The sequence below is a fragment of the Robertmurraya sp. genome (genome assembly GCF_036676585.1).
Lineage (GTDB): Bacteria > Bacillota > Bacilli > Bacillales > Cytobacillaceae > Robertmurraya_A.
On the sequence record NZ_JAKFCQ010000055.1, the window covers coordinates 1 to 57,671 of the forward strand.

The following is a 57,671-nucleotide window of genomic DNA, read 5'->3' on the forward strand; positions in this document are numbered from 1 at the left end:
CTCCTAAAAGAATTTTAGAGGAAACCATGAAATACTATGGATTTACCTTAGAAGGGGCTATTAATGGGGCAAAAGCAGTATTAGGTAATTATCATATGGTCCCAATAGTTATTAGTGCACCTTTGAACATGTATTGGTTTCCAACCCAATCTCCTTCTAGTGACCACTGTATTTGGATTTCGCTAGTACATATTGAGGACATTGTACAATATAGCTATCTGCAGTCCCTTGTTTCTTTTAAAACGGGGATGTCAATTATCATTAATAAGAAAGCCGCTAGATTAATAAACAAGCAACAGCAAACGGCCATTTTAAAAGTACGAACAGAACAGCGGCTTGCCAAGAAGGATTCTTACTTTATCCTACATAATAAATATAGTGGAGTCCAGAGAGGAGAAAATCCATTGGTAGAATAATTGAAAAAAAACCGGCATATGTAAATATGTGCCGGTTTTTTGGTGAAATGTTTTAGTCAAAGACGATTGTTTTGTTTCCAAACGGAATAATTCTATGGCTATTATGCCATTTTACCGCCTTTAATAGTACCTTCCTTTCAACTTGACTTCCAATTTTCTTTAAGTCAGAAAGTTCATGATGATGTTTGACGCGCTCGATATCTTGCTCAATAATAGGTCCTTCGTCTAGATCATCCGTTACATAATGGGCTGTTGCACCAATTAATTTAACACCTCTTTCATAGGCACGCTTATAAGGATTTGCTCCTATAAATGCAGGTAGGAAAGAGTGGTGAATATTAATAATTTGATATGGATAATGCTCGATAAATGCTGGAGATAATATTTGCATGTATCTTGCTAAAACAATAGTATCTATTTGATATTCTTTTAATAGTTCCAATTGCTTCTTTTCAACTTCTTCTTTTGTTTCACGAGTAATAGGTAGATAGTAAAAAGGAATATTAACATTCTCAACATATTCTCTTAAATCCTCATGATTTCCAACAACTAATTTAATATCACCTAACAAATCACCACGTTGCCATTCTAGTAATAATTCGAGGAGACAGTGATTCTCCTTTGAAACAAAAATGGCTAAGTTTTGTGATTCACTTCCATAATTAAAGGAATACTTCATATCAAATGTTTCGGATAGAAGTTCGAATGACTTCTCAATAGATCGTTTTTTATTTTCTAAATCTGAACATTCGAATTCAATTCGTAAGAAAAAATGACCTGCTTCTGGGTCAGTTGAATGTTGGTTTGAATCGATAATATTGCAGTCATGTTCATATAATGTCGTTGAAACCTTCGAAACGATGCCTGGTCTATCAGGGCAGCTGATTAGTAGGATTCCACGATTACTTCTTTTGTCTTGTATGCCGTGTTCCAAGGTAATCCCCCTCGTTGTAATAATATTGTCCAATCATACTACACACTAAAGTAGTTTTGTACATAAATATTTTTTTAATGTGAAATTTGATAATTTTCAGAACGTAAGAAAAATCCTAGTAGTAAAACTAGGATCAATTGAATAGCCTTTTTTATTCCTCCATTTTAGAAGGAGTTTTTCTTTTTTTACTGTAAACATAATAAAAGGTGAGAACTATGAGGAATATTCCCCCAAGTATATATTCGTTAATAGTGGAGGATAAAAAACCAGCAGGAATAAGTGCTAAAACGAAAAAGTAAATAAAATTTCCAAATAGGGTTCCGAGAAGAAAGCTAGAAAACTTAATAGAACTGACCCCCGCTAATATATTCACCAAGCTAGTCGGTACAAAAGGAATTATTCTTGCTTCAAACACATAAAGAAATCCTTTATTTTCAACTTTTTCTACCAGCTTTTCATCTACTTTACTTAGAAGCCAACTTTGAAATAAATAGCGAACAAGAAAGAAGATAATGATGGCGGCAAGAATACTTGTTAACCAGCTCCATAAAAAACCTAACAAAAAGCCAAAAAAAGTTATATTAATGGTTATTACTATTAGTAATGGGATGATCGTGAATGTGTTTTGAATGATCATGACAAATGTTGAAAATAGTAAAATACTGATTCGATTGTTTCCAACAAATGTTTCTATCTTCTGTAAGTCACCCTCAAGGATCGCTTCAAACAGAGTAGTATTTTTCAGGAAAATAAAAATACCTAAAATAATAAGAACAAAAACTACATTTCTCCAATTTAACAATAGCCCGCTTATAGATCGATTTTTCATATAAGTTACATTAGTGGATGACACAATTATTCAACCACCGCTTCCCCTTTATCTAGACTATTTTCCGCCTTGTTTATCTTATTAACTCTCCGTCAATAGTGTACCACAGAGAGGGTGTCAGACACCCTAAAAAGACAAAATGGGCATATTTGTCCGTGTGGTATGGACAGTGGTGATTAAATTCTATTGTAATATAATCTTACATAAAGAAAACTTTTTAAATCGAAATATTTAAAAAATTAAAAATAATTCTTTTCAATTGTGACAACTCTTATTATAATAAGAAAATAATATACTAAAGGGGGAATTTATTTGGAAGATTTTGTGAACTGGTTGAATGGAATTATATGGAGTCCAGCACTTATTTATTTATGCTTAGGAGTAGGATTGTATTTTTCACTTGCGACTAGATTTTTACAGGTTCGTCACATGGGTGATGTTGGAAAATTAATGTTCCAAAAGCATTCATCAGAAAATGGTATTACTTCTTTTCAAGCTTTATCATTAGCTCTATCTGGACGTGTAGGTACAGGTAATATCGCAGGGGTTGCAACAGCAATTGCTTACGGTGGACCTGGTGCTGTTTTTTGGATGTGGTTAATTGCGTTTTTAGGAGCCGGATCTGCGTTTGTTGAGGCTGCGCTTGGTCAAGTGTACAAAGTAAAACAAGATGGTCAATACCGTGGAGGACCTGCTTTCTATATTGAAAAAGGTTTGAAAATGAAATGGTATGCAGTTTTATTCGCATTTGTTACGGTGCTTGCAACGGGTGCTTTGCTTCCAGGAGTTCAAGCAAATAGCATCGCCGCGGGTATGGATAACGCATTTGGTATTAGTCCGGCAATTACGGGAACTATTGTTGTTTTCGTCTTAGCTGTAATCATCTTTGGTGGAGTTAAGCGTATTGCTCGTACAGCAGAGATTATCGTACCGTTTATGGCGGTAGGATATATTATTGTAGCTTTAGCAATTATTGTATTAAATTTTTCTCAATTACCAGGAGTTATTTCATTAATCTTCTCAAGTGCTTTTGGCCAAGATGCTGCTTTCGGTGGAATTCTTGGATCTGCTATCTCTTGGGGGGTAAAACGTGGGATTTATTCAAACGAAGCGGGTCAAGGTACAGCACCGCATGCGGCATCAGCAGCAGAAGTTTCGCATCCCGCGAAGCAAGGGATTGTTCAAGCTTTCTCGGTGTATATCGATACATTATTTGTTTGTTCAGCAACAGCGTTTATGATATTAATTACAGGTATGTACAATGTTACTCCTGAAGGGGCTGACCCAATTCGTACGAATTTAGAAGGAGTAGAACCTGGTCCTCAATATACTCAAGCTGCGGTTGAGTCAGTAATGCCAGGATTTGGTGGTCCATTTGTTGCAATTGCTTTATTGTTCTTTGCATTTACAACAATCATGGCGTACTACTATATGGCAGAAACGAATCTTGCTTACATAAATAGCAAGAAGAGCCGTAAATGGATGGACTATGTATTACGTGTTGTATTCCTATTTATGGTGTTCTACGGAAGTGTGAAGACAGCGGGTCTTGCTTGGACGCTAGGTGATATTGGGGTAGGAAGTATGGCGTGGCTTAACATTATTGCGATCGTTTTACTAACGAAGCCAGCATTAAAACTTCTTCGTGACTACGAGGAACAAAAGAAAGCTGGTAAAGACCCTGTATTCGACCCAGTTAAAGTCGGAATTGAAAACGCAGAATTCTGGGAAAAGGATTATGTGTACCTTGGAGATCACGAGGAAACTAGAAAAGATTTTGAAAATAGTAAAACAATAAGTAAATAAAGCTGTTGCTTAAGCTCATAATGATTTGGTAGATGTTCATTACACCAAATTGATATGAGCTTTTTTATTTGTGAACTGTCCACCTGAGGAGGACAAAAAGGGGAAAGTGTCCACGAAGGGTGTCTGACACCTACCCGGTGTGGTATACTTTTCGGAAAAGGGCTAGAAGGGGAACGGGAATGGTAAGTAAGGAAAAGAAGCTCTACGAAGTAGATTTATATAAACCGATACAAAAGTTTTTTACAAAGCTTGGTTATGAGGTACATGGAGAAGTCCATCATTGTGATGTAGTGGCACTAAAGGATGATGAATTAATCGTTGTCGAATTGAAATTATCCTTAACGGTTGACCTCCTGATGCAGGCAACAAAAAGACAGAAGCTTACGGATCAAGTGTATATAGCAATACCTAAGCCAAAATATAAGATGAACTCAAAGAAATGGCACGATCTTTGTCACTTATTAAAAAGGCTCGAATTAGGGTTAATTGTTGTTTCTTTTTTAAAAAGCGGTGCTAAAATGGAAGTCTGTTTTTCCCCACAACCATTTAACAGACAGAGAAGTAAAAATTATCATGTAAGAAACCGGAAAAAGTTGATCGAGGAAATGAAGGGAAGAAACGTTAATTACAATGTTGGTGGAAGTTCAAAAACAAAAATTATGACCGCATACAAAGAGAACTGTATACAAATTGCCAGTTTGTTAGATAGAAACGGCTCGATGACCCCAAAAGCACTCCGACAACAAGGTACGGGTGAGAAGACACTCTCGATTCTTTCAAAAAATTATTATGGCTGGTTTGTAAAAGTAGGCAGAGGTGTGTATACCATTACTGATTTAGGAAAAAAAGAGTTGAAAGATTATCCTGAAGTAGTTAATCATTTCCTTGTTGCTGAAGATAAAAAGACAAACGACGAGTATCTAAATGAAAATTCATGAAATTGTCAACCTAACTTACTCTTCGTTTTACTAATTTTTGTTAAGATTAAGATACAACATAATATTTATTAGGCTATGAGAATTGGAGAAGCCGTTAAAACAGTGGGAGTACATCACTAACTCCCATGAGTTTTTACGGCTTTTTCCTATTCTAACGATGGTTAGGTGACTATTGAAGGGGAAGTGATGGTTTTCATTTTTATGATGATTTTTGTTGTTCCTCTAAATGGATAAGGGAACCTTTTTTTATCCAATATTGAAAGCTATCAAGTGGAAATACACCCCTACAATTAGAGTTCTCCATTTGAATCACAACTCCATCTCTTGTTAACTCTACAATTTTCAGTTTGTCCGAATTGCTGATATTTGGGATGAAACTCTTTGTCATTTCAAATGACATATTGTTCATTAAATCCATTTCTCATACTCCTTAATGGTAACTTTCTTTCTTTTTTAATTTGTCCAAAATTAGATATTATATCCATAATTTAGTAAAGATTTTTGATAATAAGAAGGTCAAATTTGAACAAAGCAGTTTCAGTCAGTAAAATATGAGTATAGACCGATACTGCTATTAGGAGAAAAATTATGAATAAAACGTATGTTACCATTGTCTCGTTCTTATCGATTGGAGCATTCCTGGTTTTGCTATTTGGGTTTTCATGGACCATTCACAATCAATTGAGTAAAAAAGAATCTACGGTAAGGGAACAAACTCAAGTTGAGGAAATTGTAAATGAAGAGGAAGGAAAAACCATTGTTGCACTTGGCGATTCTCTTACTAGGGGAACAGGTGATGAAGAAGGAAAAGGATATATTGGTTATTTAGTTGAGGAATTAGAAGAAAAAACGGATGAAAAGCTTACTCTTCATAACTATGGAGTGAAAGGGTACCGTTCAGAACAACTTCTAACTCAAATAAAAGGGGAAACGATACAAAATCAAATCAAAGATGCAGATGTCATTCTAATGACAATCGGTGGAAATGACTTGTTTCAAGGCGGACAAACTCTCGTTAATCCAAAGCAAGACGAGATATCGGTTATAAAAGACCAATATGTAAATAACCTCAAAGAAACCATTGATATGATTAAATCAATAAATCAAGATGCCGTCATTTTTCTAGTGGGCTTATACAATCCCTTTATTGACCTTGAGGATGCTGCAACGACAACGGCTGTTGTAAGAGATTGGAATTATTCAACCAATCACCTTCTTGATCAATACCCGAATACAGTTTTTGTACCAACCTTTGACTTATTTCAGCTTAAGGTGAATGACTACTTGTTTTCAGACAAGTTTCACCCAAATAGCAAAGGGTATCAATTAATTGCGGAAAGAGTAGCTTCACTAATAACATGGTAGGAGTTTTATAATGACGGAGATAACTTTATCTATTAAAGGATTACGAAAAAGAATAGGGAAAAGAGAAATTATAAAAGGACTAGATTTTGAGCTTAAAAGCGGTGAGGTATTTGGTTTTTTAGGTCCTAATGGAGCAGGGAAAACTACAACTATTCGAATGTTAGTAGGGTTAATCCGCCCAACAGCAGGAAGCATTCATGTATGTGGATATGATGTAAAGAAGGATTTTGTTAAAGCTATGAGTCACCTAGGGTGCATTGTAGAAAATCCGGAGCTTTATCCGTATTTAACGGGGATGGAAAATCTTCAACATTTTTCTCGGATGATACCGAATTTCGATTCCGAACATTTAGAATATGTCGTTAAATTAGTCAGACTTCAAGATCGAATCGATGATCCTGTTAAAACCTACTCACTCGGAATGAGACAAAGATTAGGAATTGCTCAGGCGCTTCTTGGAAAGCCGAAGGTGCTGATATTGGACGAGCCCACAAATGGATTAGACCCGATGGGAATACGTGAAATGAGAGAATTTATCCGGTTTTTAGCTGAAAAAGAAGGCTTAACCGTGCTGGTATCTAGTCATTTACTCAGTGAAATACAATTGATGTGTGATAGGGTGGCTGTTATTTCAAAAGGAAGAATAATTAAAGTGGATACGGTTAGCAATTTATTAAATCTTCAAGAGCAATTAGTTTGGAAAGTGACTCCAGTTGAGAAGGGAACAAAGCTTCTGCAGGCGGCTACATCGGTAACGCTGGATGAAGAGAACCGGTTAGTAACTCCGTTCTCGGAAAAATCCTCTTTGTTGAATCAATTGCTTGTAGAAAATGGGGTAGAGGTCCACGAAATCCAAAGGAAAGTGCCTACTCTAGAAGACCTATTCCTCGAATTAACAGGAGGAGAATCCGTTGAATAAGCTTATTTTTAATGAAATACTAAAGATTATCCGGAAGAGAAAACTGATTGTTGTTGTAGCGATTATGGCCGTTTTAATCAGTCTTTTTACATATGCACAATTTCGGGAGGTTCAAAGACAAATTGAAAAATTAGGGGATGTTGATTGGAGAAGCACTTTACAGCAACAAATCGTTGATACACAAAACCGATTAACGAGCAGTGGTATCTCGGATGAATGGAAAGCTCAATTACAAATTCGTGTCCAACAGCAACAATACTACCTAGATAATAATATTAATCCAGCCGAGCCAGGTGCTCCTACATTTGTTCGTAGTTTTGCGCAAGAATCGATTACCCTCTTTGTTCCATTATTAATTATGATCATTGCTGCAGACATAGTATCTTCAGAGAGGAGTGCAGGTACGGTAAAGCTTCTATTAACGAGGCCGGTGAAAAGGTGGAAGATTCTACTAAGTAAGTATGTTGCATTATTATTGTCCATTTCAATTATTGTTGTCCTAATGGGATTACTAGCGTATCTGATCTCAGGAGTGGTGTTTGGATTCGGAGGTTGGAAGGCACCAATTTTGACAGGTTTCACTAGCATGGGAGGAGAGCTTAATACTTCAAATGTTCAATTAATAGATCAGTGGCAGTACATTTTGATGGAGTTTGGATTAGTCTGGTTTGTTGCGATTGTCGTCGGAACTCTTAGTTTTATGTTATCCGTTTTATTAAAAAGTACATCAGCTAGTATGGGAGTCATGCTTGCTGCTTTAATTGCAGGATTAATTTTGAGCAATCTTGTATCATCCTGGCAGTCAGCGAAATATTTGTTCATGATTAATCTTGATTTAACAGGATATTTAGCAGGAAGCGCTCCTCCAGTACCCGGGATGACACTTTTATTTTCTATTGGAGTACTAGCTGTTTGGGCAATTGTTGGGTTGCTAGTCTCTTTTACTGTCTTTGTAAGACAAGATGTATATTAAAAAAGTACCACTTATGTGGTACTTTTTTATATGGCAGCAGAAACTTCAGCCTCCGTTAGTGGGAGAATTACTTCGAAAGTTGTTCCAATACCAACTTGGCTAGATATATGTATTTTACCTTTGTGATTTTCAATGATTTTAAAGCAAGTCGTAAGACCTAAACCGGTTCCTTTTTCCTTGGTCGTGTAAAATGGTTGTCCGATCTTTTCGAGCGTATCTTTAGGAATACCACATCCTGTATCGGAAAAATAAATTGAAACAAACTGGTAGTCATTCACAAGACTTACGTGAACTTTTCCGCCATTTTGCATGGCTTCTATCGCATTTTTAATAATATTTATAAAAACTTGTTTAATCTGGTTTTCTTCCCCATACACCCAGATAGGTTTTTCATCTTTCTTCAGCTTTATTTCAATACTATTCATATTGGCTTTTGTGCTGATAAGAGCAATAACATAGTCTAAAGTTTTAATGATGTCAAACTTTTTTAGATTGACTACTTGTGGTTTAGATAGAAGCAGCATCTCGCTTAATACAAGTTCGATCCTCTCGATTTCTGAAAATATGACATCAATATACTCTTTTTGGAGATGTCGTTGTTCTTTCAGCAACTGAATAAATCCGGAAATGGAGGTAAGTGGGTTTCTTACTTCATGTGCAATGGCCGCAGACATATTTGCAACCACACTTAACTTGTCAGAGTGTATGGCTAAGTCTTCGTTTAATTGAAGCAATTTTAACTCTGAAAGCTTCCATTCGGTAATATCCGTTAATGTTCCAACCGTAGAAATAAGCTTTCCATTATCATTAAAATTAAATTTAGAGTTGACTTCTATCCAAACAAAGCCTCCATCCTTTTTACGTAAACGTACTTCTTCCTGGACAATCTGAGTGGAATGCTTAATCGTTTCAATAGCTCGTTGGTTCATCCATTCTTGGTCTTCATGGTACACATAGAATAATAGGGAGCGCCCAATACTTTCAAGGGGAGAATAGCCAGTAACAGTCTCCCAGGCTGGATTCAACACGGTAAAACAACCCAAGTGATCCGTTTGATAGACTACTTGATTCAAATTGTTAAATAAGTATGTATTTGTTTCTAATAGTTTTTTGTAGTTTTCTTCACTGTTTGATAGCTTTTTAAAAAGTACTTTTGATTTGTCAAAATACGAACCAAGGCACCAAGCAGTAATTGCGAAGGTAAAAGTGAAAGGAAGGTCAAGCCATGGATCATACTCATAATTTTTTGCTACATAGAAAACCATATTCCATGTAGTCATTCCAATCAAAAACGCAATAGTTGAGATCAATCTACCTTTGTAGCGTTCAAACATTGGTCCAACTCCATCTCATAAAAACTTATTATCATTCCTGATATAACTTAATATAACCTAATTTTGCTATCCTTGGAATAGAATTTCCTTTGATTTAAAGTAAAATTTTTAAAATTCAAACTATTTATTTCGTAATTTGAAATATTAGATGAAATTAAGATAAATGAGAAGAGGGAAGAGATCAGCAAATAGATTCTTCCCTTGCAGTCTATTAAAAGTCCTCATCTTGGGTGGAAAAAGGTATATTTAGCCTTCTTTCAACTGTTCTTAGTCGTTGATTCAATCGACTTAGGCGACGAGTGTGTTTTTCATCGTTTTGGTTCAGTCGAACAATTTCTTGATTTATTCTGCCAATTTCTTTATTTATTCTTGTGATTTCTTGTATTTGACGAGTTAATTCTCGATTCAGGCGTTCAATTTCTTTTGTGTGGGCTTCATTTTTTCTCTCTATTGTGGATAATCTTCTTTCTAATCCTTGAATTTGAGGTGGTTGCCGATAATAGTCATGGATGGTTGTAGTTGGGACTAGATAACCATTTGTAAAATAAGTAGGGTAGTGAAACATTTGAGGCAGCTCTCCTTTAAAGTTAGTTGGTATAATTTATGAATGACTCAAATATTTGACAGGGCAGTAGCCTAGTGTAGATTTTTGTCATTCTATACATTATTTCTCGGGAAAGCGCAAGACTTGACATTTACTGCGAAATCTGTGTCGGAAAATGTATTATGAGGGCAACTGTTGTCAGAAAATTATAATAAAAAATACGTGCAATCTGTCAGTTGGTGTAATATTATTTTGCTTGAAGAGATAACTATACTACTAACAAATTGCTAGCAGTTGCTATAACGGGATTTCTATTACATAATGAGTTGGAAAAAATATTTCTATGTAAGGGAACTTCTATAAAATTTCTTCGTATATACAAATAGTAGTTTTTAATGAAAATAACAAACAGGTAAATGTGGAGGAAATGTAGATGAATAATCATGAAATTGATTTTAAGATTTATGGAGATGACATGCAGTTTGTTGAAGTGGAGCTTGACCCAGGAGAAACGGTAGTGGCTGAAGCAGGGAGTTTAATGATGATGGAGGACCACATTCATATGGAGACGATCTTTGGTGATGGTTCTTCCGGAGGTGGAGGTCTGATGGGGAAATTGCTAGGAGCCGGAAAGAGAATGATTACTGGCGAAAGCTTGTTTATGACGACATTCACGAATCAAGGAAGTGGGAAAAAGCATGTATCCTTTGCTTCTCCTTACCCGGGAAAAATAGTACCGATGGATCTCAGTGAGCTAGGGGGTAAAATTATTTGTCAAAAGGATGCGTTTCTAGCAGCAGCAAAAGGTGTATCCGTTGGTATTGAATTCCAGAGGAAAATTGGGGCAGGATTTTTCGGTGGAGAAGGATTTATTATGCAGAAGCTTGAAGGTGACGGATTGGCCTTTGTTCATGCTGGCGGGACCATTTATCAAAAAACGCTTGCACCAGGTGAAGTTTTACGTGTCGATACGGGCTGCTTAGTCGCGATGACGAAGGATGTAGATTATAATATCGAAATGGTTAAAGGTGTGAAAACAGCTTTATTCGGTGGAGAAGGGTTGTTTTTTGCTACATTGCGTGGACCCGGAACGGTTTGGATTCAATCTCTACCTTTCAGTCGTTTAGCGAGTCGTGTATTTGCCGCAGCTCCGCAGGCTGGAGGAAATGGAAGAGACGAAGGTAGTCTATTGGGTGGCGTATTTAGAATGTTGGATGGAGATTAATAAGAGACTTGATTGTAAAAAAGCTGCTACGGCAGCTTTTTTTGTTGACCTTATCGCACACTGTCCACCTGAGATGGACAAAAGTAGGGGGAATGTCCACGAAGGGTGTCTGTCACCGTTATGATGTAATCGTTATTATTCTTTCGTAAATGGAGTTGTTGCGGTATAATATGTCATGTGATTAAGTATAAGCCTAGTTAGTAGGCGAGTAGATACAATGTTGAAAGAGAGTGTTCATTATGGGCCGTAAGTGGAACAATATTAAGGAAAAAAAGGCATCCAAGGATGCAAATACGAGTAGAGTTTACTCCAAATTTGCGTTAGAAATTTATGTAGCAGCTAAACAAGGTGAGCCGGATCCGGAATCAAACCAGGCGCTTAAATTCGTTTTAGAGCGTGCGAAAACGTATAACGTACCAAGAGTTATTATTGACCGTGCGATTGATAAAGCTAAAGGTGGAGCAGAAGAAAACTATGATGAGCTTCGTTACGAAGGATTTGGACCAAGTGGATCAATGATTATTGTTGATGCACTTACCAATAACGTGAACCGCACAGCTTCTACTGTCCGCGCGGCGTTTGGCAAAAACGGCGGAAACATGGGTGTAAGCGGATCTGTTGCTTATATGTTCGATAATACTGCTGTTTTTGGTATTGAGGGTAAAACGTCTGACGAGGTACTTGAGTTACTAATGGAAGCAGATCTTGATGTTCGTGACATAATTGAAGAAGAGGATACAGTAATTGTATATGCCGAACCCGATCAGTTCCACGCTGTACAGGTTGCTTTTAAAGATGCTGGAATTACAGAATTTACGGTTGCTGAGTTAACGATGCTCGCGCAAAATGATATTAGCTTAGACCCAGAAGCTCAAGCACAATTTGAAAAGTTAATTGATGCGTTAGAAGATTTAGAAGATGTACAACGTGTGTATCATAACGTTGATTTAGGAGAGTAAAAAAGAAACAGGTCTTTATCATATAAAGGCCTGTTTCTTTTTTTATAGTTTTATGGACGATAGATGAAGAAAGGAACCTCTTCAAGTCCTAAAAGACGAACATATGTAAAAAGTTGTCCTTTATGATGAATTTCATGATCTTTAGCCAGCTCCAACATAGCTTTTCCTGGTAAGTCCATTCCAGCAAAAGCAATGATGGTATTTAATTGTTCGTCAGTTAATTTTTCCAGCTCTTGTTTAGCGTACTCAGTCTGAGCCTCTACTAATTCAATAAGCTCTTTCGCTGTGGAGACTTCCTTCTTTTCTGTTGGAGGTGTAAACACTCCAGTCTTCACTGTGTTTACGAACATTGAAGTGGAACCCGCGATATGAAGGGTAAGCTCCGACAAGGACATTCCATTTTCCCACGGTCTAAAGGAGAGTTGCTCATCGTTAACCACTTTTAGTAACTCAAGTAATGCCTTTCTATGCGATAGCCAGCCGCTAATGAAACCAGATAATTTACTCATTCATTTTCCTCCTCAATTGAAAAATAACCATCTAGATAATTATATGATACGAACTTATTTCTAACAATTTTTAACTATGTATAAATAATTTGTCTAGTTTAGAAACATAATATGTCTGGATAAAAAATGGGTAAAGTAGTGAGATTTATGAAGAATCAGACACTTATTGAATTTATCAAGTTTTCTATTGTTGGAGCAATTAATACGATGGTTGATTTTGGCGTGTTTAGCCTGTTACTGACAAATGGTTGTCCCATTCTATTGTCTCAAATCATCTCATATGGATGTGGAATGCTAAATAGTTTTATAATGAATCGTTCATGGACCTTTAAGGAGAATAAAAGAAATGAGTACTCTGAGCCCTTAAAGTATGTTGTAGCAAATGTAGCTACCTTAATTTTAGTGTCAGTGCTGATTCTACTCTTTATCAACCTGGTTCATCTTCCTGTTATAATAGCAAAGGTCATATGCACTGGGATTGGGATGGTAATTAACTTTATAAGTAGTAAGTTCTGGGTGTTTCAGGGAATCGAGAGAAGTAGGGGGTACGAGTGATTAGAAATATGGTTTTGAATAGAATATAGGTAATGCGTATTGGTCAGTTTTCATCCGCAAAAAAGACAAAGCGGGATCCACCCATACTTTGTCTTTCAACCACATATTAATCTCCCCAAAGTCTCCACCAGCTGCGTTTTTTTGCGGTTTTTGCTGCGGCCGCTTCACGGAAAGCTGAAACTAGATCTTGAAATCCTTCTTCACGTTGATGAATGTGACTAGTGAATTCTTGGAGCTCGTGAATGGATTCTCGGAGCTGCTGTTGATCTTCATGCAAAGAAAAGGCAACTGTTCGAACATCATTTTTAACATCTGCTACGGTTTGAGACACTGCTGATAGAAGCTGGTCATTTTCTGTTTGAACGGATTGGTTCATTTGATCAATTTTTTGCTCAATGCTTTCGGAGGTTGCTTTTGAATGTTTCGCAATGGTTTCTGATAAGGTTCCGAATGTTTCAGAGGTATATTTCGAATTTGATTGAATCGCTTCAGTCAGTACTTGCATGTCAGCCTTTCTCTTATCGTTTGATCTTTGAATAGACTTTGATAGATCAATGACTGTTTGTAAAGATGAGTTTGCTAACTCGTGTTTGATTTCATCCATAAGGATGGAACGCTGCTCTAATATCTCTCGCCTTACTTCGTGAATCACACCTTCTTTTAAGGTTTGAAGGCTAGCTTGAATGTCAGTTAATTGTAACGAGTACTCGGGTGTTTTTTCCGTCTCTCCTACGTCTGTCGTTGCCAACACCATTTCGAATGATTCGGAGGCAGATTCTGAAGGGGATTGTAAGTGCTTCTCTAGAAGGGTTCGAATCATCCCCTTGCCCACATTTTGAGCTCTCATAGCTGAAATTTTTTCTAATAGTTTAATTTCAACACTTGTATAATAACGCGCACCTTGCTTTGTACGCGGAATGACTAAAAGTCCACTCAAATCTTTTTCCCATTGTCTGATCGTTCCAGAGGGAATACCAAGTAGTTTTGATACCTCTTGAATAGAATAGGCTCTTGTAATTTCTTGATTTATCATAGTGACGTTCCTTTCTTATAAAAATTTAGTGGTGTGCTAATATTAACAATTATTCTCTATGAAACTAGTTAGATTCCTGCCATAAGACAAAAGCTATCAAAAATAGTGTTCTTTCCCCAAAAGCTGAGGGAAAGCTTGGTTATTTGCGATTCGAGAGTCGAAATTAATAAAAAACCTCGAAAAAAGAAGGTAGAAACTGTAAGTGTCAATCGCTAAACTAAAGGTAGGGTCATAGAAAAACGGGGAGGGTAAGGGATGAGAGCAATCGTATTACGTGAACTAGGAGGACCAGTGCAATTTCAACTAGAAGAAGTGGAGAAGCCCATACCGAATGCTCATGAAGTGCTCGTAAAGTTGAAGGCGTCAGCTTTGAACCGTCGTGATATATATGTTCGAATGGGGCAATATCCAGGAATTAAGATACCGGCAATACCAGGAGCAGATGGGGCTGGAGTGTTAGAAGATGGGTCTGAAGTCATTATCTATCCTGCATTAAATTGGGGAGAAAATGAAAACTTCTACTCAAAGGGTTTTCATATTATCGGTGTTCCTTCAGATGGAACCTTTGCTGAATACATAAAAGTACCTAAAGAAAATATATTCCCGAAGCCCCCGTACCTTAGCTGGGAAGAAGCTGCAGCTCTTCCCTTAGGAGGATTAACAGCCTACCGTGCGTTGTTTACAAGAGGAAAACTACAAGAAGGAGAGACTGTATTAATCCCTGGGATTGGTGGCGGAGTTGCAACTTTTCTTCTACAAATGGCTGTTGCTGTAAAAGCAAAAGTATTTGTTACGTCTAGTAGCCAGGAGAAGATTAAAAAAGCGATAAGCATGGGAGCTTCTGGTGGTGTAAATTATAAAGAAGAAGGATGGGATCGACTATTAAAGGAACAAATGAAAGGGTCGGCAGATCTCATTGTTGATAGTGTGGGAGGCTCTAGTTTTTCTAAACTAATTAATGTAGCAAATAACGGGGGAAGAATTGTTAGCTTCGGGGCTACGGCTGGACCAATCCCACAAATCGTCATGCCAAAAATATTTTTTAAGCATTTGGATATACTTGGTTCCACCATGGGTTCACCAAAAGATTTTACAAACATGCTGAAACTGTATGAAGAACATCAATTACGACCGGCTATAGATTCGGTTTATTCTTTAGAAGAAATGCAACAAGCCCAAGATCGAATGGAGAAAGGGAGTAATTTTGGAAAAGTTGTGCTGAAACTATCCAGCAAGTTATAACTATTTTCGCATAAGAAGCACCCATTTAAACAAAATGAGGGTGTTTTTTTATTTTTTTTAAAAAAACTCTTCTATTTTTTGGATATATAAAATATAATTCAACTGTACCACCTGTATTACGATTAATAGTACACTAGGTACAGATTGGAGGATGACCATGTTTGAGCTAGATATAAGAAGTCGAAAGCCAATATATGAGCAGCTGGTAGACAAGTTAAAAGAGCTTATTATTAGTGAAGTCATGAAAGCGGATGAACAGCTACCATCCGTTCGGGTAATGGCACAGCAACTGACAATTAACCCGAATACCATTCAAAAAGCTTATCGAGAGCTTGAGGTTCAAGGATATATTTATTCAATCAAAGGAAAGGGGAGCTTTGTGAGTCCTGATACTCCAAAGCAAAACAGTGAAAAAATGAAGACAATTAAATCTGAGCTAATAAAACTTTTGTCAGAAGCTATGTATCTTGGAATCACTAGTGATCAACTCGTTGAAATCATAAAGGAAGTGGAATCCACAATAGGGGGAGGGAGCAAGAGTGATTCAATTTAGTAGGGTAAGTAAATCCTTTGAGGGAACAGATGCGGTTGAAAATATATGCCTCCATATCCAAAAGGGATCAATATACGGGTTGCTTGGAACAAATGGAGCGGGGAAAACTACTTTATTAAAGCTTTTAGCTGGAATTTATGTTCCTGACAACGGTTCTGTATTGGTTGAGGAGAGCTCAGTATTTGAAAATAGTTACATAAAACAGCGTGTTTTCTTTATTCCTGACCAACCATTCTTCTTTTCACAATACACACTAGCTGATATGGGGAAATTTTATGAGAAAATCTACAATAATTGGAATCAAGAGAGATATGAATTACTTGTGGATGCGTTTAAGATCGATGAAAAAAGAAAGCTTCATAAATTCTCAAAAGGTGTGCAAAGGCAGGCAGCGTTTATTCTAGCCTTGTCCACCATGCCTGAAATCCTTCTTTTAGACGAGCCGATGGATGGACTCGATCCAGTTGTTCGGAAAAATATTAAAAGTTTAATTATTGAAGATGTAGCATCAAGGGAAATGACGGTTCTTATCTCTTCCCATAATTTGCGTGAAGTAGAAGACATTTGTGATTATATAGGTATTTTGCATAAAGGAGAGCTATTGATTGAGAAGGAACTTGATGACTTAAAATCTGACACTCATAAAATTCAAGTAGCATTCAAGGAAAATGTTCCGGAGAACCTATTTACCGGTGTCGAACTTTTGCATCAAGAGAAAAGAGGAAGTGTCTTTATCTGTATTGTTAAAGGAAAAGAAGCGGAAATAGTAGATAAAGTCATGAAATATCAACCTGTCATTCTCGATATTCTCCCACTAACCTTGGAAGAAATCTTTATTTATGAAATGGAGGGTGTCGGATATGCTATCAAAAACATCTTTGCTTAACCCTGAGATTTTAAAGTTAATGCTTAGAAGCTCAGGCTGGGTATCTATTATTTATTTTCTTGTATTGTTGTTTGCTATTCCATTTGAAATATTAATGAGAACTATAAATGAACGCTTGATGTTTGAACCAGCGAATGTGTTCCAATTCAATCTGGAACTTCAATATATTTTACTAGTATCCGTGCCTGTTTTATTGCCATTGTTCTTGTTTCACTTTATGCAGTCAAAACAAAGCTCAGATCTTATTCATAGTTTACCAGTAAGTAGAGAAAAGATATTCCATCAATACACCCTTTCTGGTTGGTTGATGGTAAACATACCTGTTGTCGTAATTGCAACGATTGTTTTCGTTCAGCGTAGTGTTTTGAGTCTACAATCTATATTAGAAATTGACTCAATTTTTTATTGGTTAGGGATGACAATTCTTTTTAATACCATCATATATATTAGTACAGTGTTTATCGGTATGATCACAGGTATTTCAATTGTACAAGGTATTCTTTCGTATATTTTTCTGCTTCTGCCGGTTGGATTATTTGTACTAGGCGCATTTAATCTTAAGTTTTTTATGTTTGGTTTTCCAGATAGTTATCATCTAAACGGAAAAATACAATATTTATCTCCGCTAACCATGATAGAAGCAATACAAGATATTTCTAATGTGATACTTTTATGGATCTATGCTAGCATTTCCATATTATTGTATTTCCTTAGTTTAGTGCTTTATAAAAAGAGGAAACCGGAATCTGTATCACAAGCCGTTATTTTCCCAATTTTAAAACCAATTTTGAAATTCGGAATGACTGTTTGCTGTGCATTATTGGCAGCTGCTTACTTCGGTGAGTATCGTGAGGTATCGGAAGGCTGGTTATTCTTCGGTTATCTGTTTGGATCCTTTTTCGGTTATGTACTAGCCGAAATATTACTTAATAAAACCTGGAGGGTATTTGGTAATCTTAAAGGTTATCTATACTATGGTGGTATTTTAATAGTAATCATTGCTATTTTTCAGTTCGATCTTACTAACTATGAGAACCGAATTCCAGAGATAGAAGATATCCAAAAGGTGCATTTAAGCGATGGTCCTTATCTTTATTTGAATCCTGAGCAAAGGGGGTATTCAAAAGATACCTTCTACTTAAATGAAACAAACAATATTCAATTAGTTCACGATTTGCATAAGCAGATTCTTTCCAAAAAAGAAAGTAAAAAAGCATCAGGTGAACAAATCGAAACCGCCTTTTTTGTGTACGAGTTAAAGAACGGAAAAAAATTGGTTCGTGAATACGAAATAAACAAGGATGATTATTTGGCGTATTACAAGCCGATTCATGAATCAAAGGAATATAAAGAGGTAACCTATCCATTGTTCAATTTAACAACGGATAAAATTAATATGATTACCATTGAGTCCATGGGATATAAAAATGATCGCGCCGTTATTTCTGAGAAAGCTGATATCAAGGAATTTCTATCTATTATAAAGGAAGATATATTAGCCTCTACTTATGAGGAGATGTACAGCTCAAAATCTTTTCAATCTCATATTTCCTTTTCTTTGAATAATAATAAAGAATTTTACGGATACGCAGATATCCCTGCCTTAGCTACCTACAAAGGGCTTGAAAATTGGTTAGCCGAGAAAGAACTGCTTGATAATGCCTTTATCTCGGAGGAAGACATTGATTATGCCGTGGTTCTAGAAAAAGAGGACCTCGAAATCAATCATGATGGATATTCAAATCATGAAGTTTTTACTAATATGAATAATCATCCAAACGCCAAAACTTTCAAAACGAAAGAGCAAATAAGAGAACTGATGGATCATACAGAAGACGCTTATTTACCAGACAGTAAAAAGACATACGTAATCGCCTATAAATTTAAAAATCAACAGGACCCTTATTTAGGAACGTTTGACAAGAGCGACGCACCAGCATATGTAAATGAAAAGTTTAAATAATGGATTAAGGGGAAAGGGAGGGAGTGATCATGAATGAGGAATTATCGAAGGAAGATATGATGACGATTTGTTTTAGTCATCAAAAACTTCTCTTTCATATCGCCTTCGGTATCACAAGGGATTACCACTTAGCACAGGACGTTGTACAAGAAACATTTTTTAAAGCATTTCGGAAAATAGATACCATCGTCGATGAAGCTAAGCTCCGCTCATGGTTATCCGCGATTGCTTCAAGAACAGCAATTGATTTTGTGAGAAAAGAAAAAAGAAGGAAAGAAGTACTTGAAACTGAAATCACTTACCAAGAAGTCGCATCTCATAAAAATGTGGAAGAAGAAGTGAATTCCTTGTTATTACAGAATGAAATAACAAAAGCCTTTGGTGTACTTAATGCCAATCAACAATCTGTCCTTCATTTAAAAGTTGTAGAAGGGATGAAGGAAAAAGAAATTGCCGAAGCATTACACCTTAATCAAAACAATGTCAAAACCGTATTATACCGAGCGAGGAAAAAATTATCCATGCATTTAGCAGAAAAAAACTATGCATGATATGCTAGAAATATAAGGAAGGAACGTTACTGCTCTACGGCAGTAACGTTTTTAGTTTCTCTTTCGAGGATCTGACTCCTCAGCAAATTCCGTCCCAAACGCAAGCTTCTGAGATGTACGTAGAGGTCTTTTTCTTTCTATAGGAGTCGATGGTTCTAACCGACCTATAAGAAATAAATGTACAAACACCTCAGATATTCCGATGAATGTTGCTGCCATAATACTTCCCCATGCAATCTGTTCATAGCTGTGTAGAAGAATATTTCCAAAAATCCACACGATCGCATAGACAGTGAAAAAATCGATGACAACAGCGGCTCGGTTTCCAACCCTCGGCAAAATAATTTTATCTCCAATGAAATAGGAAACAAGGGTTACCAAAATACTGAATGACAAGACTTCGGATATCCCGGCTTCAAAGAACAGGTCAAATGCAATAGTAAAAATTATAATACAAGCAATGAACTTAAGAAGGATGATTCGAAAATTTGTGCGCATAGCTTTCACTCCTTTTTACATATTGTAAACGTAAGTTTATTTTCCATTCACTAGAGGATAAGAAACATGAAAAAACTATATTGTCCTCTCTAAAAATACATTTGTCCATCTAATGAGGAAAAAATGCTTGATTCTTTACTACTTTGAAGCGATAATAAATATAAATTTTATTTATCAGGGGATGTTTACATGAAGGTAGCAAAATTCGGAGGATCATCTTTAGCAAATGGGGAGCAGTTACAAAAAGTATTTCAAATCGTCACAGCGGATCCTAGTCGAAAGGTAATTGTTGTATCAGCACCAGGAAAGAGAAAATCAGATGATATAAAAGTGACAGATTTGTTGATACATTGCGCAGAGCAAGGATTAAATGGTGAAAATACAAGTGCTACATTTGAGCAAATAATCGATCGTTACAATAGCATCGTTAAGGAACTCCATCTCTCATCAGACATTACAGAAGAGATTAAAAATACTTTACATTCTTTATTAACTGCAGATAAATCCAATCCAGACCATTATATGGAGGCTCTAAAAGCAGCTGGTGAGGATAATAATGCAAAATTAGTTGCGAGATTCTTTCAATCAAAAGGAGTGCAGGCAAAATACATCAATCCAAAGGATGCTGGATTGTTTGTCACTGATGAGACTGGGAATGCACAAGTACTACAGGAATCTTATGACAATTTATATAAACTACGAGAAGAAGATGGGATTTTGATCTTCCCTGGATTTTTCGGTTATACAAAAGATGGAAATGTTGTAACTTTTTCGAGAAGTGGTTCTGACATTACAGGCTCGATCTTAGCGAATGGCATAAAAGCAGATCTGTATGAAAATTTTACAGACGTAGATGCTGTTTATTCAGTAAATCCAAATCTTGTTCAAGAGCCAAAAGAAATAAAAGAACTTACTTACCGTGAAATGAGAGAACTTTCTTATGCTGGCTTTTCTGTATTTCACGATGAAGCATTAATTCCAGCTTTTAGGGCAGGAATTCCAGTACAGGTAAAAAACACAAATAACCCGCTTTCGCCAGGGACTTTAATTGTTCATGAGCGCAGTGTTCAAAATGGTCCTGTAACAGGAATTGCAAGTGATAAAGGGTTCTGTAGCATTTATGTTGGAAAATATTTAATGAACAGAGAAATCGGTTTTGGAAGTAGATTATTAAGAATATTAGAAGAACATGGAATGTCATACGAGCATACTCCGTCAGGAATTGATGATATTTCTGTTATTTTACGTCAGGATCAAATGGATTACGAAACAGAACAACGAATTGTTAACCTTATTCTCACAGAGTTGCATGCAGATGAAGTGAAAGTTGAGCACGACTTGGCTTTAATCATGATTGTTGGTGAAGGCATGAGACAAAATGTTGGAACAACAGCAAGAGCTGCAAAGGCACTTGCCGATGCTGGTGTGAATATTGAGATGATTAACCAAGGCTCATCTGAAGTGAGTATGATGTTTGGTGTAAAAGAAGCGGATGAAAAGCATGCAGTAAAAGCACTTTATAATGAGTTCTTTGTCGGTGTACCGGTATAAGATAGGAGAAGCATGAAAATTCATGCTTCTTTTTTTGAAATAATAATCTTGTTTTAGTAAAAAATAAAGGAAATATGAAAAAACAAGAGGTCAGATATGCTCGAACAGACGGGAATCCATTGGGTCATATTAATCATTGTATTTATCTTTACTGCAATCGGATTATTGGTTATCTTACGAAAGAATTATGTAAGGTACGGTATTATTACAGGAATAAGCATCGTATTATCCATAGTGTTGTGTATGTTTTTCTACAAAAATGGGTTTTATCGATTTGTGTTGCCTCTACCAGTTATTCTACCTACCGTTGCTATGAGTTTTACGTGTCTCGCGTTATTTTCCATTTATTACAAGCCGAAGCGCCACACATTTGTTTTTTACTTTACTATTATCAATCTTGTTTTCGCGATTGAAATGGTACTAAGGCATTTTTTTCATTTTATTGTGTTTAGAGGTCCATGGGATACATGGGACTCGTATTCTCTTTATTGGGTATATATCCGTTTCTTTGCGTTTCTAGGTGATTGGTTTGTCCCATCAAAATATAGAAATCCTATTCCCAGTGATACTAGAGCATATTGGATTAGCTTTATTATTGTTTTCATTGGTACGATAATGGGCTTTATTTTTACGCTAAATCAATGGCATGAGAGATAACATGATAGTGGCAAAAACAAAAGTAATTTGGTAATGTTATACTCATCATAGATTTGTTTGGAGGATGATTTGTGTTTATAGCCATTATATTTTTTCTGCTTATGTCTTTTTTTCTATCTGGAAGTGAAACTGCACTAACTGCGGTTAATAAAATGAAACTAAAGACAAAGGCAGAAAGCGGTGACAAAAAGGCGCAGAAACTTTTAACACTGCTGTCTAATTTGGACGAATTAATTACAGCAATATTAATTGGTAACAATATAGCTAATATTATGCTGCCTACATTGGTAACCATTATTGCCATTGAGTATGGATGGAACGTAGGGATTGTAACAGGGATTCTTACGGTCGTATTAATTGTATTTGCTGAAGTCTTGCCTAAGTCAATTGCTGCTAGTTTTGCTGATAAGATTGCCTTTCTCGTATTTCCGGTCATTCAGTTCATTATGATTATATTAAAACCATTAACATTTCTTTTGTCACGCTTTACAAGAGCTGTCATTAAGCTTTTAGAAAAAGAAGATAAGGATGGTGTGTCTATTTCAAAGGAAGAGCTTATTACTATGGTAGACATTGCCGGCACAGAAGGTACATTTCAAAATGATGAGACGAAAAGTATAAAGGGAGTTATTGATTTTTATAGCTTAGATGTTAGAGATGCATTAAAAACCCCGCGCATGGAAATTCAAGGAATTCCTTTTGACTCGACCTTCGAGGAAGCGAGAGAAGTGGTTATAAACAATCAATATACAAGATATCCAGTATATAAAGAGAACATGGATAATATTGTAGGAGTCTTTCATTCAAAGGGTTTATTATCTTGGTCAGTAGAACCTGATAAACCATTGGAGGATTTCACAGATAATTCCCCGTTATTTGTATTTGAGTTTCACTCAATTGAAAAGATATTTAAAATGATGCTAAAGGAACGCAAGCATCTTGCGATTGTGCTTGATGAATACGGGGGAACCAAAGGAATAATTACAAACGAGGATATTATTGAAGCCATGATTGGTCTTGAAATTAAAGATGAGACCGATGAAAATGAAGAGATATTGATCGATGAATTAACAGACTCGCATATCATTTGTAATGGAAAATTAGCCTTACGAAGATTAAATGAAGTCTTCAAAACAAAGATTCCTGAAGATGAAGATGTATTAACAGGATTTTTATTAAAAGAAATGGGACATTTCCCGGAAGAAGGAGAAACTTTTGAATACCATCATCTCCACTTTGAAATGCTTGTAGTAGAGGATAATAAAATCAAGCAAATTGAAATAAAAAAGAAAACCCCACCATTAGTCTAAAAAAACTCCGTTGCCTATGCAGCGGAGTTTTTACTATAACTAACCAATAATAATACGTTCTTTAGGATAATGGAATTTTTCTTTAATTGGGTTTCCACGGATAATAAATAAGAAGGAGAAGATACCAATTCGACCAATAAACATGACCAAAACGATGACGAGCTTACTAGCTGTACTTAATTCTGCCGTGATCCCCATTGATAATCCCGTTGTACCAAAAGCCGAGCTAACTTCAAAGACAATCTCCATTAAACCTATTGAAGGTTCTAGAACAGCCAATATAATGACAGAAGCTGAACAAATCATAACTGCTGTTGTGATGACAATATATGATTTAAGAATGTCTTCTTGTAAAATCTCCTTTTTAAATACTTTTATCGTATCTCGACCTTTGGCATATGTAAATATACTTAACATCATAATTGCAAAAGTGGTAGTTCGTATACCTCCACCAACACTGCTTGGTGAAGCACCGATAAACATGAGAATACATAAAAGAAGTAGGGTAGGGGTTGAAAATTCACTTACATCCATCGTCGCTAAACCACCATTTCGAGTAGAAACCGATTGGAATAATGCGTAAAATAATGATTCATGCCAAGATTTCCCTGCAAAAAAATGATTATACTCAAAAAGAATGATGAGTAAAGTTCCGCCAATAACTAATAGGAAAAATGTTGTTGAAGTAACTTTTGAAAATAAACTAAAACGAAATAGGCTATCTTCTCTTCGAAATAAAAAGTGTCGAACCTCAATTAGAACAGGAAAACCAATAGCACCAAGAATTAAAAGGATGATGTTAACGAGTTGAACAAAATAATCATTAGCATATGGTAGCAGGGACTGACCGGTAATATCAAATCCTGCGTTCGTGGTCGCACTAACACTCATGAAAAAGCCATGTAAAAAGGCTTCCTGCCAATTGGGATAGTAATTAACCAAGTAAATACCGAGTACTAAACTCCCAATTATTTCGATAAGGATGATAAGATAAAGAATTTGTCTCATCAACTGAACCAGACCTGACAGAGTAGACTGATTTTGATCGGTCATAATTAACTTTCGTTCACGAAGTCCAATTTTCTTGCCCATTAGGAGCCAAATAAATGTGCCTAAAGTCATAATCCCAATTCCACCGAATTGAAGGATGAAAGCAAAAATGAAAGTTCCTGTCACACTTAGCTTTTCAGAGATAGAGATGGTAGAAAGCCCTGTGACACTTACCGCACTTGCAGAGGTAAATAATGCATCAATAAAAGAAATGTTCTCACCAGGTTTTAAAGTAATTGGAAGCATTAAAAGTACAGTTGATATAACCACCGCAAGTACGTAAAATAACACAATGATTTGAACGGATGTTAGCTTTTCCATAAAGATTTTCGAACTAATTTTCATGATAAACCTCTTTATAAATATTCTAAACTTATTGTTGTTCCCATAAGTTCCAATTATACAAAAGATATTGGTAATCGTGAAGTAGTTTGTTCAATTGCTCAAACAGTAATTTATGATTATTCTAACAGAGAGTATGAAAAAACAATGGAAAATAAATTATTATTTGTAACTTTATCCAATATCCATCGTATAGATTACTACATGTGCTAAATAAGGATAGAAAGAAGGGCGAAAATGACTCATTATGCTCTAGAAGTTCACAACCTTACAAAGAAAATAGGGAAAAAATTGATTGTTGAAAACGTAACTTTTCAAATTGAAAAAGGAGAAATCTTTGGTTTACTTGGTCCAAACGGAGCGGGGAAAACAACGATCATTCGAATGATCGTCCACTTAATTAATCGTACAGAAGGAAAAGTCGTCATAAATGGACATGATCTAGATGAATCCTTCAAAGAAGCAATGGGAGAAATAGGGGCAATAGTGGAAAATCCTGAATTCTATAAATATATGAGTGGTATGAAAAACCTAAAGCATTATATGAGAATGGCGACAAAAGATGTTTCAGCTGCAAGGCTTGATGAGGTCATACGTTTGGTCGGTCTGGAACAAACAATCCATCAGAAAGTAAGAACATATTCTCTAGGAATGAGACAAAGACTCGGAGTAGCTCAGGCTTTATTACATAGTCCAAGTATTCTCATTCTTGATGAACCGACTAATGGACTTGACCCACAAGGAATAAGAGAATTTCGTGATTATTTAAGATTATTAGTGAATCAAGGTATTTCTGTATTGGTCTCCTCCCATTTGCTCTCAGAAATGGAACTGATGTGTGATCGCTTTGCCATAATAGAAAAAGGCAAGCTTACTCATATCTCCCAAATGAAAGAAACAGTTGATGTAGGCAGTCAAACAAAACAACATGTAATGTTTGAGGTTGATAACACTGAGCAGGCATTTAATCTACTAGTAAATCAAAATTTGGGTGAAGAAAGGAAGGTAGAGGCGGGTTTTATATATGCATCAATGGATCGGGTGACAGTTGCAAAGGCGAATCAGCTATTTGTCTCGAACGGATTACAAGTGTATGAAATTTCTTATTTAAAAGCATCGCTAGAAGATCGCTTCCTTGAGATTACAAATAAAGAAAAGAAGGAGCAATCGATATGATCGGGCTTATTCAAAATGAAATGATAAAAATCTTCGAGAAACGGGCAAGTTGGATTTATATTGCTGTATTAATTGTTGCAATGGTGATTGGTGGATTTATTTATCAAAGAATAAATGGAGAAGCCGATGATAATTGGCGTGAAAACTTAGAAGCACAGAATGCTCAGTATAAACAAGAAATAGAGCAAACCCCCGCCGATCAAGATCCTACATGGCTAGAAGATCAAATCAAACAAAATGAAAGATTTCTTGAGAAAAATATCAATCCAACGGCAAAAACCAATTGGCATTTTATGAACGATGTTGTTATAGGCGTAACAACACTTGTCACCTTGTTTTCTGTTATTGTAGCAAGTGCGGTCGTCGCTGCTGAGTTTTCAGATGGCACAATTAAACAGCTGCTTATAAGACCGCATAAAAGATGGAAAATCTTATTGTCAAAATATGTTGCGGTTTTAATATACGCAGTCATTTTAATGGCCACATTATTTGTCTCAGGATTCATTGTAGGGATTTTATTTTTTGGTCTAGGAGACTTTCAGACACCATTTTTCGAATATACGCTAGATGGGCAAAAAGAGGCCGTACTTGGTCCACAGTTTCTTTTAAAAACAGTCTATTTTCTTCCTAGCTTGTTAATGATTACTACGATTTCCTTTATGCTGTCCACCCTCTTTAAAAGTCAGGCTGTAGCAGTAGGGATAGGAATTTTTGTTTTATTTGTTTCAACTACATTAGGTGGACTTATTATCATGCTCGCTGAAGAGTATACTTGGGCAAAGTTTCTTATTTTTCCTCATCTAGACTTAACCGTTTTTGCCTTCCAAGATAATATTTTGCAAAATATTACCTTAGCTGGGTCCCTAATCATTCTTTCAGTATATTATATTGTGTTTATGATCGCGACGTTTGTTTATTTTCAAAAACGTGATGTGAGTATTTAAATCCTACAAAACAAGGAGAGAGGTAGAAATAGCTACCTCTTTTCTTTTTGTGATAAAGTAGGTATAGCATTTCTTAACGAAAGAGAGTGTTATAGAAAAATGACAAACAAACTATATTATGAAAATGTGTATCAATCCACTTTTGTAGCAACTGTTACGAAAAGTGAAGAAGATTATATTGTTCTAAGTGAGACCGCCTTTTATCCTACTGGTGGAGGGCAACCATGTGATACGGGAACGATTAATGGAATAATAGTTTCGAATGTGGAAGAAGTAAATGGAGAAATTCGTCATTATATAAATGACTCCATTCCTGTTGGTTTTAAAGTTGAGGGAAATATAGATTGGGAAAGAAGATTTGATCATATGCAGCAGCATGCAGGACAGCATATCCTCACTGCCGCATTTGTAGAATTATACGGTTATGAAACCATCAGTTTTCATCTTGGTTCAGAAAAAGTAACAATCGATCTCAATGTAGAGAGTATCTCTTCTACTGAGTTGGAAAAAGTCGAGCAATTAGCAAACCAGATCATTCTAGAACAAAGAGAAATAGAAACTAAATGGGTTTCAAAAGAGGAAGTAAGCCAATATCCATTACGGAAAACCCTTTCAGTTGAAGAAAATATCCGCTTAGTAATCATTCCAGAATTTGATTATAACGGTTGTGGAGGTACTCATCCACAAAATACTGGTGAAGTTCAAACCATTACTATCTTGGGTACTGAACGACAAAAGAAAAAGACAAGGGTCGAGTTTGTATGTGGTCACCGTGTTCGAAAGCAGATTCATGATAAGACAGCTGTTGTATCAAAGTTAACAAGTCTCTTACATGCACCTCAAGATGAACTAGAGACTGCTGCCCTCCGACTCATTGATAGAAATAAAACACTTGAAAAAGAAATAAAGGTTTTACAAGAAACCATTTTACAGTTTGAAGCGCAAGACTTATTAAAAGAAACAACAAAAGTTGCTCACCACAGAGTCGTACAAGCTACTTTTGCAGATAAGGGCCTCCAAGAGATACAAACCATTGCTCGATATGTGTTGGCTATTGACCCTGAAGTCAATGTCCTTTTCGTTTCAGAGATAAATGGGAAACTTCAATTTGTGTGTCAAAGAGAAGAGTCGGCTATCAATATGAAGAATCTAGCTCAATCGATATTGCCAGTGATCAATGGAAGGGGAGGAGGAAATGAAAAACAGGCACAAGGAGGTGGAGAGGCTAAAACGATAACTTCTGATGCACTCCTTACAATGCTTTTACATCAATTGAAGTGAATGCTATTCCAGTAAAGTCTAAAGGTTACGATAAAAGTATTATGTAAACTAATAAACGTGAGGGATTAGCCTTGAATGAAGATTTACTCCAAAAAGCAGAAGAGTTTATCAATCTTTGCTATTTAGAACTAGAAAAAGATTCTGTTACCTTGTTAGCAAGAGTAGAAGAAGTTAAAAGTTCGATTCTTAAGACGGGAACATATGAACATACATATGAAGAACTTTCCCATGGGGCAAAGATGGCATGGAGAAATAGTAATAAATGTATTGGACGATTGTTTTGGGAGTCTTTGATTGTTAAAGATTGTCGTCATTTACATCACTCCGATGAGATCATCCATGCTCTTTTCGAACATATCAAGTTTGCGACAAACAATGGTCATATTAGACCGACCATATCTATTTTTAAACAAGAAACAAAGGAATATTCCATACGGATTTGGAACCACCAGCTTGTTCGATATGCTGGATATGATACACCACACGGATTGATTGGAGACCCTCACTCTGTTCCATTTACAAAGGTGTGTGAAGAGCTAGGGTGGGAGGGGAACCATACAAATTTTGACCTTTTACCTCTAGTGGTTCAAATAAATCATGAAAAACCAAATTGGAGAACTATCCATCCGAATCTAGTTCTTGAGGTCAATCTTTCACATCCGGAATATGAGTGGTTTGAAGAACTAGAATTAAAGTGGTATGGTGTACCGATGATCGCTGATATGCGTCTTGAAATTGGTGGTATTCATTACACGGCTGCCCCTTTTAATGGCTGGTATATGGGAACAGAAATAGGGGCTAGAAATTTAGCGGATGAAGACCGATATAATCTGTTGCCTTTAGTTGCTGACCACATGAAATTAGATATGTCTAGAAATAGTAGTCTTTGGAAGGATCGAGCGCTACTTGAAGTGAATCGAGCGGTTCTATATTCCTATAAAAAGGCTGGAGTAAGTATTGTTGACCATCACACCGCAGCAGCTCAGTTTAAGTTGTTTGAAGAAAGAGAGAAAGAAAAAAGACGGAAATTAACAGGCAATTGGACTTGGTTAATACCCCCTGTTTCTCCCGCGTTAACCCATATCTTTCACCAGCAATATGACAATAGCACTCAATTGCCAAATTATTTTTATCAAGTGGCACCTTACGAGAAGAAATAGATTTTGTCTATTTCTTTTCATTTGAAATAAAACGCTTCCATATCAAAAGAACTATTGTTAATATAGGTATAAAGTACAACCTATATATGGGGGAGCAATCATGAATATCACTGTTCGAAAAAAAATTATAGGTAGTTTTGTTATTGTTTTATTTATGTTAGTAGTTGTAGCAAGTGCTGGGATTTTTCAACTTTATTCAGTAAACAATACGTATCAATCATTCTTAAAAGAAGAAGTAGGTCAAAAGCTAGAAGTGAAAAATCTCCAAGAGCAAATGATTAGAAAATCAGCAGCCGTTCGTAGCTTCCTACTTACTGGAGAAGCTGATTATCTTACAGAATACGATGAGGCAGTAAAGAGCTTTGATAACTCTATGAAGAAATTAAAAACAACAATCACTGATAAGGAGTTATTAAATACGTTAACTGCTCTTGAGGAAATGTCAAAAAATGATTCGAAGTTTGCTCAAGACCAAATACAAATGAAAAAAGACAATGATGAATTAGGTTATTTAATTCTAGCAAAATCAACTGCACAAACGTTAGGTATGCAGTTTAATGCAAAAGTAAATGAACTTCTATCTATTCAGGAAAAACATTTAGACCATGCGAGTAGCTTGACCACCAAAAAAATAGATGGAATTGTCACAATCATGATTGTTATAAGTGTATCTGCGATTCTTGTTGCATTAGCACTAGCGACAATTATAAGTCTACAGATTGCAAAACCAATTGTTCATGCATCTAAGGCTATTGAGAAGGTTGCAAGCGGAGACCTTTCTATTGATGAGATAAAAGTGAAGAATAAAGATGAAATAGGGGCAATGATACAGTCTGTCAACTTAATGGTTTCTGGATTAAGAGAAGTAGTTGTTCAAGTTAGAGATTCATCAGCTCAAGTTGCAGCTAGTAGTGAACAACTAAGTACAAGTGCGCAGGACAGTACTCAAGCAAGTGAACAAATATCTCATATTGTTGAACAAAACTCTGAGGGTATGGATCTGCAACTGCAACATTTAACCAAAATTCACGCATTAATTGAAGAGATGTCTAGCAATATAAATTTGATTACAAAAAGTAGTGAAAAAATGCTCGTCACAGCTGATAATACGTTTCAAGTTACAGATCAAGGAGCTTTATCTATCGAAAAAGTTGTTAACCAAATGAATCTTATCAATGATGGAGTGATGAATGCTTCAGAAATCATTCGTCAGTTAGGAAGACGCTCGAATGAAATTACTTCTATCCTAAATATGATTACCACGGTTGCAGATCAGACGAATTTGCTAGCCTTAAATGCCGCAATCGAAGCTGCAAGAGCAGGTGAACATGGCAAAGGATTTGCTGTAGTTGCTGACGAAGTAAGAAAGCTCGCGGAGGAATCAAAAAAATCAGCTGATCAAATTACAAAAATGATTACTTATATCCAATCTGAGACGGAACTAGCCGTTTCTGCAATGGAAGAACAGTCTCACAAAGTATCTGAAGGATTCGAATATGGTCAGGATGCAAAGAAAGCGTTTGCTCTTATTGGAGAGTCAATGGGAGACGTAATTGAAAAGGTATCAGACGTTTCATGTGCCATTGAGCTACTAAGCATGCATAGTACAAATGTCGTACAAGCAATTGACGAGGTAAAAGGAATCGCAGAAGAAAGCGTTGCAACCACTAGAGAAGTAGCAGCTGGAACAGAAGAAAACGTTGCTACCCTCCAAGAAGTAACCGCAAGTGCTCAAGACCTATCAGGTATGGCCGAAACCTTACAGAAGCTAGTTCGTCGATTTAAAATATAAACATAAAAGCATCTAGTTCCATCTAGATGCTTTTCTATTTAATTTTATATGATATAATGAAAACGAAATTATAAACAAACTACATAAGAAGAAACCACAAGGGGAGCGTTATGCTGAGAGTGAACGTTTGTTCTGACCCTTCGAACCTGTTAGATAATTCTAGCGCAGGGATGTGGACTGACTGAATTTTTTGTGCAATCATGTCTATCTACGCTCTCCTTGAGGTTTCCAAAAAGGGGAGATTTTTTTATGGGAAACAAACGATTAATCATGATGATTGAAGCATCTTTTTTTGCAGCCTTTGCATTAATTCTAGACCTTCTTCCATCAATCAAACTATCGCCTAATATTTCCATTTCATTTGCGATGCTACCAATCTTAATTATTGCTTTTAGATGGGGATTCGTTGCTGCAACCGCTTCTGGCTTTTTATGGGGACTATTACAAATTGCTATGGGTGATGCTTACATACTAACTCCGTTACAGGGCTTCATTGAGTATTTTCTGGCCTTTGCGTTTATTGGATTTGCAGGTTTCTTTATGAAAAAAATTCAGATAGCACTTAAAGAAAATAAGAAGAAAGCCCTTCAATGGATCATAGTTGCCACATTTGTCGGAAGTGCGGCTCGTTATTTTTGGCATTTTATCGCAGGATTTTTATTCTGGGGAGAATATGCACCGGATGGGATGTCTCCATTCTTATTTTCACTAGGCGTGAACGGTGGTACAATGATTGGGGCAGCCATCTATTGTTCCGTTATTTTATTCTTATTAGTGTCTAGCTCACCAAGATTTCTTCTCCACAAAAGGGTTTCCACTTCAGAGACCGTGAAAAAAATATCGTAATCCAACACTCGTCCATTGTTTTGGGCGAGTTTTTTGTATGGTTTTTCCTCAATGAGAGAAACTATCCCAATAACTAACATTCAAATGGAGGATTTTATGAAAAAAACTTCATTTATCATTTTTTTGGCCATTTTTACACTATTCCCTCATCATGGGCATGGCCAGGAAATGAAAAAGGCAGCTATTATTATTGACGATTTTGGCGGTGGTGTGGGAGGTGTAAAGGATTTTCTAGAAGGTGATGTGAGAATAACGGCGGCTATTATGCCTTTTAATGAACTTTCTAAAAAGCATGCAGAATGGGCATATGAAAATGGCTTAGAGATTATGGTACATTTGCCTATGCAGCCAAAAAAGGGAAAGGCCTCTTGGTTAGGACCGAAGCCAATAACGAATGACTTATCAAAGGAAGAAGTAAGAAAGAGAGTCATTGATGCTATCGATAGTGTTCCTCATGCTATGGGATTAAATAATCATATGGGCTCGCTTGTCGTTGAAAATGAGGAGATTGTCAGAGTTATTGTCGAAGTGGCAAAGGAAAAGCAGCTATATATTGTAGATAGTGCAACAAGTCCAAAATCCAAATTCGAGGAAATCACTGAAGAATTAAATGTACCTTTTATTAAGCGAGACGTGTTTCTAGATGATATCTGTTCTGTAAATCAAGTCAAAAAACAAATGCTTATTCTTGCAAGGATTGCGGAGAGCAGGGGAACCGCTGTTGCCATTGGACATGTTGGTACATCAGGGAAGGTATGCTCGTTAGGTGTTACTGAGTCAATGCCTGAATTTAAGCAGAAGCATATAAAGGTCGTCCCGGTATCCGAACTGTTATCTGATTCCATTCGATCAAAGTATTTTCATCTATATTAAAAGTGGCTGTCCAGTGGGTGGGATCCTCCCATTCATCGGACAGCCCTGTTTTTTTATTGATACATGCTTGGTACTTGATTATGTTCAACATTCACATCGTCTGAAGTATACAAAAGAATGGATACGGAACCCCCTCTCACTTTTGAACGTATTAAGATAGGATGCTTATAGTTGTTCATAAACACAAAGTCGGGCCCATACCAGCTGACTGTTGCGTCCCGACCTGGAGGAACATAAGGGACTCGTTTAGAGTGGGAATATCGTTTCACGATTTTTAACCCTGCTCGATCCACTGCATTAAAGAGTGTAGAAGACACTTGGCAAATGCCTCCGCCGACCCCCTCAGAAAGCTCACCTCGAACAATAATGGGAGCTGGCATATAGCCGCGTTCTTTTGTCCGTTGACCAACCACCTCATTGAACGAAAAGGTCTGACCTGGAAATAGGACGTAGTTATTTATCGCCTCAGATGATTTTCGTATATTGTTTGTTCTTGAGGTATTGTAGCTATTGAAATAAGTGACATAATATCCGATCGCTTGTTGTCGAATTCTTGACAATAACTCACTATCGACCTCTGGGTAAATCGGTTTTTTAGGTACTTTAAGCGTTTTAGCCCCTTTACTATAAAAATAGGAGTGATATAGGGTATGAAATGCTCTCTTATCAAGTTGATATCCCAGCTGCTCTGGCTGTAAATTTCCATGTTCATCAAGAATAGCATTTTTCGGCTCTATGTATACTTGTTGGGAAAGTTCAGCAGTTAAGATGTCAAGATGATGCAAGTCCATAAGAGGAGTATTGGGAAGAGGAAAAACTAGTTCTTCGCGATCTACAGTCATAATGGGTTGATCATTATCAATCAATGTAAGTACATCGTGATTGGCTGGTTGTTGAATAAGCATGAGAATAGATAAAAGTCCTGTAAATTTCAATCGTATCATCCTTCCACTTAGGTACCATGAGTATTATTCCAAGTTCACGATTTCCTTATGCGAGAGTAAGAAATGAAAAAGACTGGGAATTCCCAGTCTTTCGATTAAGCTTTTTCAGTTGTTTCTTGCTTTTGCTTAGGCCAGCTCTCTACCCCTTTTAATCCAGGGATACTATCTTCAAAAAACACAGGGTCAAGACCTTGCTTACGTTGTTCAAGGTAATTATCAAGTGCTTTAAAAGCAATATTACCAAGTAAACCAATGGCAATAAGGTTTGTAAAGGACATAATCGCCATTGCTAAGTCGGCCAAATCCCAAACAATTTGTAAGCTTGCAACAGCACCGAAAATTACCATTCCAACAGCTAGAATTCGGAAAATAATTAAGGTAGCTTTACTTTTATGAACAAATTCTATATTTGCTTCCCCATAGTAGTAGTTCCCAATAATTGAAGAAAATGCAAACATAAAAATGGCAAAGGTTAAGAAGAGACTTGCCCAGCTTCCAAAATGTTCACCTAAAGATGCTTGTGTCAGTTCAATACCTTGAAGGCCTGTCGTATAAGAGTCAGACAGTAAGATAATAAATGCTGTAGCTGTACAAACTACAAGAGTATCGAAGAACACTCCTAGTGCTTGAACAAACCCTTGCTTTGCAGGGTGAGACACAACTGCAGTCGCAGCAGCATTTGGTGCACTACCCATACCAGCTTCATTTGAGAATAACCCTCTTTTTACACCCATCATAATCGCAGCACCCATGCCACCACCAATTGCTTGGTCAATTCCAAATGCATTTTTAATAATAAGTGCTAAAACGCCTGGTACTTCCTGAATATTCGTAATGATAATGTATACGGCTAAAATAATATAAAAGAATGCCATAATCGGTACGATAACAGACGAAAACTTTGCGACACGTTGTACTCCGCCAAATATAATAACTGCCGTTAAAATGGCTAATACGATGCCTACAAGTGATCCATCAAAACCAAATGAACTGTTAAAAGAAGCAGCAATAACATTACTTTGAACAGCAATAAATGTTAATCCAAAAGAAAATATGATACCAAAGGCAAATACTTTGCTTAGTCCAACAGAACCGAGTTGTTTTCTCATATAATAAGCTGGGCCGCCTTTAAATCCGGCTCCATCTTTTACTTTATAGATTTGTGCCAAAGTACTTTCAACAAATGCACTTGCGCCTCCTAAAATGGCAACCATCCACATCCAAAAAACAGCACCAGGACCACCAACAGCTATAGCCATTGCTACCCCTGCAATATTTCCTGTCCCAATTCTTGTAGCAGCACCGATAAAAAATGCTTGTAGGGAGGTAACCCCTTTTCCACCCGGTACATTTGTATTTTTATCTTTTAGTACCCGAAACATTTCCCCGATTTTTACGATCTGGACAAAGCGCATTCTTATGGTGAAATAAATGCCCAAGCCTAATAACAAGCCAATTAAAATATATGACCAAAAGATATTATTTGCTTGTCCAACAATTGTTTGAATCCATTCCATTGATTATCCTCCTGATGTCGAAATTTGCGTTTTTTGCACATTAGTTGAATTATCTAGAAATTCATCTTATATGTCAATTGATATTTTTGTCTGAGACATATAAAAAAGACGTTACATGAACGTCTTTACTTGGTATTTTCTACTTCCTTTAGTATTTTCACCTGAATATTAGATACTCTAAGTTCATCCAATTTGATTGCAGTAAACTGTACACCATTAAATGAAATAGAGGGTTGCTCATTTTGCTCAGGAAATCTGCCTAATTCCCCGATGAAAAAACCACTCAATGTTTCATATTGGTCTAATGGTAGATCGAGTTTTAACACTTCCTCCACATCATCTAAGCTAGTGGTTCCTAAGATGGTATATTCATCATCATTTACTTTAACTATTTCAATTTCTTCTTCTTCATGCTCATCATATTCATCAAAAATATTACCCACAATTTCCTCGAGTAGGTCTTCAACGGTGACAATTCCGTCAGTTCCCCCATACTCATCTAGAACAATGGCCATATGTGTTTTATTCTTCTGTAGCTCTTTAAACACATCATCTGTACGCATCGAACCAATCACATAAAATGGAGGACGAATAATTTTTTTCATTTCAAAAGGACGGTTATCCTCATGTTCCATAAATTCAATTAAGTCTTTTACATGAAAGATACCAATAATTGTATCCATATCTTCTTCGTATACAGGGAATCTCGTATACTTTTCTACATTTACAATGCGTACAACATCCTTTATGGTTGTATCAGCAGGGATACCAACAATATTAGTACGATGAGTCATAATATCGGTAACATACGTATTATCAAAGGCAAAGATATTGTTGATCATAACGCTTTCCGCCTCTTGGATGGTCCCTCTTTCCTTGCCGATATCAAGCATTAGTTTGATTTCTTCTTCGGTTGCATCCTCATCCTCCGCATGTGGGTCTACACCAAAAAGACGAACAACGATGTTTGTTGATCCAGTGAGTAATTTCACAAAAGGTGCAGAAATCTTTGACAAGGTGGTAAGCGGAATTACTGCTATCATCGAAATAGCTTCTGCTTTTTTCATTGCCAAACGTTTTGGAACTAATTCTCCAAATACGAGAGTAAAGTAAGACAAAATGATCGTAATGACAAAAACAGAGACGGTACCAAGCATTCTTTCTGATAATGGTACCCCTAAAGCAAGTAGCAGTTTAGTGAAGTCACTAGCAAAGTTCTCAGCAGCAAACGCACTCGCTAGGAACCCAGCTAAAGTGATGCCAATTTGTATCGTTGCCAAAAAACGACTTGGTTCACTTAATAGCTGGTGGAGCATCTTTGCCTTTTTATGTCCTTCATCAGCCATGACTTTAATTTTATTATCATTTAAGGAAATGAGTGCAATTTCTGAAGCTGCAAAAAAGGCATTTAATAAAATTAATACGACTAATATAACGAGTTCAATGGTCAAAACAAAATCATCCTTTTAAGATATTTTCTAGTTCTATGTATAAAGTATTCTTCTTTCGCATGTATAAAATACCGCTCTATTCCAATATATGAAATGAAATAATAACTGTAAAGGAAAATACTTTTAATTATAAACAAGTATCAGAATTATTTCGGTAATCGAAATTCTAACATTAATACGTGAAAATATTGTCTTATTTTGCTGTTTTCTCATATATAAGAAGTAAGGAGGTGAGAAATAATATGGTGAAAATATTTTTGGATCCAGGTCATGGGGGATCAGATCCTGGTGCCACTGGTAATGGACTGCAAGAAAAAAATATAACGCTCAGTTTAGCTTCTACCATTCGTAATTTTCTTATCAATGAATACGAAAATGTTGACGTTCAGATGAGTCGAACGGGAGACCAAACCGTGAGTTTAACTTCCCGAACAAATGCAGCTAACACCTGGGGAGCTGACTTCTACCTTTCGATTCACGTAAATGCAGGTGGGGGAACGGGCTTTGAGAGTTATGTTTACCCTAATGTAGGAGTTCCTACAACTACCTATCGTCAAGCCATTCACGAGGAAGTGCTTAAAGCGGTAAACTTCTCGAATAGAGGACAAAAGCAAGCTGATTTTCATGTGCTAAGGGAAACCAATATGGATGCGGTCCTCACAGAAAATGGGTTTATTGATAATACTTCAGATGCAGAAAAGTTACGAAGTCCATCTTTTATTACAAGCTTGGCAAGGGGGCATACAAACGGGCTGGCTAGGGCGTTTAATTTAAGAAGAAAAACGACACCTGCTCCATCTCCCGGACAAGGCGTATATCGTGTCCAAATAGGAGCATTCCGAACAAGAGAAAATGCTGAAAGGCTAGCCGAAAGAGCTATATCGAAAGGGTTCGAGACCTATGTGTACCAAGAGGATGGGTTATTCAAAGTCCAAATTGGAGCATTTGCTGATAGAAGTAGAGCTGAAGAGTTAGCAAGTAGGGCAGAAAGAGAAGGCTTTGATGCATTTGTTCATCAAGGATGAAGCCGCAGCACTTCTAAAAGGAGTGCTTTTCTTTTTATGGACAAGTTTGGTGGCCGAGTAAGCAACGGTTTTCGCATAGAATGTATTTTTTATGAGTATACATAGAAGAAAAAGTTGAATTTGTTGCTGTAAGGGAGGGGAATCGGTGAATAATGAGGTCGTGCAATATTACGTTGTGAACGAGGACTTAAAACTTTCTCCTGGGAAACTTGCCTCACAAATTGCCCATGCTGCTACTATATCCACCATAAATATGGTCAGCTCCAAGCAAGCTAGGTTTCCTGATTACTTTGAATACTATGTAGAATGGTACCAATCAGGCATGAAGAAAAGGATATTAAGGGGCAGTGAAAACGATCTAGAAACGTTGGTGGAAAGTGGTTTTTATGCGGTTCATGAAAAAGGAGTCACTGAAGTGCTTAATGGAAAGTTATCGGTCGTTGCATTACCACCAATGCCTAGACTGTTAAGTAAAAGATTCGTTAGCCAGTTTAAACGGTATTGATATAAATGAACGGACGTCTCAAAAACTGCTTGCTTGCTAATCGAGTTAGCAGTTTTTTCTTTTAGTTGAGAAAATTGCGAAAAGATATTGCTGGATAAGAAGGATTACAGCAAAGTTTGTGGAATAATATACGGAATATTAAGACAATATGAAATAACTCCTTCTCTTTCTGTATATATTTAATAGTAAGAATAGAATAAGGAGGAGAAAAATATGGGAAAGATACTGAATACGTGGTCATTTTTCATGGTATTACTTTCTTGTGGACTCGTATTTGTTCTCTCTACTAATATACTTACTTCTTACTTTATCCAGTGGGTTGGAATTCATCCGTTAAAAATGATTTATTATTTTACAATGATTGTATTTTTCGTTGGCATCATTGGTTTTTCAGGTGTTACTAATTGGAAAGGGGCGATAAGAAGTGTTGTTACCGTGGGCCTAGCTGCATTTATTATCGTTTTTTTGGCCTATATCATTTATGTTGGCAATTTACCTGAGTAAAAAGGAGGGGACAACAATTGCGTGACGTTGAATTAAAAGCGATTTTTGACCATCACATTGCACAAAAATATTTGACTAGATCAGGCATTTCCCATGCGATTGCTGTCGCTTATCATTCCTTTCACTTAGCAAAGAAACACTCAGTACATGTTGATTTAGCAGCAAAAGCTGGGTTACTGCATGATATTGGACACTTCACTTGGTATAAAAATGGGAAGTGGGATTATGAAATGTATAAAAAATACGATATTCATCCTATAAAAGGGGCTGAACGCGCTCATAAATTATTAATTCGCCTCGGTGAAAACCCCGCGTCAGCAAAGGTCATTTCTCATGCCATTTTATTTCATACCGATTCGTTTCTACCAACAAATACAATCATTAGAACTCCCTTACAAGAAATTGTAAAAAAGGCGGATGAAATGGATGAGGAAGAAGGAGGATTACATCATTATCGAACCATTTCAAATGAAAGGGCAAGAAAGAGTTTAGAAAGATTAGATCACATGATTGATACCGAGTTAAATAGGGGATAAACCACTTTTCTATTACAGAAAAGTGGTTTTTTTTGCTGAAAAACCGATTATGACATCAACTGTTACAAAATCGCCACAAATCAATAAACGTTGATATATCAACGTTTGTAAGCTCCGAAGTGCCTTATGAATGCCGAAAAATAGCCCTCTAAGGGAATTTTCCGAGGTGGGTAAGGAAATCCCCCGATACGTTCAATTGAGATCAAGACATAAAATGAGAATATCTTAAATGGTGATTTTTCAAGGAGGAGCTTAATAATGCAAGGAGTACTTTCAGCAAATAAAAAAGCAACACATTCAATCGATCGTGCGTTTGCTTCTAAGTTTGCCAAATCTATGTTTTTAAGTGTATGCGGACTAGCAATTTTATCATTTATTGGAACGAGAATGTTTACTCATATCGACTTGAATTTATACGGATACATGGTTGGGACGATTGTTTTTTTAGGAGGATTCTTTTATCGATTTATCGCTTGGGGAGAACGACCACCAACAAAAATCTTCATTAAAAAAGGATTAAAACTTTTGTTTCGAAAGTCAACCCCTAAGACGACTACGGAGCACCTAGTCACCTATCGTTTTATTTGGAATCGTGGGATCTATCGTTGGACTCAACATATTTTAATGGGTTGGGGTTGTGTAATCGCAGCATTCGTTACCTTCCCATTAGTGTTTGGCTGGATGTACTTTACGATGGAAGAGAATGGATATTATACGGTCGTTGGAATGGGAATTGACATCATGACAATTAAAGCAGACGGTGCTTTAGGATATCTTTTCTATAACGCTTTAAATATATCTGCAGTTATGGTAATCACAGGTGTTTGCATGATTATTTACAGACGATTGAAAAATATGCAAGCACGTGCAGAACAAACAGTTGTTTACGACTTTTTGCCATTATATTTACTACTTTTTGTTAGTATCACAGGTATTGCATTGACGTTTATCAATATGTTTTTACACGGCTGGGGACATTCGGTCATGTCATTAATTCATCAATATTCCGTAATTGTTACTTTAATATATTTACCATTTGGAAAATTAGCACATATTCCTTTCCGCCCAGTAAGTATCTTTGCTAGAAACTACCGCGAGCATTATGCTGAGCAGTCAATGAAGCATTGTAAGGTTTGTGGTGAAGGATTTGTATCAACAGAACAATCAAATGATGTCGTTCATGTATTAGGCGTGAACCATATGGAATTTAAAAAGGAAGACTTTCATCTTGCGGAATTATGTCTTCCATGTCGGAGAAAGTACCGTATCGCTCAGTTCTCTGGCTTCCCTACACATGAAGTGAAAGTTAAGGAGGCAAACCAGAATGCAAAGGGATAAATTTTTTAAAGAAGTAAAGAACTTACATCATCCAAATGAAAAACTAGTGAAAACTCACTGTAGTTATTGCGGGATGCAATGTGGGATGAATTTACGAGTGAATACAAAAACAAATAAAATTATTGGGGTAGAGCCTCGTTATGAATGGCCTGTAACAGTTGGGAAAATGTGCCCGAAAGGTGTGACAGCTTACCAGCAAACGAATCATGATGAACGTATTTTAAGGCCGCTAATTCGTGATAATCAAGCATTAAAAGGAACAAAAGAAGGTTTTCGTGAGGCAAGTTGGGAAGAAGCATACAATTTAATCGTAAAGAAATTCCAAGAATTACAGAAGGATTATGGAAAAGATAGTCTTTCAGTTTTCAGCGGTGTTTCAATGACAAATGAGAAATGCTATTTAACTGGAAAGTTTGCTCGTGTCGCTCTAGGCACAAGATATATTGATTATAATGGCCGCTTCTGTATGTCAAGTGCAGCTGGTGGATTTATGAGATCACTAGGTGTCGATAGAGGATCAACGATTCCTTGGACAGATATACATGAAACAGACTGCTTGCTTATAGCTGGAAGTAATACAGCTGAATGTCATCCAACCTCTATGTTCCGCATTTGGAATGTACAAGAAAGAGGAGGATACATCATTGTGGTTGACCCACGTGAAACACCAATTGCAAGAAGAGCGGATCTTCATTTGGATCTTCGTCCAGGTACAGACCTTGCTCTTGCAAATGGAATTCTCTATCAATTAATCGAAATGGGCCATATTGATGAACATTTTGTGAACAATCACACAAATGGATTTGAAGAGACAAAGGAATTAGTGAAACAGTTTACTCCAGAATATACAAGCGAACTTACAGGTGTTGCTCCAGAGAAGATTATTAGAGCAGCTGAGATATATGGAAAAGCCCCAAATGCTGTAGTTATGTTTGCTCGTGGAATTGAGCAACAGCATAAAGGTGTTGACAATGTTTCTGCGTATACCAATTTAGCTCTCGTAACAGGCAAAATTGGTCGTCCAAAATCAGGCGTAGCCACTTTTACTGGTCAAGGTAATGGGCAAGGAGGACGTGAGCACGGGCAAAAGGCTGATGCCCTTCCTGGTTATCGTAAAATTGCCAATCCAGAACATGTTCGAGAAGTAAGTAAAGTATGGGGAATCAAGCCGGAAGAGATGCCGCAAGCAGGTGTGTCAGCGTACGAGATGTTTGAGTTGATGACAGATAAAACGATTAGAGGCCTCTACCTATTATGTTCAAATCCTGCTGTTAGTGCTCCTAATCTTAATTATGTACGAAACGCCTTAAAAAATCTCGATTTTATGGTTGTTGCAGATTTTTATCTTTCTGAATCAGCAGAATTTGCCGATGTCATTCTTCCAACAACCACTTGGTCTGAGGATGAGGGAACTGTCACCAATATCGAAGGTCGTATCATTAAAATTAATAAAGCTCAAGAGCCTGTTGGCGAATCTAAACCAGACTGGGAGATTCAAGTTGATCTTGCAGAAAGACTTGGAAGAGGGCAATACTTCAGACATTTAAAAACAGCAAAAGATATCGGAGACGAATTCCGCTTAGCCTCTAAAGGTGGTTACGCAGACTATTATGGTGCAACGTGGGATAAGATCGAGAAGCAAGATGGAGTGTTTTGGCCTTGTAAAGATGAAGCTGATAAAGGAACACCACATATGTTCTTAGACAAAAAGTTTTATCATCCAGATGGAAAAGCCAAAATTTGTGCACTTCCATACAGACCACCAGCAGAAGAGCCATGTGAAGAATATCCATTACGTTTAACAACCGGGCGTGTGGTGTACCATTACCTATCCGGAAATCAAACGAGACGAATTCAATTTTTACGTGATATGTGTCCAGAACCTTATGTTGAGGTGCATCCGGATACCGCCTCTAAATATGATATTCAGCATGAAGAGGTGGTTCGATTGTTCACTCGTCGTGGAACAGCTGATTATAAAGTGAAAATAACCGAAGCGATTCGAAAAGATACGGTGTTCGTACCATATCACTTTGGTCACGATCAATCTATTAATCTCCTTACCATTGCAGCACTTGACCCGATGTCAAGAATGCCAGAGTTTAAGGCATGTGCAGCGCAAATTGAAAAACTAGAAATAAAGAAGGTGCAATAAATGAAGAAGAGGCTCTATCTAGAATTAGAAAACTGTATCGGCTGCCGCTCTTGTTTGGCTGCGTGTACGCAGTGCGGAGGACATGAAGAGAAAAACAGAAACTATGTATATGATGTGAATCCTCTTGTAAACCGTCAGACGATGCCTCTCATGTGCCTTCACTGTGTAAATCCGGCATGTGCAAGAAGCTGTCCTGCTCAGGCGATCCAAATCCATGAAACGGGAGCGGTATTGTCTGCATTGGTAGAAAAATGTATTGGCTGTCAAAACTGTACGATCGCTTGTCCATATGGAATTCCAAAATTTGATACGGAACAAAATCTTATGTACAAATGCGATTTGTGTATTGACCGGACAAAGGATGGAATACCTCCCATGTGTGCAAGTGTTTGCCCATCAAATACATTGCAGTGGCTAACGGATGATGAGATCGAAGCAAAGCAAAAGCAGTTTAATTTAGATAATGGTAAATGGGTGACAAGTATGCCATATCTTGAAGGCGAAACAAATGTACGAGTGAATCTCCCTGGTATTTTACAGGGAGTAACAAAGTTATTTTAGGAGGGATTATCATGACACATAAAAATAATAAAATCCCCTTTAATGAAGATAATTATACCCACAATATCAATCGGAACAATGAGAGAAAGCTAGACCGTCGAGGATTTATGAAGACATTAGTAGGGGCAGCTGGTGTATTTGCCGTATCATCTCTCCCTTGGGGTGGGGTTGCAGCTAAGGAATTAATGGGACTAGGAAACAAGGAATATCCGCACAAAAAGATTGTTGATATAAAAAGTATTCCTGTTGGCCATTCCGTTGATTTTAAGTTCCCTGGTGAACATGACGATGCGATATTAATTCGGTTAACTGAAACAAAATATGTTGCTTATCAAAATGCATGTACTCACCTTCGCTGTCCAGTATTTTGGGAAAAGGAAAAAGGGGAGATGCTTTGTCCTTGCCATCATGGAAAATTTGATGTTGAAACAGGCGCACCAACCGCCGGACCTCCTCGTAGACCATTACCTGAAATTGAAGTAATAGTAGAGAAAGACGCAGTATATGCAGTGAAGGTGAAACGTTATGAAGTGTAATTTCAATTTTGCTGCCCTGTTAGTCATTCTTATGTTAAATATCGTATTTACACAAAAAATGGTGCACCAGTATTATTTTGAAAACTATGTAACGGCAATCATTTATTGTGTCTTAAATCTTATTTTATTCCCTATAGCATTTCTAATTTACAAACAAGATCAAAAGAAGGCGTGATTGACAATGAATTCTGAAACCTACTTAGACTTCTGTTTTGTAAGAGAGCATGTTGGAGAATTCTCTAATCTCATTGATCAGTTGTTAACTGATTTGTTTAAAGGAATGCGTGTGAATTGGTATCTTGATGAAAAAGTAACTGAAGGTGCAGATGTAGTTGTTGCAGAGATAAAAGGAATGACTCGTTTTCAGTCAGAGGAAGAAGTTATTGAGCATATTGAGACACACGCACAAGTTGACTTCTGGTCTTATCTCCAAGGTTATAAGATGTTTGTTTACCCTAATGGGAAAGGATGTGGCAGTAGCTGTGCAGGGCATTAATCTTGAGGATCTAAAAATCTATGTCAATCAAATAGTTGAGCTTTCTATTCAGGACTATTCTGGGGAAGAGCAGGCCGCACCGTTTATAAAAAAATCATTAGTAAAAGTTGGATTATGTCCTGACGAAACACATGTGAGAGTCTATTTTGACGACAGAAATTTCTTTGCTATACCTGGATCTTCTCAAGTAACTGTTAGTGAAAAGGAATGGGTAGCGTTTGATGAAACTAGTAAACTATATTATGTAATTAGAAAGGTTGATTAACATGAGTAAAGGAAGAATCACTCATTGGAATCCAGAAGATGAACAGTTTTGGCAAAAAGAAGGGAAAAGACATGCCAAAAGAAACTTATTAATCTCCGTTCCATCTCTAATGATGGCGTTTGTTGTATGGCAAATATGGTCGGTTGTTGCAGTACGCTTAAATGATGTAGGATTTAATTTTACCCCTGAACAGCTGTTTACACTTGCTGCAATGCCAGGACTTGTTGGGGCAACACTTAGATTTGTGTATACTTTTGCAGTCGGTAAATTTGGGGGAAGAAACTGGACCGTATTTTCTACAGCTATTTTAGCTATCCCAGCAGTTGGGATTGGATTTGCTGTACAAAACCCTGACACACCATATACCACTATGCTAATCCTTGCTGCTTTATGTGGACTTGGTGGAGGTAACTTCTCTTCTTCTTCAGCTAATATGAGTTTCTTCTTTCCGAAAAAAGAAAAAGGAACAGCACTTGGTATTAACGGTGGACTAGGAAATATGGGTGTATCGGTTGTTCAATTCGTGACTCCTCTCATCATTGCATCTGGAACATTTGCTTTGATTGGTGGAAGTCAAACATTGCCAACAGGCGAAAGTGTTTGGATTCAAAATGCAGCTTTCGTTTGGGTTATTCCGATTGCAATTTTGACGGTTGCTGCTTGGTTTGGAATGGATAATATTCCAACAGCGACTCAATCAGTGAAGGACCAATTTATTATCGTTAAGCGTAAGCACACTTGGATTATGACTGTTTTATATGTTGCTACTTTTGGTTCCTTTATTGGATATTCAGCAGCATTTCCTTTACTACTAAAATCTCAATTCCCTGAACATGTTGGTCTAGCCTTCCTAGGAGCATTTTTAGCAGCAGCAGCAAGACCTATTGGTGGCTGGATTTCCGATAAATTAGGTGGAGCTCTTGTCACTGCCTGGGTTCTTGTAGTTATGGCAATAGGAGCAGCAGGAGTTATCTATTTTACAAATGACAAAATGTTTACAGGATTCCTTGCATCATTCCTAGTTCTATTTATTGCGGCAGGTTTAGGATCTGGTTCAACATTCCAGATGATTCCAGATATCTTCCCTGTAAAAGAAGCAGCTCCAGTCCTAGGATTCACCGCTGCATTCGCAGCATATGGTTCATTCTTTATACCGAAGCTTTTCGGTTGGTCAGTTAATCAGTTTGGAACACCAGTGAATGCCTTTTATTTCTTTATCGCGTTCTATGTGATTTCCATTGTATTAAACTGGTTCTACTATCAACGTTCTACTGTAAGCACAAGACATTCGAAAAATGTAGCATAAACAAGGCATATGCCCCATCATTTGTTTTCATAAAATGATGGGGTATGTGTCTATCTATATTTATGGTTAGGGGGAGGTTCCTAATGAAAAATTCACCGACTAAAAATCAAATTAGCTCATACATTATCCAATCACAAGAAGAAGAAATTAAACGTATCGCACTTGAGCTTCATGAAGGTGTTGGGCAAACCCTCTATAGTATGTATACTGGGCTCCAATTTATAGAACAGGCCATAAACGGTTCAAATATGAAATCATATGTGAATGAAATGAGTCAATTACTTGAAAAGACGATTCAGGAAATCCGGCTGTTGTCAGTAGAGCTTCATCCTCCTACGTTAACAACACTTGGGTTAGTACCAGCAATGAAAAGCTATTTACGGATGTTTACGTCGACATACGGAATATTAGTCGATCTCGATATTGAGGGACAGGAACCGAAATTAGCAGAACCGCAAAAAATAACCCTTTTTCGAGTATGTCAAGAGGCATTAGGAAATGTAGCAAAATATGCGGACACTCATTTTGTGCAGCTAGACTTCTCATTTGGTGATAACAAATTAACCATGACAATTAAGGACAATGGGAAAGGGTTTAACGTTGAAAATGAAATTCAGCGTTCTAGTGGATTGGCTGCTATGAAAGAGCGTATGAATTTAATTGGGGGCCAATGCGTGATAACTTCTGAAATAGGGGTAGGGACTACAATTGATGTTCTTTTACCGCTATAATAAAAGGATATAAGGATGATGTTCCTTTTTAGAAGGTCATAGGGGGGGCTTACCTTGATTAAAATTATATTATGTGATGATCATGCTGTCGTTAGAATGGGATTAAAAATGTTATTAAGTAACCATCCAGAGATGGAAGTGGTAGGGGAGGCGTCAGAGGGGAACGAAGGTATTCAGTTAGCCCAAGAGCTAAAGCCAGATGTAGTCGTAATGGACTTAAGCATGCCACACGGCAAGGATGGGTTATCAGCTACATCGGAGCTAAAAAAGCTGATGCCAAACGTACAAATCCTTATTTTAACGATGCATGATGATGAAGAGTATTTATTTCGGGCGATTCAAGCGGGTGCTTCAGGATGTATTTTGAAAAGTGCACCACATGATGAATTGTTAGGTGCCATAAAAATGGTTGCAAAAGGTGATGCTTACCTTCATCCATCTGCCACGAAAAGGCTAATGGAAGAGTATATTGACAGCGTAAAACAAGGAAATCAAGATACTTTTAGTCTTCTATCTGATAGAGAAAGAGAAGTCTTAACTTTAATTGCAAAAGGTTATGCGAATAAAGAAATTGCAGAAAAGCTGGTCATTTCTGTTAAAACAGTTGAAACACATAAGGGAAATCTTATGGAGAAGCTTCAAATGAAAACTAGACCTGAGCTAGTTGCATTTGCACTTAAAAAGGGCTTGCTCGGCTATGGCATGTAAAGGATGTATTCAATGGTTATGGATAACTTATACAATCAGACATACATGAAACAGGCTTGCGAACAGCTACAAGGAACGATTGAATGTGACTTTGTCGGTCTAGCCTTTCAAGAGAGCAAAGGACCTAATATTGGCTGGAAAATTGCTTCAGGGAATAGCAATGATAAATATGAAAGAATCACCCTACGGTATGGAAAAGGAATTGCCGGTAGAGTGATATCTACCGGAAGACCGATGGAGATTAAGTATTTTCCTCAGAATATTCTAGGAAAAGCTTTAGAGTATCCCATCCTGTTAGCGGAAAAACTGCTTTATGCGTATGCTGTACCTATACTCATCAATGGCATACCTAAAGGTGTGTTGCTGGTGGGGTTTAGATCAGAAACTTGTATCAGTGACGATGAAAAAAAGTTAGTTGAGAAGGCTGCAGCTGATTTAAAAAAATTTCTATCATAGGAAAAAATGTAAAAGAATTTTAGAGGGAGGCTATAGAGTTGAAGGATCAATCGAGGATCATCAACGTAAATCATCACTCACCTAATCCTCTTAACGAACTATCTGAAGAATTACAAAAATCTGTTCAAGAATTAAAGGATTTCAAATTTGCCCTAGATGCCTCATCTATTGTAGCAATTACAGATGCTAAAGGTCACATTACGTATGTAAATGATAAGTTCTCTCAAATCTCTAAGTACTCAAGGGAAGAACTGATCGGATCGGATCATCGAATTATTAATTCAAGCTTTCATCCAAAGTCATTCTTCAAAGACCTATGGATGACCATATCATCTGGTCAAGTATGGAATGGAGAAATAAAAAATCGTGCAAAAGATGGTACATATTATTGGGTAGACACGACCATTGTTCCGTTTTTGGATTCAAATGGAAAACCGTATCAGTATTTAGCGATTCGTCATGAGGTCACAGAAAGAAAAAAAGTAGAAGAAGAGCTACAAAGTATGATGACAAAAATCATCGAGGTACAAGAAGATGAAAGAAAAAGGCTCTCAAGAAATCTTCATGATGGGATCGGGCAAAATCTGTATAGTCATTTAATTTCAATTAATATTTTACAATCGCAACTAAAGCATCCCTTACTTGATATGCTCCAAAAAGAAGCTACGGAACTAATTGAAGAAGTCAGAAAAATATCCCAGGAATTAAGGCCGTCTGTCCTAGATGATCTTGGTCTTTTACCTGCGATCCGTTCATATTTAACTCGTTTTTCAGAGAATTATCAGATTGATGTTCAATTTGATTGCTTTTTACAACAGCGGCTTTCATCAAACAAGGAAATTACTATTTATCGTATTCTTCAGGAAGCATTAATTAATATTCAAAAATATGCAAATGCTGAGCAAGTTTCGATTATTATTCGAGAGATGGATCAAGAGGTTCGTGTGATCATTGAAGATAATGGTCAAGGGTTCGATCCCTCAAACATTACAAGGGGAGTAGGACTATTTAGTATGGAGGAACGTGCTCGAGCTGTTAAAGGGGAAGTCCATATTCATTCCTCTCCTGGTAAAGGGACAAAGATTGTTTTAGAAATTCCATTATAAAAAGATTGACAAATTTAAGGAAATTAACATAAAATTAGTATATATAAATTTTATAATATCTCCTAAAGGGGAGTAGCTTTTACAGCAAAGTCGTCACTTCAGAGGAAACTCTCGGCTTTGTTGGCAACATTCTTTACTTGTTGTTAGCAAGACCTTTACCATTTGGTAAAGGTCTTTATTTATGGTCTTTACCTCCAAGGTAAGGACCATTTTTATTTTATTGATAATAGGATAAGGATAAGGGTAAATAAAAAATATTGAGGGGATTGGGAAAACATGATTTTGAGAAAGTATATGTCATTATTAGGAATTGGATCAGCTACGATAGACTTAAAGCTAGATCATACTAAATTTCAACCAGGGGAGTGTGTCACAGGACATTTTCATATTCAAGGAGGAACGATTGAGCAGCAGTTAAAAAGAATTGAATGTGATTTAGTAATGAAAAATGAAGAGGAAAATCAAGAAGTAATCATTGAAAGCTCAACGATCTACACTACACAAATGATTGAATCTCAAGAACAAAATCAATTAAATTTTCGATTTACCTTGCCAGATAAACTTGAAAAATCGTCATCAACGATCAAGTATCGATTTAAAACCAAGATGATATTTGATGCAGGGGTTAAGAGTGAGGATCAAGATCTAATCCATATCCAGTAAAAGGTTAAGGAAGGGGAATCGAGCATGAAAAAAGCCTGGAGAAGAGTAGCATTTGTCGTTAAATTTTGGAGATTCTTACCATTCATAAGAGAGTTTTATTTTGCACGAGACGTATCACCAAAACATAAGGCTTGGCCAATAGCTCTTATAATTGGTTATCTCTTATTGCCAATTGATGTGATACCAGATATATTTGCCATTTTTGGGTTTACGGATGATTTATTATTTACAACTTTCATCTTACAAAGACTAGTCAAAACGGCTCCACCGTGGTTAAAAGAAAAATACGATATAAATGATAAAAAAATCATCTAATAATAAATCCCCAGCTACAGCTGGGGATTTCATACATTTATCGAAACCAACCCTTCTTTTTAAACCAAATATACATACCTCCCCCAATGATAAGCATAATGAGAAGTATAAGAAAGTATCCATATTCCCACCTGAGTTCTGGCATGTGCTCAAAATTCATTCCGTAAATACCTGCTATAAAGGTAAGTGGCATAAAAATGGTTGTGATAACTGTAAGTACCTTCATCACTCGATTGGTTTGGTGGGAGTTATATGAAATATAACTATCGCGTATATCAGCAGTGATTTCACGGTTTGCATCAATCATTTCAGATAATTTCAGCAGGTGGTCATATATATCAGCAAAATACTCTTTTTTTCCTTGAATGGTTTCTAGTCGGTGCGAGTTTAACATTCGGTAGAGAAGGTCTCTCATAGGAATAATCGTATGTCGCAGGCTTAATAAATGGTGTCTCGTCTCAAACAATTGATCAAGCAATTTTTCCATTGATAAATGATTCGAATTGTCTTCTATGTCATTTAAAGTATCTTCGATTTCATATAAAAACGGGAAATAATTGTCAACAATCTTATCGAGCACGTAGTAGAACACTAAGTATGGATTCCAGTCTTTGATCTTGCGAGAATGAATTAAACGCTCCCATACTTGATCAATTTCTGGGGACGGTAAATGGTGATAGGTGACAATAAATTGCTTTTCAACAAAAAAATTAATTTCTTCCTTTTCCAAGCTCCTTTCACCTAAGCGATGTGTAACGTAAAAGGTGTGCTGATCATAATAGTCCAGTTTAGGACGTTGAAGCTTATTAATGCAATCTTCTATAGCGAGGGGATGAAATTGCAAAGGATCTTGTAAATAAATCGTTTCTTCCTCACTTGGCTGATTGAAATCAATCCAATACCAAATCCATTCATTGGGATTAAAATGACGGAAACTAATGTCTTTTATGGTAAAATCTTTTGTAATGCCAATCATACGAATCATAGGAATCTCCTGTTACAATAGGTATCTATAGAGTATCGAAATATATTCAATTTGGCAATTTTTATCTAATAAGGCGGAGTGGATGAATGAAAAATTACGTTAATGTTATGGAAGAAATAGTAATCGCCTTAGTTACCATGTGTATGGTTGGACCTGAGTACCAAATATTTTGTAAATGTGACAAATGTCGAAATGACATCATCGCACTTAGTTTAAACAGCCTTCCTAGTCACTATGTAACAACAGAAGAAGGTAGAAAAATGGTTTATGAAACACTTAACACAATAGATAATCGAAAATGGATTAATAAAAAAATTATTTCAGCCATTCACGTTGTCGGAAAGTACCCGAAACACTAAAAATGACTATATGTAGTCAACCAAGAAATTGAAACGTTTGTTTTTTTGACACGAAAATAACGAAGTTCTGTAACACCTTTCTTATGTTGTAAATGATACAATTAGAAAAAACATTGAGGGGTTTTGAACATGAGTGAGATGACGCAATTAGTGCGGCTCTTAAATGAAATCAATATAAATGTAAACTCAAAATTAGATTCTATTGAATCAAGACTTGCAACGCTTGAGAAAGTGAACAGCATTGAGCATCGTGTAGCTGTTAATCAAATTGATATAGGTGATATTAAGGAATTATTACAGAAGATTGAGGAACACCCCTATGAAAAAGTGACCGTCGCCATAGAGGATACTTTTTCAAAAATGCAGGCTAGTTATCAAAAAAACTTTGATAATATATCGAAAAGATTGGACAGACAATTGTTGAAGATCGCGAAAACGGAGGAAGAAATGCTTCTCCTGAAGGAATCACTAACAGAGTAAAAGAAGCGCAGCAATAAATGGCGCTTCTTTCTTTGTTATAAGGATGGTTTTAAAACTACTCCTTTGTTCTTAAGTGTGGAAGAAATTAATTTTGCCATTTCAACGGCTTTATTCCCATCACCATGTAAGCAAATAGAGTCTGCTTGTAATGGGATTTCACTTCCCATTATAGTTTTTACCCGCTTTTCAAGAACTAGCTGAAGTACTTGGTGCATGGAAGTATTTTCGTCGCTAATGACGGCACCTTCCATATGTCTTGGTGCAAGTGTCCCGTTTTCCATATAAGCTCGGTCCGCAAACACCTCATTTACGGTTTTTAGACCAAGTTTCCTTCCTGCTTCAATTAATTTACTTCCGCTTAACCCATATAAATATAAATTAGGATCCACTCGATAAACAGCTTCTGCAACAGCCTCAGAGAGTGCCTCATCCTCAGCACATAAATTATATAAAGCTCCATGAGGTTTTACATGTCGTAATAGTCCACCCTCTGATTTGACAAATGCTTCTAATGCACCGATTTGATATATAACATCATGATAGGCATCTTTAGGAGAGATGTGTATATTTCTCCGACCAAACCCTCTTAAATCAGCTAAACCAGGGTGCGCTCCTATAGATACCCCGTTGGATAAGGCCATTAAAACAGCTTCTCTCATTGTAATCGGGTCGCCTGCATGAAAACCACATGCGATGTTAGCCGAAGTGATATATTTCATCATTTCTTGGTCATTTCCAAGCTTATAAACACCAAAGCTTTCGCCTAAATCACAATTCAGATCAACCTCCATGTTGAATCACTCCTTTTAATCCTAATTTAATGATTGCCTTTTGCACCCGCATAAGATGATTCATCCTACCATATAATTTTTGAGATTCTTGTAAGGTGATTTCTTCAAAATTTACCATTTCTCCTGGTTTTTTTTGTGCTAGATAGGGGAGGTCTACGGATGCGATTTGTGCTATTTTCGGATACCCTCCAGTTGTTTGTCTATCTGATAGAAGGATGATGGGCTGTCCATTTGGAGGAACTTGAACAGAACCATGTGCCACTCCCTCAGTAACAAGCTCCTGTTTTGTTTGTAATTGAAGGGGATTTCCATTTAGTCGGATTCCCATTCGATTTGAATCTTTATTAATTTGAAAGTCTGAAGTGAAAAACGCTTGATGGCTACTGTTTGTAAAGAGGCCGTATTGCTTTCCTTTTGTAAATCGTACTTTTCTATTTTCCGTCACATGGTTATGTAATTCAGGGGAGAGCTTCCATTGTATGCGATGTAATAAATAACTTGATGAGATCAATAATTGATCTTTAGCTTGTAAGGACCTCCCATAGTGGCCACCAATTTGTGACCTGATATCAGTACTTCTACTCCCAAATTTGGAAGGAGTATGGATACCTCCACTTACAGCAAGATACGCCCGACTACCGTTACGAATGGCAGAAAATGAGAGAACATCTCCCTTTAAAACCTGGAGCGTTCTTCCGATGTCTATTTTAATACCATTTAATGTAGGGGTAAGATCTGCTCCACATATCGAAATGACTGCTGAACATTGGAACAGTAGAGTAGGGCCAATAAGGGTGATTTCAATCGTTGCTTCGTTATCTTCATTTCCCACAAGCCAATTAGCAAGTCGATGAGAGTGAAGATCTAGCGCACCTGAAGTGCCAATCCCCTTGGCTTGATAGTGGGTACGACCTAGATCTTGAATGGTTGTGAGGAGACCAGGCTTAAGGACAGTTATACTCATGAGATTCCTCCAGTTGGTAATACTGTTTAGCTGTTATCGGGTAAAAACGGATCGTATCGCTTGGTGCAAAAAGTGTGGGCTCCTTCTTTTCGGGATAATAAATACGAATCGGTGTTTGACCGATAATTTGCCAGCCACCAGGACTATCGGTAGGGTAGATTCCCGTTTGTTCACCTGCAATACCAACAGAGCCAGCTTTCACAAGTGTTCTAGGATTTTTTTTTCTAGGGGTAGCGATTGATTTAGGCAGTCCACTTAAAAAAGGAAAGCCTGGTGAAAAGCCGAGAAAGCTAACTTGATAAATTTGCTTTGTATGAAAATGAATCACTTCTTCCACGGTTAGGTGGTGAACTTGAGCAACCTCTGTTAAATCCAAAGAAAAAGGAGGCTCATAGCATACTGGGATAAGAAAACAATTTCCATGTCTAGTGTCCGTTTTTAAACCTTTTCGCAATAATTCTTGGATGATCATTTTCATGTGCTGATATGGATAATCCGATTTTATGGAAGAAGGTTCATAGTGAAGCGTTAAGGTTGTATACGCAGGAACCAAAGCGATCATTCCTGGTACTGACCGTTTTGAGAGTAAATGATATGCAGAGTGGACGAATTCATTTGCTCTATCACTTAACCCAGTTGCTTGGAATTCAATCATTAGTGCAGCATCACCTAAAGGAGTAATTGAAAAATCCATAGAATCACCTATTCTATTAGTCATTACTTTTATTGTAGTAGAAAAATAGGAAAAAAAACACAAAAAAGTGTTTAGCTTGTTAGGCTAAACACTTTCTAGCAATTATCTTAAAACATTGAAGTAACGGGCTTCTGGATGTGAAAATACCATTGCTGTAACAGAAGCTTCAGGCTCCATCATAAAACCTTCTGTTAATTGAATGCCTATTTCCTCAGGCTTCAGAAGGGAGAATAGTCTTGTTTGATCTTCAAGATCTGGACAAGCTGGGTATCCAAAGGAGAAGCGTTGACCAGTATATTTAGCCGAGAATCGATCCTTCATCGTCATGCTAACCGGATCTGGGAATCCCCACTGATCACGCATGAGACGATGAATGAATTCTGCAAATCCTTCAGCAGTTTCTAACGCTAAAGCTTGAAGAGCATGATTTTCTAAAAACTTTCCAGCCTTTTTTAATTCTTCAGCGACCTGACGAATCCCTGTGCCTGCAGTTACTGCAAAGAAACCAACATAATCCATTTCACCAGAGTCAACAGATTTAACATAATCTGCTAAGCACAAAAATGGTTCTGTTTCCTGACGAGGGAACGTAAAGGTTTCAATAATTTCTGAATGATTTTCAGGATTATAGATAAAGATACTCTCATCTTTTGATTGAGCAGGATAAAACTGATAAACTGCTTGGGGTTTAATCCAACCCTTTTGTTTTGCATCTGCCTTTAGCTCATCAACAACATTTTTTACTTTCCACGCTTTTTCATCTTGAGCTGCTAATAGCTTTTCAATCGTTCCTTTTACCCCTAAATGATGACCAATAAGCATTTGTTCATTAATATATGGCTCAATATGGGCAAGAGAGTATTGTCGTAAAATATGTCTTTTAACGTCCTTTGGAGCTTGAACGATAAAGTCTTGTTTTGTTTTTGAGCGAACCTTAACGGCTGTAGCTGTAGCTGTTGAAGTTTTTGAGTCGGTGCTTGTACTAGCTAAACGCTCTTGTTTTTCAGCATGCTCAATCTCCAGCTTTTTCAGCTCTTCTTCATCTTGGAGCTGGTTAGCTAGACTTAACCCATTCATCGCGTCCTTAGCGTACAATACTAAACCATCGTACTCTTTAGAAATTTTCGTGTCAGTAAATTTTCTAGATAAAGCTGCACCGCCAACTAAAATTGGAACATTAATTCCTGCTTGTTTCATGTCTTGAGCAGTCAGGACCATTTGTTGAGCGGACTTTACTAGTAACCCTGATAATCCAACAATGTCGGGATTTTCCTTTTTTATTGATTCGATTAATGTAGTTGGAGTTACCTTTATACCTAAATCAACTACATCATATCCATTATTGCTTAAGATAATATCCACTAAGTTTTTACCGATATCATGAACATCGCCTTTTACAGTAGCTAGGATTACTTTTCCTTTTGATGCAGATGTATCTCCTGCTTCCATATGTGGTTCTAAGAAGGAAACGGAGGCTTTCATTACTTCAGCACTTTGAAGTACCTCTGCTACGATCAATTGATTGTCATTGAATAGGCGACCTACTTCCTTCATACCATCCATTAATGGACCATTAATGATATCTAGTGGGGCAGGGTAGGTTGATAAAGCAATCTCTAAGTCAGGGAGTAACCCTTCTTTTGTCCCTTCAACGATATAGTAAGCGAGTCGCTCCTCTAACGTCATATCCGGTAGTGTGCTTTTGACTTCTTTTTTCTTTTCTCGGTAAAAATCTGTGAAAACAGCTAGTGTTTCATCGGTAGTATGGAAAAGAAGATCTTCAGCCATTTTTACTTCCTCAGGTGGAATACTTGCAAAACGTTCGAGTTTTTCTGTATTTACAATCGCGTAATCCAATCCAGCAACTGTACAGTGATAAAGGAATACTGAGTTCAACACTTCACGTCCGACAGGTGGAAGACCGAAGGATACATTACTGATCCCCAATATTGTTTGAGTTTCAGGCATATGCTCCTTGATCATTCGAATTCCATCAACTGTTGCTTTTGCAGAACCAATGTATTGTTCATCTCCAGTCCCAACAGGGAAGACAAGTGGATCAAAAATAATATCCTGAGGAGGAACACCATATTTATTAACTAGGAGATCATAAGATCGTTTCGCTACCTCTAGTTTTTTCTCGGCAGTGACACCCATACCTTTTTCGTCAATGGTCCCAACAACAATTGCAGCGCCATATTGGTGAACGAGTTTGGAAACTGATTCGAATTTTTCTTCGCCATCTTCAAGATTAATGGAGTTGATAATGGCCTTACCTTGAGAATAACTAAGTGCCTTTTCTAGAACTTTGTCATCGGTTGAATCTATAACTAAAGGAACCTTTACTTTTTTAACAACTTCCTGAATAAAGTTCTCCATATCAACAATTTCGTCACGGTCAGGATCTGCTAAGCAGATGTCGATGACGTGAGCTCCGTTTTTCACTTGAGCACGCGCAATTTCCGAAGCTTCCTCAATTTTTCCTTCGCTAATCAATCTTTTAAACTTTCTTGACCCGATAACATTTGTTCGTTCCCCAACCATGATTGGTCGCAGAGTTGGATCATCGTATACAAATGGCTCAATGCCTGACACCATGTGGGCATGGTTTTCAATTCGTTTACGAGGCTTGTATTTCTTCATCTCATCAGAAATAGCTTTAATATGTTCAGGAGTTGTACCACAACAACCACCAACAATATTAATCCAGCCTTCAGCAGCGAAGTTACCAAGCTTTTTTGCTAGCAAATCAGGTGTTTCATGATAATGACCTTCTTCATCAGGTAAACCAGCGTTAGGGTAACAACTGATTGCCGAGTTTGATAGGGAAGAAAGGGAACGAATATGATCCTGCATGAACTCAGGTCCTGTTGCACAATTTAGTCCAACTGCTATAGGGTTCATATGTTGAATGGAAATATAAAAGGCTTCAATGGATTGACCAGCAAGTGTTGTTCCCATCGGTTCAATCGTCCCTGAAATCATAATAGGAAGCTTGCGGTTACGAAGGTCGAAGGCTCTTTGGATTCCTAAAAATCCAGCTTTTACATTTAACAAGTCCTGGCTAGTTTCAAGAAGCAGTAAATCTACATCACCATCTAGAAGACCGAGTACCTGCTCCTCATATGTTTCAACTAAAGCAGAAAAGGTTGTACCACCTGTTACACTTAATGTTTTGGTTGTAGGACCAAGGGACCCTGCGACAAAGCGAGGCCACTCAGGTGTAGAGATTTGATCACACGCCTTTCTTGCTAGCTTGGCAGCGA

60 protein-coding genes and 1 riboswitch (1 of these 61 running past the window's edge) are annotated in these 57,671 nt (G+C 37.0%); of the genes, 43 read left to right on the top strand and 17 right to left on the bottom strand.

The annotated features are described in order from the left end of the window. Positions 1-416, top strand: a 416-nt coding sequence (locus tag ACGLXV_RS06565; protein WP_391558002.1) for a competence protein ComK, incomplete at its 5' end; no start/stop codon positions are given. A 52-nt stretch (positions 417-468) separates the two neighbouring features. On the opposite strand, the gene purU is transcribed toward ACGLXV_RS06565, so the two are convergent. Together purU and ACGLXV_RS06575 are read right to left on the bottom strand one after the other, a co-directional pair. After that, positions 469-1,383: a formyltetrahydrofolate deformylase gene (gene purU / locus ACGLXV_RS06570; RefSeq protein WP_391558003.1), complete on the bottom strand. Its 915-nt coding sequence runs from the start codon at positions 1,381-1,383 to the stop codon at positions 469-471. 118 nt (positions 1,384-1,501) lie between these two features. Then, positions 1,502-2,203 (bottom strand): TVP38/TMEM64 family protein, encoded by a 702-nt coding sequence (locus ACGLXV_RS06575; protein ID WP_391558004.1) that lies wholly within the window; start codon positions 2,201-2,203, stop codon positions 1,502-1,504. A gap of 288 nt (positions 2,204-2,491) precedes the next feature. Here ACGLXV_RS06575 and ACGLXV_RS06580 point away from each other — a divergent pair, with 288 nt between their 5' ends. Further along, the gene (locus ACGLXV_RS06580) at positions 2,492-3,985 is read left to right on the top strand and encodes an alanine/glycine:cation symporter family protein (protein WP_391558005.1); all 1,494 of its coding nucleotides are present in this window, start codon (positions 2,492-2,494) and stop codon (positions 3,983-3,985) included. A gap of 179 nt (positions 3,986-4,164) precedes the next feature. Beyond that, positions 4,165-4,923: a DUF2161 domain-containing phosphodiesterase gene (locus ACGLXV_RS06585; protein ID WP_391558006.1), complete on the top strand. Its 759-nt coding sequence runs from the start codon at positions 4,165-4,167 to the stop codon at positions 4,921-4,923. Positions 4,924-5,122: 199 nt separating this feature from the next. On the opposite strand, the gene ACGLXV_RS06590 is transcribed toward ACGLXV_RS06585, so the two are convergent. Then, positions 5,123-5,341 (bottom strand): hypothetical protein, encoded by a 219-nt coding sequence (locus ACGLXV_RS06590; protein ID WP_119708738.1) that lies wholly within the window; start codon positions 5,339-5,341, stop codon positions 5,123-5,125. A gap of 170 nt (positions 5,342-5,511) precedes the next feature. Here ACGLXV_RS06590 and ACGLXV_RS06595 point away from each other — a divergent pair, with 170 nt between their 5' ends. Genes ACGLXV_RS06595 through ACGLXV_RS06605 form a run of 3 tightly spaced genes read left to right on the top strand, consistent with a single transcriptional unit; the run spans position 5,512 to position 8,180 of the window. Next, positions 5,512-6,288, top strand: a complete 777-nt coding sequence (locus tag ACGLXV_RS06595) for an SGNH/GDSL hydrolase family protein (RefSeq protein ID WP_119708737.1) — start codon at positions 5,512-5,514, stop codon at positions 6,286-6,288. Between the two features lie 10 nt (positions 6,289-6,298). Further along, positions 6,299-7,207 (top strand): ABC transporter ATP-binding protein, encoded by a 909-nt coding sequence (locus tag ACGLXV_RS06600; RefSeq protein WP_391558007.1) that lies wholly within the window; start codon positions 6,299-6,301, stop codon positions 7,205-7,207. Next, positions 7,200-8,180: an ABC transporter permease gene (locus ACGLXV_RS06605; protein WP_391558008.1), complete on the top strand. Its 981-nt coding sequence runs from the start codon at positions 7,200-7,202 to the stop codon at positions 8,178-8,180. The genes ACGLXV_RS06600 and ACGLXV_RS06605 overlap by 8 nt, the downstream gene beginning before the upstream one ends. Before the next feature lie 26 nt (positions 8,181-8,206). Here ACGLXV_RS06605 and ACGLXV_RS06610 read toward each other — a convergent pair whose 3' ends face one another. Continuing rightward, positions 8,207-9,514, bottom strand: a complete 1,308-nt coding sequence (locus tag ACGLXV_RS06610; RefSeq protein ID WP_119708734.1) for an ATP-binding protein — start codon at positions 9,512-9,514, stop codon at positions 8,207-8,209. A gap of 211 nt (positions 9,515-9,725) precedes the next feature. Continuing rightward, positions 9,726-10,079 (bottom strand): hypothetical protein, encoded by a 354-nt coding sequence (locus ACGLXV_RS06615; RefSeq protein ID WP_391558009.1) that lies wholly within the window; start codon positions 10,077-10,079, stop codon positions 9,726-9,728. A 412-nt stretch (positions 10,080-10,491) separates the two neighbouring features. Here ACGLXV_RS06615 and ACGLXV_RS06620 point away from each other — a divergent pair, with 412 nt between their 5' ends. Both ACGLXV_RS06620 and ACGLXV_RS06625 read left to right on the top strand, forming a co-directional pair. Continuing rightward, the gene (locus ACGLXV_RS06620; RefSeq protein WP_119708732.1) at positions 10,492-11,283 is read left to right on the top strand and encodes a TIGR00266 family protein; all 792 of its coding nucleotides are present in this window, start codon (positions 10,492-10,494) and stop codon (positions 11,281-11,283) included. A 239-nt stretch (positions 11,284-11,522) separates the two neighbouring features. Next, complete coding sequence (locus tag ACGLXV_RS06625; RefSeq protein WP_119708731.1) at positions 11,523-12,242, top strand: YebC/PmpR family DNA-binding transcriptional regulator; 720 nt, start codon at positions 11,523-11,525, stop codon at positions 12,240-12,242. A 50-nt stretch (positions 12,243-12,292) separates the two neighbouring features. Here ACGLXV_RS06625 and ACGLXV_RS06630 read toward each other — a convergent pair whose 3' ends face one another. Next, positions 12,293-12,751 carry a DinB family protein gene (locus ACGLXV_RS06630; RefSeq protein WP_391558010.1) on the bottom strand — a complete coding sequence of 153 codons (459 nt, stop codon included), beginning with the start codon at positions 12,749-12,751 and terminating at the stop codon, positions 12,293-12,295. A 147-nt stretch (positions 12,752-12,898) separates the two neighbouring features. On the opposite strand from ACGLXV_RS06630, the gene ACGLXV_RS06635 reads away from it, so the two are divergent. Continuing rightward, positions 12,899-13,306, top strand: coding sequence for a GtrA family protein (locus tag ACGLXV_RS06635; protein ID WP_391558011.1), 408 nt, complete (start codon positions 12,899-12,901; stop codon positions 13,304-13,306). 106 nt (positions 13,307-13,412) lie between these two features. Here ACGLXV_RS06635 and ACGLXV_RS06640 read toward each other — a convergent pair whose 3' ends face one another. Next, positions 13,413-14,339, bottom strand: coding sequence for a MerR family transcriptional regulator (locus ACGLXV_RS06640; protein WP_119708728.1), 927 nt, complete (start codon positions 14,337-14,339; stop codon positions 13,413-13,415). A gap of 255 nt (positions 14,340-14,594) precedes the next feature. On the opposite strand from ACGLXV_RS06640, the gene ACGLXV_RS06645 reads away from it, so the two are divergent. The 5 genes from ACGLXV_RS06645 (at position 14,595) to ACGLXV_RS06665 (ending at position 19,534) form a co-directional block, all read left to right on the top strand. After that, positions 14,595-15,581 (top strand): zinc-binding dehydrogenase, encoded by a 987-nt coding sequence (locus tag ACGLXV_RS06645; protein ID WP_391558012.1) that lies wholly within the window; start codon positions 14,595-14,597, stop codon positions 15,579-15,581. Between the two features lie 157 nt (positions 15,582-15,738). Continuing rightward, positions 15,739-16,134, top strand: a complete 396-nt coding sequence (locus ACGLXV_RS06650) for a GntR family transcriptional regulator (RefSeq protein ID WP_391558013.1) — start codon at positions 15,739-15,741, stop codon at positions 16,132-16,134. Then, on the top strand, positions 16,121-17,020 hold the full coding sequence (locus ACGLXV_RS06655; RefSeq protein WP_119708725.1) for an ABC transporter ATP-binding protein: 900 nt from the start codon (positions 16,121-16,123) through the stop codon (positions 17,018-17,020). Before ACGLXV_RS06650 ends, ACGLXV_RS06655 begins: the two co-directional genes overlap by 14 nt. After that, a complete protein-coding gene (locus tag ACGLXV_RS06660) occupies positions 16,995-18,983 on the top strand; it encodes a DUF6449 domain-containing protein (RefSeq protein ID WP_391558014.1) in 1,989 nt (662 codons plus the stop codon). Before ACGLXV_RS06655 ends, ACGLXV_RS06660 begins: the two co-directional genes overlap by 26 nt. 29 nt (positions 18,984-19,012) lie before the next feature. After that, on the top strand, positions 19,013-19,534 hold the full coding sequence (locus tag ACGLXV_RS06665; protein WP_119708723.1) for an RNA polymerase sigma factor: 522 nt from the start codon (positions 19,013-19,015) through the stop codon (positions 19,532-19,534). 51 nt (positions 19,535-19,585) lie between these two features. On the opposite strand, the gene ACGLXV_RS06670 is transcribed toward ACGLXV_RS06665, so the two are convergent. Then, positions 19,586-20,032 (bottom strand): YndM family protein, encoded by a 447-nt coding sequence (locus tag ACGLXV_RS06670; RefSeq protein ID WP_119708722.1) that lies wholly within the window; start codon positions 20,030-20,032, stop codon positions 19,586-19,588. Between the two features lie 189 nt (positions 20,033-20,221). Between ACGLXV_RS06670 and ACGLXV_RS06675 the strand changes: the two genes are divergently transcribed. The 3 genes from ACGLXV_RS06675 (at position 20,222) to ACGLXV_RS06685 (ending at position 23,550) form a co-directional block, all read left to right on the top strand. Then, complete coding sequence (locus tag ACGLXV_RS06675; protein WP_391558015.1) at positions 20,222-21,583, top strand: aspartate kinase; 1,362 nt, start codon at positions 20,222-20,224, stop codon at positions 21,581-21,583. A 96-nt stretch (positions 21,584-21,679) separates the two neighbouring features. Beyond that, positions 21,680-22,240, top strand: a complete 561-nt coding sequence (locus tag ACGLXV_RS06680; RefSeq protein WP_391558016.1) for a hypothetical protein — start codon at positions 21,680-21,682, stop codon at positions 22,238-22,240. A gap of 71 nt (positions 22,241-22,311) precedes the next feature. Next, complete coding sequence (locus tag ACGLXV_RS06685; RefSeq protein WP_391558017.1) at positions 22,312-23,550, top strand: hemolysin family protein; 1,239 nt, start codon at positions 22,312-22,314, stop codon at positions 23,548-23,550. 39 nt (positions 23,551-23,589) lie between these two features. On the opposite strand, the gene ACGLXV_RS06690 is transcribed toward ACGLXV_RS06685, so the two are convergent. Beyond that, positions 23,590-24,945, bottom strand: coding sequence for a TrkH family potassium uptake protein (locus tag ACGLXV_RS06690; RefSeq protein ID WP_391558018.1), 1,356 nt, complete (start codon positions 24,943-24,945; stop codon positions 23,590-23,592). 234 nt (positions 24,946-25,179) lie between these two features. Here ACGLXV_RS06690 and ACGLXV_RS06695 point away from each other — a divergent pair, with 234 nt between their 5' ends. The 7 genes from ACGLXV_RS06695 to ACGLXV_RS06725 all read left to right on the top strand — a co-directional run bounded on the left by ACGLXV_RS06695 (position 25,180) and on the right by ACGLXV_RS06725 (position 33,014). Beyond that, the gene (locus ACGLXV_RS06695; protein ID WP_391558019.1) at positions 25,180-26,118 is read left to right on the top strand and encodes an ABC transporter ATP-binding protein; all 939 of its coding nucleotides are present in this window, start codon (positions 25,180-25,182) and stop codon (positions 26,116-26,118) included. Then, on the top strand, positions 26,115-27,062 hold the full coding sequence (locus tag ACGLXV_RS06700; protein WP_391558020.1) for an ABC transporter permease subunit: 948 nt from the start codon (positions 26,115-26,117) through the stop codon (positions 27,060-27,062). The genes ACGLXV_RS06695 and ACGLXV_RS06700 overlap by 4 nt, the downstream gene beginning before the upstream one ends. A gap of 99 nt (positions 27,063-27,161) precedes the next feature. Then, positions 27,162-28,343, top strand: coding sequence for an alanyl-tRNA editing protein (locus tag ACGLXV_RS06705; RefSeq protein ID WP_391558021.1), 1,182 nt, complete (start codon positions 27,162-27,164; stop codon positions 28,341-28,343). Between the two features lie 71 nt (positions 28,344-28,414). Then, a complete protein-coding gene (locus ACGLXV_RS06710) occupies positions 28,415-29,503 on the top strand; it encodes a nitric oxide synthase oxygenase (protein WP_391558022.1) in 1,089 nt (362 codons plus the stop codon). 100 nt (positions 29,504-29,603) lie between these two features. Further along, positions 29,604-31,295: a methyl-accepting chemotaxis protein gene (locus ACGLXV_RS06715; protein ID WP_391558023.1), complete on the top strand. Its 1,692-nt coding sequence runs from the start codon at positions 29,604-29,606 to the stop codon at positions 31,293-31,295. A gap of 89 nt (positions 31,296-31,384) precedes the next feature. Next, positions 31,385-31,483, top strand: a riboswitch (TPP riboswitch). Positions 31,484-31,544: 61 nt separating this feature from the next. Next, complete coding sequence (gene thiT / locus ACGLXV_RS06720) at positions 31,545-32,141, top strand: energy-coupled thiamine transporter ThiT (protein ID WP_391558024.1); 597 nt, start codon at positions 31,545-31,547, stop codon at positions 32,139-32,141. A 96-nt stretch (positions 32,142-32,237) separates the two neighbouring features. Further along, on the top strand, positions 32,238-33,014 hold the full coding sequence (locus ACGLXV_RS06725; RefSeq protein ID WP_391558025.1) for a divergent polysaccharide deacetylase family protein: 777 nt from the start codon (positions 32,238-32,240) through the stop codon (positions 33,012-33,014). A gap of 53 nt (positions 33,015-33,067) precedes the next feature. Here ACGLXV_RS06725 and ACGLXV_RS06730 read toward each other — a convergent pair whose 3' ends face one another. The 3 genes from ACGLXV_RS06730 to ACGLXV_RS06740 all read right to left on the bottom strand — a co-directional run bounded on the left by ACGLXV_RS06730 (position 33,068) and on the right by ACGLXV_RS06740 (position 36,926). Further along, positions 33,068-33,958 carry a VanW family protein gene (locus tag ACGLXV_RS06730; protein WP_391558026.1) on the bottom strand — a complete coding sequence of 297 codons (891 nt, stop codon included), beginning with the start codon at positions 33,956-33,958 and terminating at the stop codon, positions 33,068-33,070. Positions 33,959-34,053: 95 nt separating this feature from the next. After that, the gene (locus tag ACGLXV_RS06735; RefSeq protein ID WP_391558027.1) at positions 34,054-35,475 is read right to left on the bottom strand and encodes an alanine/glycine:cation symporter family protein; all 1,422 of its coding nucleotides are present in this window, start codon (positions 35,473-35,475) and stop codon (positions 34,054-34,056) included. A 125-nt stretch (positions 35,476-35,600) separates the two neighbouring features. Then, positions 35,601-36,926 carry a hemolysin family protein gene (locus ACGLXV_RS06740; protein ID WP_391558028.1) on the bottom strand — a complete coding sequence of 442 codons (1,326 nt, stop codon included), beginning with the start codon at positions 36,924-36,926 and terminating at the stop codon, positions 35,601-35,603. A 242-nt stretch (positions 36,927-37,168) separates the two neighbouring features. On the opposite strand from ACGLXV_RS06740, the gene ACGLXV_RS06745 reads away from it, so the two are divergent. The 17 genes from ACGLXV_RS06745 (at position 37,169) to ACGLXV_RS06825 (ending at position 50,132) form a co-directional block, all read left to right on the top strand. After that, positions 37,169-37,951, top strand: a complete 783-nt coding sequence (locus tag ACGLXV_RS06745; RefSeq protein WP_391558029.1) for an N-acetylmuramoyl-L-alanine amidase — start codon at positions 37,169-37,171, stop codon at positions 37,949-37,951. A gap of 145 nt (positions 37,952-38,096) precedes the next feature. Next, complete coding sequence (locus ACGLXV_RS06750) at positions 38,097-38,456, top strand: aminoacyl-tRNA hydrolase (RefSeq protein ID WP_119708707.1); 360 nt, start codon at positions 38,097-38,099, stop codon at positions 38,454-38,456. A gap of 213 nt (positions 38,457-38,669) precedes the next feature. Continuing rightward, the gene (locus ACGLXV_RS06755) at positions 38,670-38,960 is read left to right on the top strand and encodes a hypothetical protein (protein WP_119708706.1); all 291 of its coding nucleotides are present in this window, start codon (positions 38,670-38,672) and stop codon (positions 38,958-38,960) included. A 17-nt stretch (positions 38,961-38,977) separates the two neighbouring features. Then, a complete protein-coding gene (locus ACGLXV_RS06760; protein ID WP_391558030.1) occupies positions 38,978-39,496 on the top strand; it encodes an HD domain-containing protein in 519 nt (172 codons plus the stop codon). Between the two features lie 258 nt (positions 39,497-39,754). After that, positions 39,755-40,834: a hypothetical protein gene (locus ACGLXV_RS06765; protein ID WP_391558031.1), complete on the top strand. Its 1,080-nt coding sequence runs from the start codon at positions 39,755-39,757 to the stop codon at positions 40,832-40,834. Next, positions 40,821-42,989, top strand: coding sequence for a molybdopterin oxidoreductase family protein (locus ACGLXV_RS06770; RefSeq protein ID WP_391558032.1), 2,169 nt, complete (start codon positions 40,821-40,823; stop codon positions 42,987-42,989). The genes ACGLXV_RS06765 and ACGLXV_RS06770 overlap by 14 nt, the downstream gene beginning before the upstream one ends. Continuing rightward, positions 42,990-43,550 (top strand): 4Fe-4S dicluster domain-containing protein, encoded by a 561-nt coding sequence (locus ACGLXV_RS06775; protein WP_066048124.1) that lies wholly within the window; start codon positions 42,990-42,992, stop codon positions 43,548-43,550. Between the two features lie 11 nt (positions 43,551-43,561). Then, entirely contained in the window at positions 43,562-44,086 is a 525-nt protein-coding gene (locus ACGLXV_RS06780; protein WP_251519380.1) for a QcrA and Rieske domain-containing protein, read from the top strand. Between the two features lie 181 nt (positions 44,087-44,267). Continuing rightward, on the top strand, positions 44,268-44,582 hold the full coding sequence (locus tag ACGLXV_RS06785; RefSeq protein ID WP_391558033.1) for a hypothetical protein: 315 nt from the start codon (positions 44,268-44,270) through the stop codon (positions 44,580-44,582). After that, a complete protein-coding gene (locus ACGLXV_RS06790) occupies positions 44,557-44,847 on the top strand; it encodes a hypothetical protein (protein ID WP_391558034.1) in 291 nt (96 codons plus the stop codon). The genes ACGLXV_RS06785 and ACGLXV_RS06790 overlap by 26 nt, the downstream gene beginning before the upstream one ends. Position 44,848: 1 nt before the next feature. Then, positions 44,849-46,153: a NarK family nitrate/nitrite MFS transporter gene (locus ACGLXV_RS06795; protein ID WP_391558035.1), complete on the top strand. Its 1,305-nt coding sequence runs from the start codon at positions 44,849-44,851 to the stop codon at positions 46,151-46,153. A gap of 83 nt (positions 46,154-46,236) precedes the next feature. Then, the gene (locus tag ACGLXV_RS06800; RefSeq protein WP_391558036.1) at positions 46,237-46,884 is read left to right on the top strand and encodes a sensor histidine kinase; all 648 of its coding nucleotides are present in this window, start codon (positions 46,237-46,239) and stop codon (positions 46,882-46,884) included. 54 nt (positions 46,885-46,938) lie between these two features. Continuing rightward, positions 46,939-47,592, top strand: coding sequence for a response regulator (locus tag ACGLXV_RS06805; protein WP_119708697.1), 654 nt, complete (start codon positions 46,939-46,941; stop codon positions 47,590-47,592). 12 nt (positions 47,593-47,604) lie between these two features. Further along, positions 47,605-48,048, top strand: coding sequence for a GAF domain-containing protein (locus ACGLXV_RS06810; RefSeq protein WP_391558037.1), 444 nt, complete (start codon positions 47,605-47,607; stop codon positions 48,046-48,048). A gap of 38 nt (positions 48,049-48,086) precedes the next feature. Continuing rightward, the gene (locus ACGLXV_RS06815; protein ID WP_391558038.1) at positions 48,087-49,154 is read left to right on the top strand and encodes a PAS domain-containing sensor histidine kinase; all 1,068 of its coding nucleotides are present in this window, start codon (positions 48,087-48,089) and stop codon (positions 49,152-49,154) included. Between the two features lie 276 nt (positions 49,155-49,430). Continuing rightward, positions 49,431-49,817, top strand: a complete 387-nt coding sequence (locus ACGLXV_RS06820) for a sporulation protein (protein ID WP_119708694.1) — start codon at positions 49,431-49,433, stop codon at positions 49,815-49,817. A 24-nt stretch (positions 49,818-49,841) separates the two neighbouring features. Next, positions 49,842-50,132: a YkvA family protein gene (locus ACGLXV_RS06825; protein ID WP_391558039.1), complete on the top strand. Its 291-nt coding sequence runs from the start codon at positions 49,842-49,844 to the stop codon at positions 50,130-50,132. 37 nt (positions 50,133-50,169) lie between these two features. Here ACGLXV_RS06825 and corA read toward each other — a convergent pair whose 3' ends face one another. After that, positions 50,170-51,117 (bottom strand): magnesium/cobalt transporter CorA, encoded by a 948-nt coding sequence (gene corA / locus ACGLXV_RS06830; RefSeq protein WP_391558040.1) that lies wholly within the window; start codon positions 51,115-51,117, stop codon positions 50,170-50,172. A gap of 86 nt (positions 51,118-51,203) precedes the next feature. On the opposite strand from corA, the gene ACGLXV_RS06835 reads away from it, so the two are divergent. Together ACGLXV_RS06835 and ACGLXV_RS06840 are read left to right on the top strand one after the other, a co-directional pair. After that, complete coding sequence (locus tag ACGLXV_RS06835) at positions 51,204-51,476, top strand: late competence development ComFB family protein (protein WP_240390578.1); 273 nt, start codon at positions 51,204-51,206, stop codon at positions 51,474-51,476. A gap of 129 nt (positions 51,477-51,605) precedes the next feature. Further along, entirely contained in the window at positions 51,606-51,956 is a 351-nt protein-coding gene (locus ACGLXV_RS06840) for a hypothetical protein (RefSeq protein WP_391558041.1), read from the top strand. A 35-nt stretch (positions 51,957-51,991) separates the two neighbouring features. On the opposite strand, the gene ACGLXV_RS06845 is transcribed toward ACGLXV_RS06840, so the two are convergent. The 4 genes from ACGLXV_RS06845 to metH all read right to left on the bottom strand — a co-directional run. Further along, positions 51,992-52,747, bottom strand: coding sequence for a LamB/YcsF family protein (locus ACGLXV_RS06845; protein ID WP_391558042.1), 756 nt, complete (start codon positions 52,745-52,747; stop codon positions 51,992-51,994). Further along, positions 52,737-53,711, bottom strand: a complete 975-nt coding sequence (locus ACGLXV_RS06850) for a 5-oxoprolinase subunit C family protein (RefSeq protein WP_391558043.1) — start codon at positions 53,709-53,711, stop codon at positions 52,737-52,739. The genes ACGLXV_RS06845 and ACGLXV_RS06850 overlap by 11 nt, the downstream gene beginning before the upstream one ends. Further along, complete coding sequence (pxpB, locus tag ACGLXV_RS06855) at positions 53,692-54,405, bottom strand: 5-oxoprolinase subunit PxpB (protein ID WP_391558044.1); 714 nt, start codon at positions 54,403-54,405, stop codon at positions 53,692-53,694. Before pxpB ends, ACGLXV_RS06850 begins: the two co-directional genes overlap by 20 nt. Positions 54,406-54,507: 102 nt before the next feature. Continuing rightward, positions 54,508-57,671, bottom strand: the 3' portion of a protein-coding gene (gene metH, locus ACGLXV_RS06860; protein ID WP_391558045.1) for a methionine synthase. It continues 289 nt past the right edge of the window; the window shows 3,164 of its 3,453 coding nt (coding positions 290-3,453); its start codon lies beyond the right edge, outside the window; the stop codon is at positions 54,508-54,510.

What these genes read in the sequence shown, in the direction of transcription:
- ACGLXV_RS06625 (WP_119708731.1), top strand. Translation starts at nt 11,523, where the DNA reads ATGGGCCGTAAGTGGAACAATATTAAGGAAAAAAAGGCATCCAAGGAT.
- thiT (WP_391558024.1), top strand. Translation starts at nt 31,545, where the DNA reads ATGGGAAACAAACGATTAATCATGATGATTGAAGCATCTTTTTTTGCA.
- ACGLXV_RS06820 (WP_119708694.1), top strand. Translation starts at nt 49,431, where the DNA reads ATGATTTTGAGAAAGTATATGTCATTATTAGGAATTGGATCAGCTACG.
- ACGLXV_RS06735 (WP_391558027.1), bottom strand. Translation starts at nt 35,475, where the DNA reads ATGGAATGGATTCAAACAATTGTTGGACAAGCAAATAATATCTTTTGG.
- pxpB (WP_391558044.1), bottom strand. Translation starts at nt 54,405, where the DNA reads ATGGATTTTTCAATTACTCCTTTAGGTGATGCTGCACTAATGATTGAA.
- ACGLXV_RS06745 (WP_391558029.1), top strand. Translation starts at nt 37,169, where the DNA reads ATGGTGAAAATATTTTTGGATCCAGGTCATGGGGGATCAGATCCTGGT.
- ACGLXV_RS06835 (WP_240390578.1), top strand. Translation starts at nt 51,204, where the DNA reads ATGAAAAATTACGTTAATGTTATGGAAGAAATAGTAATCGCCTTAGTT.
- ACGLXV_RS06600 (WP_391558007.1), top strand. Translation starts at nt 6,299, where the DNA reads ATGACGGAGATAACTTTATCTATTAAAGGATTACGAAAAAGAATAGGG.
- ACGLXV_RS06670 (WP_119708722.1), bottom strand. Translation starts at nt 20,032, where the DNA reads ATGCGCACAAATTTTCGAATCATCCTTCTTAAGTTCATTGCTTGTATT.
- ACGLXV_RS06650 (WP_391558013.1), top strand. Translation starts at nt 15,739, where the DNA reads ATGTTTGAGCTAGATATAAGAAGTCGAAAGCCAATATATGAGCAGCTG.
- ACGLXV_RS06785 (WP_391558033.1), top strand. Translation starts at nt 44,268, where the DNA reads ATGAATTCTGAAACCTACTTAGACTTCTGTTTTGTAAGAGAGCATGTT.
- ACGLXV_RS06620 (WP_119708732.1), top strand. Translation starts at nt 10,492, where the DNA reads ATGAATAATCATGAAATTGATTTTAAGATTTATGGAGATGACATGCAG.
- ACGLXV_RS06590 (WP_119708738.1), bottom strand. Translation starts at nt 5,341, where the DNA reads ATGGATTTAATGAACAATATGTCATTTGAAATGACAAAGAGTTTCATC.
- ACGLXV_RS06635 (WP_391558011.1), top strand. Translation starts at nt 12,899, where the DNA reads ATGAAGAATCAGACACTTATTGAATTTATCAAGTTTTCTATTGTTGGA.
- ACGLXV_RS06615 (WP_391558009.1), bottom strand. Translation starts at nt 10,079, where the DNA reads ATGTTTCACTACCCTACTTATTTTACAAATGGTTATCTAGTCCCAACT.
- ACGLXV_RS06730 (WP_391558026.1), bottom strand. Translation starts at nt 33,958, where the DNA reads ATGATACGATTGAAATTTACAGGACTTTTATCTATTCTCATGCTTATT.
- ACGLXV_RS06630 (WP_391558010.1), bottom strand. Translation starts at nt 12,751, where the DNA reads ATGAGTAAATTATCTGGTTTCATTAGCGGCTGGCTATCGCATAGAAAG.
- ACGLXV_RS06795 (WP_391558035.1), top strand. Translation starts at nt 44,849, where the DNA reads ATGAGTAAAGGAAGAATCACTCATTGGAATCCAGAAGATGAACAGTTT.
- ACGLXV_RS06680 (WP_391558016.1), top strand. Translation starts at nt 21,680, where the DNA reads ATGCTCGAACAGACGGGAATCCATTGGGTCATATTAATCATTGTATTT.
- ACGLXV_RS06775 (WP_066048124.1), top strand. Translation starts at nt 42,990, where the DNA reads ATGAAGAAGAGGCTCTATCTAGAATTAGAAAACTGTATCGGCTGCCGC.
- ACGLXV_RS06705 (WP_391558021.1), top strand. Translation starts at nt 27,162, where the DNA reads ATGACAAACAAACTATATTATGAAAATGTGTATCAATCCACTTTTGTA.
- ACGLXV_RS06595 (WP_119708737.1), top strand. Translation starts at nt 5,512, where the DNA reads ATGAATAAAACGTATGTTACCATTGTCTCGTTCTTATCGATTGGAGCA.
- ACGLXV_RS06800 (WP_391558036.1), top strand. Translation starts at nt 46,237, where the DNA reads ATGAAAAATTCACCGACTAAAAATCAAATTAGCTCATACATTATCCAA.
- ACGLXV_RS06690 (WP_391558018.1), bottom strand. Translation starts at nt 24,945, where the DNA reads ATGAAAATTAGTTCGAAAATCTTTATGGAAAAGCTAACATCCGTTCAA.
- ACGLXV_RS06725 (WP_391558025.1), top strand. Translation starts at nt 32,238, where the DNA reads ATGAAAAAAACTTCATTTATCATTTTTTTGGCCATTTTTACACTATTC.
- ACGLXV_RS06695 (WP_391558019.1), top strand. Translation starts at nt 25,180, where the DNA reads ATGACTCATTATGCTCTAGAAGTTCACAACCTTACAAAGAAAATAGGG.
- ACGLXV_RS06585 (WP_391558006.1), top strand. Translation starts at nt 4,165, where the DNA reads ATGGTAAGTAAGGAAAAGAAGCTCTACGAAGTAGATTTATATAAACCG.
- ACGLXV_RS06640 (WP_119708728.1), bottom strand. Translation starts at nt 14,339, where the DNA reads ATGATAAATCAAGAAATTACAAGAGCCTATTCTATTCAAGAGGTATCA.
- ACGLXV_RS06610 (WP_119708734.1), bottom strand. Translation starts at nt 9,514, where the DNA reads ATGTTTGAACGCTACAAAGGTAGATTGATCTCAACTATTGCGTTTTTG.
- ACGLXV_RS06840 (WP_391558041.1), top strand. Translation starts at nt 51,606, where the DNA reads ATGAGTGAGATGACGCAATTAGTGCGGCTCTTAAATGAAATCAATATA.
- ACGLXV_RS06845 (WP_391558042.1), bottom strand. Translation starts at nt 52,747, where the DNA reads ATGGAGGTTGATCTGAATTGTGATTTAGGCGAAAGCTTTGGTGTTTAT.
- ACGLXV_RS06700 (WP_391558020.1), top strand. Translation starts at nt 26,115, where the DNA reads ATGATCGGGCTTATTCAAAATGAAATGATAAAAATCTTCGAGAAACGG.
- ACGLXV_RS06660 (WP_391558014.1), top strand. Translation starts at nt 16,995, where the DNA reads ATGCTATCAAAAACATCTTTGCTTAACCCTGAGATTTTAAAGTTAATG.
- ACGLXV_RS06755 (WP_119708706.1), top strand. Translation starts at nt 38,670, where the DNA reads ATGGGAAAGATACTGAATACGTGGTCATTTTTCATGGTATTACTTTCT.
- ACGLXV_RS06825 (WP_391558039.1), top strand. Translation starts at nt 49,842, where the DNA reads ATGAAAAAAGCCTGGAGAAGAGTAGCATTTGTCGTTAAATTTTGGAGA.
- ACGLXV_RS06780 (WP_251519380.1), top strand. Translation starts at nt 43,562, where the DNA reads ATGACACATAAAAATAATAAAATCCCCTTTAATGAAGATAATTATACC.
- ACGLXV_RS06810 (WP_391558037.1), top strand. Translation starts at nt 47,605, where the DNA reads ATGGTTATGGATAACTTATACAATCAGACATACATGAAACAGGCTTGC.
- ACGLXV_RS06645 (WP_391558012.1), top strand. Translation starts at nt 14,595, where the DNA reads ATGAGAGCAATCGTATTACGTGAACTAGGAGGACCAGTGCAATTTCAA.
- ACGLXV_RS06715 (WP_391558023.1), top strand. Translation starts at nt 29,604, where the DNA reads ATGAATATCACTGTTCGAAAAAAAATTATAGGTAGTTTTGTTATTGTT.
- ACGLXV_RS06665 (WP_119708723.1), top strand. Translation starts at nt 19,013, where the DNA reads ATGAATGAGGAATTATCGAAGGAAGATATGATGACGATTTGTTTTAGT.
- ACGLXV_RS06765 (WP_391558031.1), top strand. Translation starts at nt 39,755, where the DNA reads ATGCAAGGAGTACTTTCAGCAAATAAAAAAGCAACACATTCAATCGAT.
- ACGLXV_RS06850 (WP_391558043.1), bottom strand. Translation starts at nt 53,711, where the DNA reads ATGAGTATAACTGTCCTTAAGCCTGGTCTCCTCACAACCATTCAAGAT.
- ACGLXV_RS06675 (WP_391558015.1), top strand. Translation starts at nt 20,222, where the DNA reads ATGAAGGTAGCAAAATTCGGAGGATCATCTTTAGCAAATGGGGAGCAG.
- ACGLXV_RS06770 (WP_391558032.1), top strand. Translation starts at nt 40,821, where the DNA reads ATGCAAAGGGATAAATTTTTTAAAGAAGTAAAGAACTTACATCATCCA.
- corA (WP_391558040.1), bottom strand. Translation starts at nt 51,117, where the DNA reads ATGATTCGTATGATTGGCATTACAAAAGATTTTACCATAAAAGACATT.